Origin of the sequence: Myroides odoratimimus (assembly GCF_038039805.1) — a bacterium.
GTDB classification, from domain to species: domain Bacteria; phylum Bacteroidota; class Bacteroidia; order Flavobacteriales; family Flavobacteriaceae; genus Flavobacterium; species Flavobacterium odoratimimum_B.
On sequence record NZ_JBBPHK010000014.1, the window covers coordinates 57,672 to 108,812 of the forward strand.

At 35.0% G+C, this 51,141-nt stretch carries 55 protein-coding genes and 3 pseudogenes (1 of these 58 cut by a window edge); 34 read left to right on the plus strand and 24 right to left on the minus strand.

Annotated features, from left to right (window positions below; translation table 11 throughout):
- The 10 genes and pseudogenes from ltrA to AABL85_RS11435 all read left to right on the plus strand — a co-directional run.
- Positions 1-512 carry the 3' end of a group II intron reverse transcriptase/maturase gene (gene ltrA / locus AABL85_RS11390; RefSeq protein WP_341310164.1) on the plus strand. 1,297 nt of this gene lie to the left of the window's left edge, so 512 of the gene's 1,809 nt are visible here — the last part of the coding sequence; the start codon falls outside the window, past its left edge; it ends in the stop codon at positions 510-512.
- Between the two features lie 106 nt (positions 513-618).
- Positions 619-804, plus strand: a pseudogene (locus AABL85_RS11395) (conjugative transposon protein TraJ); the annotation flags it as partial.
- 31 nt (positions 805-835) lie between these two features.
- Positions 836-1,459 carry a conjugative transposon protein TraK gene (traK, locus tag AABL85_RS11400; RefSeq protein ID WP_341310165.1) on the plus strand — a complete coding sequence of 208 codons (624 nt, stop codon included), beginning with the start codon at positions 836-838 and terminating at the stop codon, positions 1,457-1,459.
- Between the two features lie 11 nt (positions 1,460-1,470).
- Positions 1,471-1,752 carry a hypothetical protein gene (locus AABL85_RS11405; protein WP_341310166.1) on the plus strand — a complete coding sequence of 94 codons (282 nt, stop codon included), beginning with the start codon at positions 1,471-1,473 and terminating at the stop codon, positions 1,750-1,752.
- The gene (gene traM / locus AABL85_RS11410; RefSeq protein ID WP_341310167.1) at positions 1,730-3,013 is read left to right on the plus strand and encodes a conjugative transposon protein TraM; all 1,284 of its coding nucleotides are present in this window, start codon (positions 1,730-1,732) and stop codon (positions 3,011-3,013) included. Before AABL85_RS11405 ends, traM begins: the two co-directional genes overlap by 23 nt.
- 35 nt (positions 3,014-3,048) lie before the next feature.
- Positions 3,049-3,921, plus strand: coding sequence for a conjugative transposon protein TraN (gene traN / locus AABL85_RS11415; RefSeq protein ID WP_341310168.1), 873 nt, complete (start codon positions 3,049-3,051; stop codon positions 3,919-3,921).
- Between the two features lie 152 nt (positions 3,922-4,073).
- A complete protein-coding gene (locus AABL85_RS11420) occupies positions 4,074-5,354 on the plus strand; it encodes a hypothetical protein (RefSeq protein WP_341310169.1) in 1,281 nt (426 codons plus the stop codon).
- Between the two features lie 32 nt (positions 5,355-5,386).
- Entirely contained in the window at positions 5,387-5,794 is a 408-nt protein-coding gene (locus AABL85_RS11425) for a hypothetical protein (RefSeq protein WP_341310170.1), read from the plus strand.
- Positions 5,757-6,407 (plus strand): hypothetical protein, encoded by a 651-nt coding sequence (locus AABL85_RS11430; RefSeq protein WP_341310171.1) that lies wholly within the window; start codon positions 5,757-5,759, stop codon positions 6,405-6,407. Before AABL85_RS11425 ends, AABL85_RS11430 begins: the two co-directional genes overlap by 38 nt.
- A gap of 91 nt (positions 6,408-6,498) precedes the next feature.
- Entirely contained in the window at positions 6,499-7,431 is a 933-nt protein-coding gene (locus tag AABL85_RS11435) for a restriction endonuclease (RefSeq protein WP_286442511.1), read from the plus strand.
- 321 nt (positions 7,432-7,752) lie between these two features.
- Here AABL85_RS11435 and AABL85_RS11440 read toward each other — a convergent pair whose 3' ends face one another.
- The 14 genes from AABL85_RS11440 to AABL85_RS11505 all read right to left on the minus strand — a co-directional run bounded on the left by AABL85_RS11440 (position 7,753) and on the right by AABL85_RS11505 (position 17,233).
- A complete protein-coding gene (locus AABL85_RS11440) occupies positions 7,753-8,046 on the minus strand; it encodes a helix-turn-helix transcriptional regulator (RefSeq protein ID WP_155036297.1) in 294 nt (97 codons plus the stop codon).
- Positions 8,047-8,446: 400 nt separating this feature from the next.
- Positions 8,447-8,635 (minus strand): DUF2004 domain-containing protein, encoded by a 189-nt coding sequence (locus AABL85_RS11445; RefSeq protein ID WP_326379912.1) that lies wholly within the window; start codon positions 8,633-8,635, stop codon positions 8,447-8,449.
- A 19-nt stretch (positions 8,636-8,654) separates the two neighbouring features.
- Positions 8,655-8,906, minus strand: a complete 252-nt coding sequence (locus tag AABL85_RS11450) for a hypothetical protein (protein WP_326379914.1) — start codon at positions 8,904-8,906, stop codon at positions 8,655-8,657.
- A gap of 37 nt (positions 8,907-8,943) precedes the next feature.
- Positions 8,944-9,144 (minus strand): hypothetical protein, encoded by a 201-nt coding sequence (locus AABL85_RS11455; protein WP_326379916.1) that lies wholly within the window; start codon positions 9,142-9,144, stop codon positions 8,944-8,946.
- Between the two features lie 308 nt (positions 9,145-9,452).
- A complete protein-coding gene (locus AABL85_RS11460; RefSeq protein ID WP_326379917.1) occupies positions 9,453-10,586 on the minus strand; it encodes a site-specific integrase in 1,134 nt (377 codons plus the stop codon).
- A 167-nt stretch (positions 10,587-10,753) separates the two neighbouring features.
- Positions 10,754-11,812 (minus strand): aminotransferase class I/II-fold pyridoxal phosphate-dependent enzyme, encoded by a 1,059-nt coding sequence (locus tag AABL85_RS11465; RefSeq protein ID WP_341310172.1) that lies wholly within the window; start codon positions 11,810-11,812, stop codon positions 10,754-10,756.
- 105 nt (positions 11,813-11,917) lie between these two features.
- Positions 11,918-12,673, minus strand: coding sequence for an SDR family oxidoreductase (locus AABL85_RS11470; protein ID WP_341310173.1), 756 nt, complete (start codon positions 12,671-12,673; stop codon positions 11,918-11,920).
- A gap of 28 nt (positions 12,674-12,701) precedes the next feature.
- Positions 12,702-13,088: an OsmC family protein gene (locus AABL85_RS11475; protein WP_341310174.1), complete on the minus strand. Its 387-nt coding sequence runs from the start codon at positions 13,086-13,088 to the stop codon at positions 12,702-12,704.
- 47 nt (positions 13,089-13,135) lie between these two features.
- Positions 13,136-13,834: a DsbA family oxidoreductase gene (locus AABL85_RS11480; protein ID WP_341310175.1), complete on the minus strand. Its 699-nt coding sequence runs from the start codon at positions 13,832-13,834 to the stop codon at positions 13,136-13,138.
- A 70-nt stretch (positions 13,835-13,904) separates the two neighbouring features.
- Complete coding sequence (locus AABL85_RS11485; protein WP_341310176.1) at positions 13,905-14,306, minus strand: heme-binding protein; 402 nt, start codon at positions 14,304-14,306, stop codon at positions 13,905-13,907.
- A gap of 78 nt (positions 14,307-14,384) precedes the next feature.
- Complete coding sequence (locus AABL85_RS11490) at positions 14,385-15,014, minus strand: FMN-dependent NADH-azoreductase (RefSeq protein WP_341310177.1); 630 nt, start codon at positions 15,012-15,014, stop codon at positions 14,385-14,387.
- Positions 15,015-15,037: 23 nt separating this feature from the next.
- Complete coding sequence (locus AABL85_RS11495) at positions 15,038-15,331, minus strand: thioredoxin family protein (protein WP_341310178.1); 294 nt, start codon at positions 15,329-15,331, stop codon at positions 15,038-15,040.
- Positions 15,332-15,497: 166 nt separating this feature from the next.
- The gene (locus AABL85_RS11500) at positions 15,498-16,523 is read right to left on the minus strand and encodes an LLM class flavin-dependent oxidoreductase (RefSeq protein WP_341310179.1); all 1,026 of its coding nucleotides are present in this window, start codon (positions 16,521-16,523) and stop codon (positions 15,498-15,500) included.
- A gap of 161 nt (positions 16,524-16,684) precedes the next feature.
- Entirely contained in the window at positions 16,685-17,233 is a 549-nt protein-coding gene (locus AABL85_RS11505) for an OsmC family protein (protein WP_341310180.1), read from the minus strand.
- 117 nt (positions 17,234-17,350) lie between these two features.
- On the opposite strand from AABL85_RS11505, the gene AABL85_RS11510 reads away from it, so the two are divergent.
- From AABL85_RS11510 to AABL85_RS11560, 11 genes are all read left to right on the plus strand, one after another.
- Complete coding sequence (locus AABL85_RS11510) at positions 17,351-18,316, plus strand: AraC family transcriptional regulator (protein WP_341310181.1); 966 nt, start codon at positions 17,351-17,353, stop codon at positions 18,314-18,316.
- A gap of 203 nt (positions 18,317-18,519) precedes the next feature.
- Positions 18,520-18,927: a hypothetical protein gene (locus AABL85_RS11515; RefSeq protein ID WP_341310182.1), complete on the plus strand. Its 408-nt coding sequence runs from the start codon at positions 18,520-18,522 to the stop codon at positions 18,925-18,927.
- A 108-nt stretch (positions 18,928-19,035) separates the two neighbouring features.
- Positions 19,036-20,421 (plus strand): TolC family protein, encoded by a 1,386-nt coding sequence (locus AABL85_RS11520; protein WP_341310183.1) that lies wholly within the window; start codon positions 19,036-19,038, stop codon positions 20,419-20,421.
- A gap of 10 nt (positions 20,422-20,431) precedes the next feature.
- Entirely contained in the window at positions 20,432-23,611 is a 3,180-nt protein-coding gene (locus tag AABL85_RS11525) for an efflux RND transporter permease subunit (RefSeq protein ID WP_341310184.1), read from the plus strand.
- Between the two features lie 22 nt (positions 23,612-23,633).
- A complete protein-coding gene (locus tag AABL85_RS11530) occupies positions 23,634-24,743 on the plus strand; it encodes an efflux RND transporter periplasmic adaptor subunit (RefSeq protein ID WP_341310185.1) in 1,110 nt (369 codons plus the stop codon).
- 4 nt (positions 24,744-24,747) lie between these two features.
- Complete coding sequence (locus tag AABL85_RS11535) at positions 24,748-25,311, plus strand: TlpA disulfide reductase family protein (RefSeq protein WP_341310186.1); 564 nt, start codon at positions 24,748-24,750, stop codon at positions 25,309-25,311.
- A 37-nt stretch (positions 25,312-25,348) separates the two neighbouring features.
- Positions 25,349-25,921, plus strand: coding sequence for a TlpA disulfide reductase family protein (locus tag AABL85_RS11540; RefSeq protein ID WP_341310187.1), 573 nt, complete (start codon positions 25,349-25,351; stop codon positions 25,919-25,921).
- A 26-nt stretch (positions 25,922-25,947) separates the two neighbouring features.
- Complete coding sequence (locus AABL85_RS11545; RefSeq protein ID WP_341310188.1) at positions 25,948-26,571, plus strand: TlpA disulfide reductase family protein; 624 nt, start codon at positions 25,948-25,950, stop codon at positions 26,569-26,571.
- A gap of 18 nt (positions 26,572-26,589) precedes the next feature.
- The gene (locus AABL85_RS11550) at positions 26,590-27,045 is read left to right on the plus strand and encodes a DsrE family protein (RefSeq protein ID WP_341310189.1); all 456 of its coding nucleotides are present in this window, start codon (positions 26,590-26,592) and stop codon (positions 27,043-27,045) included.
- A gap of 31 nt (positions 27,046-27,076) precedes the next feature.
- Complete coding sequence (locus AABL85_RS11555; protein ID WP_341310190.1) at positions 27,077-28,492, plus strand: bifunctional metallophosphatase/5'-nucleotidase; 1,416 nt, start codon at positions 27,077-27,079, stop codon at positions 28,490-28,492.
- Positions 28,493-28,572: 80 nt separating this feature from the next.
- Positions 28,573-29,403, plus strand: a complete 831-nt coding sequence (locus AABL85_RS11560; protein ID WP_341310191.1) for an RteC domain-containing protein — start codon at positions 28,573-28,575, stop codon at positions 29,401-29,403.
- Here AABL85_RS11560 and AABL85_RS11565 read toward each other — a convergent pair.
- Positions 29,365-30,687, minus strand: a pseudogene (locus AABL85_RS11565) (helicase-related protein); the annotation flags it as partial. The gene AABL85_RS11560 and the pseudogene AABL85_RS11565 overlap by 39 nt on opposite strands.
- Positions 30,654-31,145 carry a glycosyl hydrolase gene (locus AABL85_RS11570; protein ID WP_341310192.1) on the minus strand — a complete coding sequence of 164 codons (492 nt, stop codon included), beginning with the start codon at positions 31,143-31,145 and terminating at the stop codon, positions 30,654-30,656. The pseudogene AABL85_RS11565 and the gene AABL85_RS11570, both read right to left, overlap by 34 nt.
- 207 nt (positions 31,146-31,352) lie before the next feature.
- Between AABL85_RS11570 and AABL85_RS11575 the strand changes: the two genes are divergently transcribed.
- From AABL85_RS11575 to AABL85_RS11590, 4 genes are all read left to right on the plus strand, one after another.
- Positions 31,353-32,426, plus strand: coding sequence for a sensor histidine kinase (locus AABL85_RS11575; RefSeq protein WP_341310193.1), 1,074 nt, complete (start codon positions 31,353-31,355; stop codon positions 32,424-32,426).
- Positions 32,427-32,476: 50 nt separating this feature from the next.
- Positions 32,477-33,202 carry a LytTR family DNA-binding domain-containing protein gene (locus AABL85_RS11580; RefSeq protein WP_341310210.1) on the plus strand — a complete coding sequence of 242 codons (726 nt, stop codon included), beginning with the start codon at positions 32,477-32,479 and terminating at the stop codon, positions 33,200-33,202.
- Between the two features lie 207 nt (positions 33,203-33,409).
- Positions 33,410-34,396, plus strand: a complete 987-nt coding sequence (locus tag AABL85_RS11585) for a DUF6268 family outer membrane beta-barrel protein (protein WP_341310194.1) — start codon at positions 33,410-33,412, stop codon at positions 34,394-34,396.
- 81 nt (positions 34,397-34,477) lie between these two features.
- Complete coding sequence (locus tag AABL85_RS11590) at positions 34,478-34,690, plus strand: hypothetical protein (RefSeq protein ID WP_341310195.1); 213 nt, start codon at positions 34,478-34,480, stop codon at positions 34,688-34,690.
- Positions 34,691-34,805: 115 nt separating this feature from the next.
- Here AABL85_RS11590 and AABL85_RS11595 read toward each other — a convergent pair whose 3' ends face one another.
- Together AABL85_RS11595 and AABL85_RS11600 are read right to left on the minus strand one after the other, a co-directional pair.
- A complete protein-coding gene (locus AABL85_RS11595; RefSeq protein WP_341310196.1) occupies positions 34,806-35,678 on the minus strand; it encodes a DMT family transporter in 873 nt (290 codons plus the stop codon).
- A 288-nt stretch (positions 35,679-35,966) separates the two neighbouring features.
- Complete coding sequence (locus AABL85_RS11600; RefSeq protein WP_425355293.1) at positions 35,967-36,233, minus strand: DUF1896 family protein; 267 nt, start codon at positions 36,231-36,233, stop codon at positions 35,967-35,969.
- A 263-nt stretch (positions 36,234-36,496) separates the two neighbouring features.
- Here AABL85_RS11600 and AABL85_RS11605 point away from each other — a divergent pair, with 263 nt between their 5' ends.
- The 5 genes from AABL85_RS11605 to AABL85_RS11625 all read left to right on the plus strand — a co-directional run bounded on the left by AABL85_RS11605 (position 36,497) and on the right by AABL85_RS11625 (position 39,514).
- Positions 36,497-36,874, plus strand: coding sequence for a helix-turn-helix domain-containing protein (locus AABL85_RS11605; protein ID WP_341310197.1), 378 nt, complete (start codon positions 36,497-36,499; stop codon positions 36,872-36,874).
- 91 nt (positions 36,875-36,965) lie between these two features.
- Positions 36,966-37,721 (plus strand): SDR family oxidoreductase, encoded by a 756-nt coding sequence (locus tag AABL85_RS11610; protein ID WP_341310198.1) that lies wholly within the window; start codon positions 36,966-36,968, stop codon positions 37,719-37,721.
- Positions 37,722-37,793: 72 nt separating this feature from the next.
- Positions 37,794-38,147, plus strand: a complete 354-nt coding sequence (locus tag AABL85_RS11615) for a DoxX family protein (RefSeq protein WP_341310199.1) — start codon at positions 37,794-37,796, stop codon at positions 38,145-38,147.
- 128 nt (positions 38,148-38,275) lie between these two features.
- Positions 38,276-38,788: a ClbS/DfsB family four-helix bundle protein gene (locus tag AABL85_RS11620; RefSeq protein WP_341310200.1), complete on the plus strand. Its 513-nt coding sequence runs from the start codon at positions 38,276-38,278 to the stop codon at positions 38,786-38,788.
- Positions 38,789-39,046: 258 nt separating this feature from the next.
- A complete protein-coding gene (locus tag AABL85_RS11625) occupies positions 39,047-39,514 on the plus strand; it encodes a GNAT family N-acetyltransferase (RefSeq protein ID WP_341310201.1) in 468 nt (155 codons plus the stop codon).
- A 10-nt stretch (positions 39,515-39,524) separates the two neighbouring features.
- On the opposite strand, the gene AABL85_RS11630 is transcribed toward AABL85_RS11625, so the two are convergent.
- The 5 genes from AABL85_RS11630 to AABL85_RS11650 form a co-directional block, all read right to left on the minus strand.
- Positions 39,525-40,412, minus strand: a complete 888-nt coding sequence (locus AABL85_RS11630; RefSeq protein ID WP_341310202.1) for an ORF6N domain-containing protein — start codon at positions 40,410-40,412, stop codon at positions 39,525-39,527.
- Positions 40,413-40,418: 6 nt separating this feature from the next.
- Entirely contained in the window at positions 40,419-42,497 is a 2,079-nt protein-coding gene (locus AABL85_RS11635) for a DNA topoisomerase 3 (RefSeq protein ID WP_341310203.1), read from the minus strand.
- Between the two features lie 3 nt (positions 42,498-42,500).
- Positions 42,501-43,967: a DUF3945 domain-containing protein gene (locus AABL85_RS11640; RefSeq protein WP_341310204.1), complete on the minus strand. Its 1,467-nt coding sequence runs from the start codon at positions 43,965-43,967 to the stop codon at positions 42,501-42,503.
- An 87-nt stretch (positions 43,968-44,054) separates the two neighbouring features.
- Positions 44,055-44,360, minus strand: a complete 306-nt coding sequence (locus tag AABL85_RS11645; protein ID WP_132772599.1) for a helix-turn-helix domain-containing protein — start codon at positions 44,358-44,360, stop codon at positions 44,055-44,057.
- Positions 44,361-44,386: 26 nt separating this feature from the next.
- Positions 44,387-44,740 carry a helix-turn-helix domain-containing protein gene (locus AABL85_RS11650; RefSeq protein WP_341310205.1) on the minus strand — a complete coding sequence of 118 codons (354 nt, stop codon included), beginning with the start codon at positions 44,738-44,740 and terminating at the stop codon, positions 44,387-44,389.
- Between the two features lie 600 nt (positions 44,741-45,340).
- Here AABL85_RS11650 and AABL85_RS11655 point away from each other — a divergent pair.
- Positions 45,341-46,663 (plus strand): site-specific integrase, encoded by a 1,323-nt coding sequence (locus tag AABL85_RS11655; protein ID WP_341310206.1) that lies wholly within the window; start codon positions 45,341-45,343, stop codon positions 46,661-46,663.
- Positions 46,664-46,750: 87 nt separating this feature from the next.
- Here the strand turns inward: AABL85_RS11655 and AABL85_RS11660 are convergent, their stop codons facing one another.
- Positions 46,751-47,005 carry a DNA-binding protein gene (locus AABL85_RS11660; protein ID WP_341310207.1) on the minus strand — a complete coding sequence of 85 codons (255 nt, stop codon included), beginning with the start codon at positions 47,003-47,005 and terminating at the stop codon, positions 46,751-46,753.
- An 859-nt stretch (positions 47,006-47,864) separates the two neighbouring features.
- On the opposite strand from AABL85_RS11660, the gene AABL85_RS11665 reads away from it, so the two are divergent.
- From AABL85_RS11665 to AABL85_RS11675, 3 genes and pseudogenes are all read left to right on the plus strand, one after another.
- Positions 47,865-48,440 (plus strand): hypothetical protein, encoded by a 576-nt coding sequence (locus AABL85_RS11665; RefSeq protein ID WP_341310208.1) that lies wholly within the window; start codon positions 47,865-47,867, stop codon positions 48,438-48,440.
- Between the two features lie 243 nt (positions 48,441-48,683).
- Positions 48,684-49,592 carry an AraC family transcriptional regulator gene (locus AABL85_RS11670; RefSeq protein ID WP_341310209.1) on the plus strand — a complete coding sequence of 303 codons (909 nt, stop codon included), beginning with the start codon at positions 48,684-48,686 and terminating at the stop codon, positions 49,590-49,592.
- Positions 49,593-50,015: 423 nt separating this feature from the next.
- Positions 50,016-51,141: pseudogene (locus AABL85_RS11675) on the plus strand (hypothetical protein); the annotation flags it as partial.

A 51,141-nucleotide genomic window follows, 5' to 3' on the forward strand; every position in this document is an offset into this window, starting at 1 on the left:
TTCTACAAAAGTTTAATTATACACTAAGAGGATTTCATAATTACTATGCGATAGCCAATAATAGCTCTCTAATACACTCTTTTAAGTATATAATGCAATATAGTATGTACAGAACCTTCGCAGGAAAGTACAAAACATCTGTTGCAAAAATTGCTCAGAAGTACAAGATAAATGGAGAGTTTACCATTAGTTATCTCAATAGAAAATCAGAGGTTAAAACACAGACTTTTTACAACGAAAATTTTAAAAGAAGGAGACCTGTAGAGAATACACAGCTTGACAAAGAATCTATAATTTATCATGCTAACAGAACAAGCCTAATTGATAGGCTTAAAGCTGAAAAGTGTGAAATATGTGGAGAGCAAGGAGCTCTAGATATGCATCATGTTAGAAAAATCGAAAACTTAGATGGTAAAGGATATGCCGATAAGTTGATGATTGCAAGACGCAGAAAAACCATTGCTCTTTGTAGAAGTTGTCATCAAAAAACTCATGCAGGTAAGATGGACTGACTCTTTAATGGAGAGCCGGATACGCGGAGACGTGTAAGTCCGGTTCGGGGGCGAGCATTTGAAAACCTACCATAGAAATATGAAAAGGCGTTGGATGTTTAGCCTACTTATGATTATTGGCATTGTGGGATATTTTACAATTCCTACGGTAACAGGATGGGTAATTCAAGCCGGTGGAGCCGGAAACTTTATGCGCAACATGAATCAAACGGTGATGAAAACAGGAAATATGGCAACAGCGGGCGCAGGAGCAGTAGTTGGCAATATTGCTGGTAAACTCATGAAGAAATAGACACAATAAATTATTAAAACTAATAAAAACCATGGAATTTAAATCACTTCGAAATATAGAAAATAGCTTTAAACAGATTCGGCTTTATGCCATTGTATTTGCTACAGTTTGTTTGCTAATTGTAGGATTCTCTATCTACAAGAGCTATGATTTTGCTAAAGAGCAACGAGAGAAAATCTATGTTCTTGACAAGGGGAAATCCCTTATGCTTGCCCTATCTCAAGATGCAAGTATAAATAGACCAGTAGAGGCAAGAGAACACGTAAGGCGCTTTCACGAGCTGTTCTTTACCCTCTCACCTGAAAAAGCAGCGATAGAGGGTAATATGCAACGAGCGTTTAATCTCTCTGATAAAACTGCCTTTGATTACTACAAAGATCTACTTGAAAAAGGGTATTACAGTAGGGTTATCTCAGGAAATATTCAACAGCGAATTGAGGTAGATAGTATTAAAATAGATTTTAATGCCTATCCCTATAAAACAACGACCTATGCGACTCAGTACATCATAAGATCAAGTAATCTAACCAAAAGAAACCTTGTCACAAGTAGTCAGCTCATATCTGCGGTTAGGTCTGATAACAACCCTCAGGGGTTTATCATTGAGAAGTTTACTGTTTTAGAGAACAAAGACTTAGAAGTTGTTAAACGCTAAAAACAAAACTTATGAATAAGTTACAACTTTTAAGACATAGCTATTCCAGTAGGCTACAGACCTATTGGAATAGCCTCTCAATAAAAAGGCAGCGAGTTTTATTACTTACTGTATTTACGCTCTACAGCCTTGTTTGCCTTTTGATTGTAAAGACAAGTTTTATAAGAAACAGCTCAAACAATCAAGAAAGACAAAGCAATATAAAACCCGTAAAGTATTTGCTTGAGAGGCAAAAGATAGAATCAAAATCAACTATTAAAACCAAAAATTATGAATCACAATCAATCAGATAAAACCCATCAAATAGAGAAAGTACCCAAAGAAAATAAAGTATTCCAAGGTATCGTTGAAAAACACAAAAAGCACATTGTCTTTGCTTTAATGGGCGTTGTGTTTTTAGGTGCTATGTACCTTTTGTTTAAACCAGAAGATAAGGAGCTTATCACACATAATGACTCAGTTCCCGAAGCGATAACACAGGGGATGCCCACAGATAAGGTCAAAGCCTATGAAAAAGAGCTATGGGAGCAGAAGCAACAAGAAAACGAAAATCAGATGCACTCCTTAGCGGATTATTGGAATGAGTCACAAGAGGAGTTTAATAGCAGTTATAATTACCAAGATTACAATCAGGAGCCTACTTACACGCCTTATGAGAGGTCTTATCAGAACTATAAGCAAAGCCAAGATGTACTGAGTAGTTTTTATGATAATACAGAAAATCAAGAAACTGATAAGCTTAAGAAGCAGATTGCAGAGTTAGAGGAGCGATTAGAAGAAAAAGACATTCCAACGCCTATTACAATTGATAGTCAATTAGAGCTTATGGAGAAGTCTTTTCAGATGGCAGCCAAGTATTTACCAGGTGGTCAAAACCAAACTGAATTACCACCTTTAAATGAGACTACAAATGTCAAAACAATTTCAAGTAAAAAACAGGCTATAACAGTGGTTGATAAAACAAATAAAGATATTGTCTCTTCACTTGTAAAACCGATGAGTTTACAGGATTTCTTACCTATTAATCTTGAAAATAATCCAACCTTTTATACAGCAGAAGGAGAGCGTAAAACGCAAACTCATAAAAACAGTATAAGAGTCAGTGTCAAAGAAGATCAGGTTATTATAAACGAAGGTTACATCAAACTAAAACTCTTAGAAAACATCGTAATAAATGGGGCTCTATTACCTGAGACGAGTACGCTAATTGCTAAAGTCAAAGTAAGTAACGCTAGATTAGAGCTTAGTGTAAACTCTATTAAAATTGATGATACCATTATAGAAACAGAACTTATTGGTTATGATAACTATGGGCAAAAAGGACTTGAGGTATTAGACCTTCAAGAGATAAGCGCCTCAAAAGAAATCATCGCCAATATGGGACAAACAGCAGGGACAAGTATATCTATGAGTAGATCAGCGTCAGATCAAATAGCGGGAGACCTAACCAAAGGACTCATCCAAGGGGTGTCAGGATACTTTTCAAAGAAAGTAAAAGCCCAGAGAGTAACATTAAAACAAGGACAAGAACTGTTTCTTGTTCCCAAAGAATAATAACTAATCAAATAAAAACATAAAAAGAAATCATTATGAAAACAATTATAAAATATATGCTACTGTGTTTATTAGTAGTAAATACAGTAAACGCTCAAGAGAACAAAGAGTCTATCAATCTATCTAATGCTGAGGTAACACCATATGAGATAGAGCTTACCCAAAACAAAACAACGCATATTCTGTTTCCAAGTAGCATTGAATATGTAGACTTAGGAAGTAGCGAAATAATCGCCAACAAAGTAGAGGCTACCTCTAATGTACTTCGTTTAAAAAGTGTAAAAGAAGATATTAAACCTACAAACTTTACTGTAATTACAAACGATGGTAAATACTATAGCTTTAATGTTATCTACAAAGAGCAACCAATACAATTGAGTTATGACTTAACCAAATTTGAAAAACAGAATAGTAAACAAAAAAGTGAAGTTCTGTTTAAAGATTTAGGTACTACCAGTGCAAGTTTAGCAGATCTTTTTATGAAAGCTATTATCAAAAAGAATAAGAAGGAGCTAAATATCAAAAGTAAAAATTATGGAGTAAAAGCAAGGTTAAAAAGTATCTATACCCAAGATGGTAAACTTTACTTTCATCTTTCTATTAACAACAAAAGCAATTTACCATACGAGGTTGACTACGTTAGTTTTAAAATTAAAGATAGAAGAACTACAAAACGAACTACAATTCACGAAGTCAGTTTAAAACCGATTAGAAGTTATAGAGATTTTCAAACGATCAATAGCCAAAGTAAACAAGACAATGTTTTTATGTTGGATCAGTTTACTTTCTCTGATAAGCAAACGCTTTTAATTGAAATCAATGAAAAGAATGGAATTAGAAAACAAAAACTAGCTGTTAAAAAAAATAAAATTCAGAATGTATTGATGGTGAATAAAATTAAATTTTAAGTTTTTAATAATAAAAATGAAGGGCGTCTATCAATCGTTAAGTTTTGATTAGATGCCTTTGTTTTAAGTTTTAATAAGTTCATATGTGTATTTGAGTTTTAAAAGGAATAATTGGATATATTTGAAGTTAACCTTCTAAAAACCTATTTGTTATGTCAAATTATGTCTATTTTAAAACAAAAACAGATTACTTGTATAATGTAGATTCAAAAAATGATATTTTAAGTGATGATCTCTTAGATTTAATTAAGGATACAGAACTAAAAGAATTAATTATCAATAAATATGACTTAGATAAGAATATCCTGATCAATATTGATAAGGCTGATATAGTATATAATCAAATCAAGAGCTATGTCGATAGATTTGAGTTGTTGAGATTAACTGTACCTGAGAATAAAGTTGATACTTTTTTGAAAGAGAATCCAGAAGAGAAGAAGTACGACTATTATTTTAATATCAAAGAAGCTTGTATTGATGAAAATACAGGAGAAATGATAGAGAACCTTGAGGCGGTAGCTATTTATGATTCACTTGATTTGTTTTATAAAGATCGAAGTTTATCACAATATGTAAAGTCTTTAAATAAATCTAAGAACTTAAATAAAAGTCAATTATTAGATGATTTGAATATTTCTTGGAAAAGACACTTTGATAAGTATCCAAAAGATGTTAAACCCAAGATATTTAGAGTATTGAAAAATAAAGATCTATACTATGTCAAAAGTATAAATAGTAAGCAATATAAGGAATATGGGATTGCTGAATCTTTTGTTTTATCAATGCTTGAATTGAATAAAATTCATTTGAGAGAGGAGGTTAATTTTACTATTTCATCTATCTCGTTAAGAGAATCAAAAATAGATATGATTATTTCTTTGGATAAAAAGGTATCAATAAAAGATGTTGGTTATTTTAGACCTTCTATTTCAATTAGAAATGAAGATACAGGAAATGCTTCCTTAGGAGTACATACAAGTATAGAGTTTTATCCTGAAAATAACGAGGATAACAATAAGATATACTTGTTCCCTAAAAAAGATAAGGACAATAACAAAATTGAAAATAAAACAACTGCAAACCATACCATAAATCAAGATACATTGTTAGAGTTATTTGAATCAATATCAGATTTATTTGATTATTTAAAACAAGTAGAAAAAGATTTTAAATTTTATAATGATGCTCAGCATCCAGATGAACTCAGACAAAAAATCGCTGAAAAAGTTTGTAATACAAAAGGTATGTTTAAGGGGCTAACACAACTACAAGGGCTGTTTGAAAGGAAAAAAGATCAACAGATTACTAATCTTCAAAATTTACTTGAAATGTGTGGGAAGGCAGAAATGTTAGACATGGATTTTGACCTTAAGTTCAAACTTAGATATCTAATATCAAACGTGCTTTTATATGGTAATAATACTATTAAATAGATTATAATCAGATAAAAGAGGGAAGTCTGAGTATGGAAAAATTTAGAAAACCTGATCAGTTTTATATTGATCAATATGATAGACATACAATAGAAGAGCTTAAAGAGTTAGAGTTGCAAATTGAGAAAGTTTACAAAAAAATAAAAACTAATCAGAATTCAGAGTATGATTCTGATTATTTTAAGCTTCAAATGCAGTATCAAGATACAGCTGTTCATTTTGCGAGGCAAAGAGAGAAACTTATACAGTCCCGTATTTATGAAGATGAAAAAAAGGATAGATTAATTCGATCAGTACCTATACCTAAAAATGTAAGATGTAATACTTGCTTTGAACAGATGAAATTTGATATGTTTGATTTTGTAGAAAATGATTCGGAGATAATTTTTATTTTTTCATGTAATGATAAACATCTACCTAAAAAAAGCAGTATATGCTGATGGTAGAGAACTCTATGTTACCAAGCATTTATGTAGCTATTGTGGAGGAAAACTTAATAGCACTAAAAAAGAAACGGGTAATAAGTTGACTTTAATTGATACCTGTGAACAATGTGATAAGGTTGAAACTATGGAAATGAATCGTTCTGTTAAAAAGATATTACCTATCAATGAAGATGAACGAAAAAAATATTGTACAGATTTTATAGGATCAAATACTTTTTATGAAGATTTAGAGGCAATAACTAATTTAAGTATTAGTCTTGATTTAGATAGCGAAATTGATGTCAATAAATTGAAACAATTAAATATAGCACAAGTAGAAAAGGTATTATCTGAAGAACTTGAAAAAGCAAAATTCACTAAAATTCAATTTGAAAAACCTCAAGTTGGTAGATATTTAACTGTAGAGTTTTCAGCTCAAGATTTATCTGATAGAAATGAAACTAATAGCGTAAATAAGCTGGTACAAATAATTCAAAAAGTTTTATTCTCAACTAACTGGAGGTTAGATGTAAATAGTGTTTCCTGTAAATTAGGATTTTTAAGTGCTCATATTAAAGGATATTCAGTGAAAGAAGATTTACTTAGGATTCTTAAAGAGATAAGATGAATAAAATAGTGCTGTATGATTGGGTGTTTTTTTATTTGTTATCTTCTAAACCTAAGTTATCTTTACTAATTAGTTTTGTAAATAGAATGAAATGGCTATACCTAAACATGATGAACTAAGAGTACCAATACTTGAAATTTTAAGTGATGGTCAACAGTATAAATTAAAACAGTTTCAAAAGCCTTTAGCAGAGAGGTTTAAATTAACAGATGAAGAGATTAATGAAATGTATCCATCAGGTAATGGGCATGTTTTTTATGATCGTATCTCGTGGGCATTAAGCTATATGAATATGGCTGGTTTATTAGATAAACCCAGCCGTGGAGTTTATGTTATTAATACGAAGGCTAAAGAACTTTTAAAGACACCTGAAAAGATAAATTATTATATAGATGATAAAATGTCTAAGAGGGAAAAGAAAAAAAACTCTGGTGAGGAGTTGATAAATGATTTTCGAATTTCGAGAATACAAGAAGATGCTACACCTTCTGAAAAGTTGTATGCCTCTTTTACAAATATTAAAAATGCTGTTTATGATGAGATTATTGAAAGTATTCTTAGTAAGAGTCCAGCATCTTTTGAACGATTAGTTGTGATGTTATTGCAAAAAATGGGATATGGTGGTGAAGTTAAAGATTCAGGATTGGTAACGCAGATTTCTAACGATGGAGGTATAGATGGTGTTATAAAGGAAGATGTGCTTGGTTTTGGTCGTATTCACATTCAAGCTAAAAGGTTCAACTCTAAGTTATCGGTAGGGAGACAAGATATACAAGGTTTTGTAGGTGCATTAGCTGTAGCTCAATCTAATAAAGGGGTATTTATCACGACATCTTATTTTACACAAGGAGCGAAGGATTATGTAAAGAGTTTAAATGGATCTACTACAGTTGTTTTGATTGACGGAAAGGATTTGGCAGAGTATATTTATGAGTATGGACTTGGTATGCAAGTAGAACAAACTATTGAAATTAAAAAGTTAGATGCTGATTTTTGGGATAGTTTTGAAGATGATAATAGATAAACTTTTTATATTTGAAATAGTATTAATATATTAAAAATCTTCGACTTAAAAGCTGATCTAATTCATGGCACACAAAAAAACAAAGCCTGAAAGTCGCTATTTATAAGACTTACGGAGTAGGGGGTAAATCCCTCTTTAAGATACTTGAAAACCGATAGCTTATGCTATCGGTTTTTTATGTTTACACTATTCTACTTTTTATAATTTTACGCTAACATTTTTTTTCAAATGTAAATTTCAAGTGTACTACATTCTCCTTTATCCTTCACCAATAAAGGACCATAACTTTTTGCGCCGACATTTTAATTCAAGAAAAACCTCCTAAATATTCCTCTTTTTCAAGACATATTCGCGAGCTTTTTCCTGAAGTTGATCATCAGATAAAGACTTGTTTTTAAGTAACCACTCATCAATTTCAGATTTTTCAAAGAATAAGTATTTACCATTAGGTTTAGAGTAGGGGATCTTACTAAAATGAACCAAGTGATAGATATATGATTTTTTAAAACCAGTATATTTCTCTAGTTCTTCAACAGATAGTATTTCCTTATTATTAGAGATAATTAGTTGCTCTAGATAATCAAGTTTTTCAAGTATAAGTTTAATAGGTTCCATAATCAATTGTTTTTAGATTTGGAAGCAAACTACTATTATATCATAAACGACTAAAGTCAAGTGTACTTTTAGGTAGTACTTGGCTTGTTTGGAAAGAATTCAGGATATCTCCGTAATTTCAAATTATCACTAATTACATTAGTATAAAATAAAAAAGGTAAACACCTCGTTTACCTTTTCCTTGTTTCTATTATTGAATTAATATAGGAACTCATGCTCCCATCCCAATAACAATGGACACAGTGCTTACCCTCGAAAAGATGGTTACAGTTGGGATATCCGTACAAGACGTGGGCACATGCAGGGCATAGTCCCTCCATTGCTGAAGTATGTGTGTAGTACAAGTTATTGCATTCATCACAGTGTTTGATTGTTAGAGAAGGAGTCATAATATGATAGTTTAACTTTCCATAGTGATATATTGGATTGAAAGATCAGGTGTTAAATCAACAACCAATAAATATTGAGTTAAATCTTCATCAATAGAAAGGTCAATAGAAACAAAGCGTTTTTCTAAGGTAGGACAAATATTGATAGCATATATTTTTAGTGCATCAACAAATTGTTCAGAAGAAGTAATCGACTGCATTAAAGGTTCATCAGCTAATTCACTGCGATGATGATCGATATTCCACTACTTCCTCAGCAAAAGCACTAGTTAGTAGTTGATCTTTTATGGATTGTATATGCTCTTCTACGCTCTCCAAAAAAGTTGCTACACGTTGTAAATCTGATGTTGTTGGTTTGTCTCCTTCAAAGTCGATGTTTAAAGAAACGTCTTGTCCTTTTGTTGTTGTAAAACTAGCTTCAAAATAATCTTCATTTAGATCTAGTGCTCCAAAATAGGGTAATTTAATCATAGTGTTATTTTTTACGTTTTATTTCGTGTGTAGCCATTTACTTGATTCTAAATTTACTTGTTTCAATTGGATTTGGTAGATCTATAGTAAAATGTTCTTTTTCATATTTTTCAATTAATATTCCTAAACTCTCCAGCTCATCACTATCTTGCGTTCCAGGAAGTGCATCAAAAATCAATTCTAGTCTTTGTAAAGCAGCTTTGTAATCTTGTTCTGATTTTATAGGTTTCAATTTCATAATTTAAATGGTTTATACAGATTTACAAATTATTTTCCAATTTAGGGACCTTTTTTAATACTTTATTAAATTGCCTTGCCTGCTAAGAAAAAGAAAGTATAAGTATTGTGGTAATAAAATCACCCCCTAATTTATCTAAATTTCAATAATGAGCTCAAGATCAAGCTCTATTCTTTTTAGTAAGATTTTTTGTTCTCTGTAAGGGTAAAGCGTTATGAAATTAAACACTAGGATAAAATCAAAGCCAAGTGTACTTTCAAGTAACACTTGGCTTTAGTGTAATTATAATCTGTAATCAACCCCTAAATTTAAAACCCAAACTTAAGTTCTGGAATAAGCTCAGAGGCCTCTTTCATTTTACTATCAATAATCTTAGCATAGACTTGAGTCGTTCTGATCTCACGATGCCCTAAACGTTTGGAAACTGTGTAAATATCCGCTCCATTTTCTAAGAGTAGTACCGCATTGGTATGTCTAGCACTATGGAAGGTAATATGCTTGTGAATACCCGCTCGGTTACACCAACGGACAATTTCATTATTGTAAATAGCCGAGTATTTAAGATTAGTGAAAACGAGTTGATTTAGTGATTCTCTTTCCCCTAAGAGTTCTCTTGCCTGTTTAGAGATATAGAGATACTCAACACCTTCCGTTTTTTCCTGTCTATAGATAACTCTACAGATATCATCTTCATCTCTTACTTCAGACCAAACAAGCTTATTAATATCCGACCAGCGAAGACCAGTTAAACAAGAGAATAAAAAAGCTCGTTTAAGCACTTCGTATTTACAATCTGTTTTTACCAGACGTTGTACTTCATTAAAAGTAAGATATTCTCTTTGGCTTTCCGCCTGTTTAAAACTCTTTACTTTTTGAGCATAGTTAATCGTCAGATAACCCTCTTCAAAGGCTAATCGAAGAGCAGCTCTAAACTTATTTAGATAAGAGTATTTTGAGTTTAAGGATAGAGGAAGTTTACTTTTAGTAAGCGCCTTTGTATCAAAGTAATGTCTGACTTTTTTTAAAAATTCATCATCTACTTCATCAAAAGTAAAAGTAGGGGAGATACAGCGTTTTAAATGAAGAAAAGAAGCCGTCCAGTTTCCGTAGTTTTTAGGACTTTCATACTTCTCTTCTGTTTTCTCAAGAAAGAAGTCCAAGAAGCAACGTTGCCCTTTGTGTTTATTCTTAATTCCATATTTACCTCTAAGGTTTTCACTTTGTCGAATAGCTAAGATATTCTCAGCCATTTGTAGCGCTTCTTTGTTTTCCTTTCTCTCCTTTGGGCTATTAGGAGCACCATGTAAAAAGAGTTTGAGGTTTTCAAATTCTCTGATATGCCTTTTTTTACCTTCTAAGGAAACTTCAAATCCTTTATAGTATTCAATATGCAGACTAATCTTACCACTTGGTAATTTTCGTTGTTTAAGTGTGATGTTCATAATTTTCTATATTAGGTTAGGGAGACTCATTTTGTACCACATTTGTACCACATAATTTTAAAGTGTGGTACAAATGCGGTACTAAATATAGAAAATAAGGACATCTTATAAAAATATTTAACACATAACTATTTGATTTTCAAAGCATTTAAAACCAAATAAAAGTATTAAAAAGACAGGTTATTTACCACTGTAATATATCCTTTGGTAAGGCAAAGTTGCTGCATGTCCAAAAAATCACGCATGAAATCATGATCCGCTAACACATTTTCCAACAGCCATTGTGTATGGTTAGATACCATGTGTGGCAGGTTCAAATTATTAAAAGCATTTAAAAAGTTCTGATTAAGCGAATAAACCATTCCAACTCTCATTCCGGAAATGCCGAGATCTTTAGACAGTGCATACCATTGGTGTACATACGGACTATTTTTTTTATGAATGATTGGAAGAATGGAAAAAAACTTATCATGGTTTGAATAATCAGCAGCAATTGATGGATTTTCTGTATCCACTGTAACAAGTCCATAGATTTCATTAACAATTAAATGTATGTTTCTTTCGATGCACCAATCAGCTATGGTTTCCAATTGCTCTAATGAATAAATACTACCAGTTGGATTATCGGGATTAGTGAGTATCAATAGTCTGAAATTTTTACCCTGAAGCTCAATATCCTTTTTTGCCATTTCTAGGTGTTCTATCGATAAAATTGCCCCATGATTACTATCATCAATTTGATGATGGGTAATTAAATCATATCGCTCTAATTCTGCCTTATTATTGATATCCCTGCTATAAACAGGATATGAAGGTGCGGGAAAAACAGCTACATCGCCAGCATCTGCCAGTATTAATGCCGAAAGCTCAATTACAGCAGTAGCACCCGCAGCAATGCCGATGTTTTTAAAATCTAATGGGTGATGGGCCAAAAATGTCGATAAAAAATCAGCCATTACAATACGAAATGTCTCATGACCAAGCCCAGAAGTATATCCGGAAACCCATTCTGGAATTTCTTTTGTAGCAGAAATAAATTGCAGTTTCTCTCTTAATTTATCCCAATTCAGTTTGTTATCAGCAACATTTAGTGGAAAAGTACCCTCTGGATTATCTATAGCATGATAAAGATTTTTGGAGGCTTCAAAGTAGAGTTCAAAGTCTGGTCTTAATACAGTATTATGAGCGCGATTACCTCTTAACGATACAAATGATAAATCTGACATAGGATTTCTAAGAATTGTAAATTAATAACAAACATCTGGAAACATAATACTCAAGACAGGAAACTATATCCCCATCTTGAGCGTTATGAATTTACAGTACTAAATTTAATTTGTACCAGCCAACATTCCACCATCTACTGTCCAAGTTGCACCAGTTACCCAGCTCGTTTGGTCAGAGAGTAAAAAAGCGATGGTTTTTGAAACATCTTCTGGCTGACCAACGCCTCCAAGTGGATGATAAACGTCAAACGCAGAAAGGTTTTCAGCAATTTTGTCTTCTGGCATAAAAGTTTTGAAAATCGGAGTAACCACAAAACCTGGATTTACGGAATTAATTCTGATTTTAAATTCAGCTAGTTCTATCGCTAATTGTTTTGTAAGCGCCACCAATCCTGCTTTTCCAACCATATAAGAAGAGGCTGGTCCGGCTTTAAGAGCGTGATGTATCATTGCTGCACCGATATTTACTACCGAACCTCCGTTGTTCACTTTCATAATTTGAGCCGCAGCTTGCGTGATGAAAAAGAATGCTTTTGTGTAGGTTTGGAAACTGTCATAATCTTTCTCCGTATGGTCTAAGAATGACACTGGAGTATAATGTCCTGCACTATTTACCAAGTATTTTAGATTGGGTAATTCATTTTTCAAATTACTATTGAATTCTGCAACTGCTTTCATATCTGAAAGGTCAATCGAATAAATTTTTACTTTGCCACCTTTGGCTTCCAGTTCTTCTTTTGCTGTGCTTAAACTGTCTAAACTTCGCCCTACAAGTGCTACTTCAATTCCTTTTCCTATTAATATTTCTGCTGTAGATTTACCAATTCCGGTAGAACCTCCTACGATTAATGCTTGTTCCATTTTATGATTTTTTATTGTTTGTTTTTAATTATGCTTCGTAAACAAATTCGTAATTTCTTACGATTGAAGAATTAAGACTGTTTCCTACGTGACACAAGTTCTTTGCAGAAGTTTCGATGATTTCTTTTTGGTCAGCAGGATATTCTTTATCAAATGATAATTTCACATTGATGACCCCAACTTGTCCACCTTCAGCAGCCATTTCATACGAAAGTTCGCTTTTAGAACCATTCACTTCAAACCCTTTTTTTCTGGCGTAGAAATCAATTGTTCCCAACATACAACTTCCGTAAGAACCCATCAATAGGTCGATTGGTCCGAATTTTAAATCTACTTTGATTTCTTCATCGCTTAAAGGCGTTTTTGTACTCGTATTGTATTTACCTTGATAGTTTGATTCAATTATTTTTGACATTTTATTGAAATTTTTAGTGTTGATATTTAATTATTTTTATTCTAAGTTTATATGCTACATCCATCTGCACCACACATATTTTCGCCAGATGTTTGTGATAGATTTACGATACTTTCTTGATAAGTTTGAGCCAAAGCTCTTGTAAAAAGTTCAACAGGTTGCGCTCCTGAAACTGCATATTTATTATCCAAAAGATAGTAAGGAACTCCAGAAATACCCAAGTTGTGCGCTTCCATAATGTCTTGTTTTACTTCGTAATCATAAGCATCTTCCGACAATATTTTTCTAGCTTTTTCTTTGTCTAAACCTAATTCTTCTGCAAGTGATACCAAAAAATCTGCATCCGCGATGTTTTTTCCGTCGGTAAAATGAGCTACAAATAATGCTTCTTCCATTGCATCGGCTTTGTTATTTTCTTTAGCAAAATGCAATAATTTATGCGCTGAAAAAGTCTCTGCGGCGATAGTCGTATCTTGATTAAATGTTACTCCTGCGGCATTTCCCATCTCTTTCAACTGATTTTGAAATTGCTTTAGTTGAGGTTCTGAAAAACCTTTTCGTTTCATCAAATATTCGCTGATGCTTACGGTTCCAGAGTTTTCTTTCAAATCTGGGTCTAGCTGAAAACTTTTCCATTCTACTTCCACTTCATTTTTGAAAGGAGAGTTTTCTAAAGCTGCTTCAAAATTTTTCTTTGCGATGTAGCAAAACGGACACATAATATCTGACCAAACTTGTATTTTCATTGTCTTTTTTTAAAAAATTTATTAATTAAATGTTCTCATTAACTAATGCTATGGTTCATAGAATCTAGCTTTACAAGATTGCTTTTGCTCCAGCTTCGGCTACTGTATGGTCTTCTTCTAAACTACCACCGCTTACGCCAATTGCCCCAATTACAATGCCTTCTGAATTTTTTATTACTATACCACCCGCAAAAGTTATTAAACCACCATTGCTGTGTTCTAGGTTAAAGAAAGGCCCATCTGGTTTTACTAATGGCGTCAATGTTGCTGTGTCCATTTGTAACAAAGCTGATGTTTTTGCCTTTTTGATAGAAACATCTATAGAGCCAAGCAAAGCGTCATTCATTTTAGCTAATGCAACTAGGTTGGTTCCTGCATCTAAAACACTGATAACCATTTTGGCATTTATTTCTATTGATTTTATTTTTGCTGCTGCTATAACTACTTCTGCTTGTTCTAATGTAATGTTCATTTTTTTTTTAAAATTTATTCTAATTAAAGAGTATCAATTATTATTTTATCTGTTTGAAGCTGTTGATTCAAATTCTCTTTATGAAAAAAAATCTTTTGCAACCGTAGCAGCTGATTCCAATGCTTTTGGAAACTCGTTTTCGGCATCAGGATTTACCAAATTACCTAAAAATGTAATCGGATGAATGTCTGTAATACCTACAAGACCAAGCCACCAGTTTATATAAGAAACCTGAAAATCTAAACCAAGTGATGCAGGAACACCTGGGCTAAACACACCCGAAGTAAAAACCACACAGGCTTTTTTGTCTTTCAACAAAGGAAAATAACCATCTGCACCAAAACCAAAAGTCAAACCGGGTTGCGAAACGGTATCTATGTAATGTTTTAAAACCCAAGGAATTCCTCCATTCCACATCGGGACAGTAATTAGATATTCATCTGCTGATGAAAATCTTTCTGTTACCTCAACCACTTTATCCCAAGAAGATTGTAATTCTTCATTCAGAGTTCCATCACCAAAGAAGGTCATTTTGGCTGCCGCTTTATTACCGTCAAAAGGAGGAATACTACCATCCCAAAGATTTAATTCATCAATGATAGCATCAGGATTTGATAGTTTATATTGTTTCAAAAATTCTTGAGCGATGGCTCCCGATTTCGATTTTTCTCCTCTTGGCGAGCTGATGATGTGCAGTAGCTTTTTCATTGTATGGTTTTAATTAATTATGATTAAAGATTTTCATTTACAATTTTACTCAATTCGCTTGATGGCAAAACGCCTGAATGTTTCCATTTCATTTCATTTTTTTTGAAAATCATTGTTGTAGGCACGCTTCTGATTTCGAAAAGTTGTGCTAATCCTGGGTTTTGGTCAATATCCACTCTTTCATAATGGATTGTTTCTCCAAATTTTTTCACAGTTTCTTCCAAATGTGGTTTCATTGCGATACACGGTCCACACCAAGTTGCGTGAAAATTAACTACTGTCAATTGATCGGATTCTATTTTATTTGCTAAGTTCATTGTATGATATTTTTAAATTAATGATTGCAATAATTTCACTTCATCTAAGGACCTATGATGACTTAAAGTTTGCTTGATTTATAAGTACAAATTTACGCCAGACAGTACGATTTAGAAATGGACAAAATTGAAAATAAATGGTACTTATTGGTAAACTATCTCTAGATTAAGTAGTAGTCTTTTCAAGATTTATACTATCAATAACTTCTTTAATTAGGCATAAACTTTTCAATTTAGCTTCTTGGTCATAAATAGGTGAATGAATCATCAATTCGTCTGCACCTGAATGATTTAAAAATTCTTTTAATTCAATAGTCAATTTTTCTTTACTTCCCACAAAAGAACGAGCCGTCATTTGGTTTACCTGAAAACGAGCAGCTTCACTCATTTCATTCATTAGCTGGCTTAAAGAAGAAACTGGAGGTTGCAAGAATTTACCATTATTTAATACTATATTTTGAAACATTTGATAAACACTCGTAGACAGAATTTCAGCCGTCTCATCCGTATCTGCAGCTACAGCATTAACAGCAGCAATCGTATAAGGGTGATCCAAAAATTCAGAGGGTTGGAAATTATTGCGATACAATAAAAATGCAGCCATCATATCTCTCGGCGCAAAATGTCCTGCAAAAGCATAAGGTAGCCCTTTTGAAGCCGCCAAAGCCGCACTTTCTCTGCTTGAACCCAATATCCAAATAGGAACATTTGTGTTCTCGGCGATAGCGGCACGTACGTTTCCATAAGCATTTTCTTTAGAGAAATAAGTCTGGAGCGCAGCTACATTTTGCGGAAACTGTTGAGATTGTGCATAGAAATCTTTTTGAATAGCTAAAGCCGTCTGCGTATCAGTTCCAGGAGCTCTTCCCAAGCCTAAATCGATACGGTTTGGATACAGCGTTGCTAACGTTCCAAACTGTTCAGCGACAATAAGTGGCGAATGGTTTGGTAACATAATTCCGCCTGAACCCACTCTTATTTTCTGAGTTTGGCTGGCGATATATCCTATTAAAACTGCTGTCGCCGAACTGGCAATATGCGCCATATTGTGATGTTCTGCCAACCAAAAACGATTAAAGCCTAAACTATCTGCAAGTTGTGCATATTCTTTTGTTTTTTCGAGTGTTGAACTGGCATTACTACCTTGTGCAATTGGTGCTAGTTCCAATATGGATGATGGAATCATATTCATTGTTTCAAATTAAATATTGGTTGGAATCGGATGACTATTCAGCTTCTGAATTATTAAAGAACTGTACGATTAATAACATATCAAATTGATGTTGATAGCGAATCAGAAAAATGAAAAGGCTGTTTTTAATTTTAAATACACAGCCTTTTCATTCTGTTTTTTTAAACGATAGAATGTAAATCCTTATTGATGTTTATTTTAACAGGATTTGCAATGGTATTGTACCCAGGAGAAACCTTGCGGACGTGTTCTGCGATTGCATTATAGTCTTCTTGAGTTCCGCTTCCTTCCACTTCAAAATTGAACTGCAATTCTTCAAAACCAATAGTAACATTGGGATCAACTTCTAAAAATCCTCTCAAATCAAGATTTCCAACAATGGTAAGATTTACACTTTCGAGTTTGATGCCTTTACTGGTTGCGCCCACTACAAAACCTACCATCATACATCCCGCTAATCCTCCCAAAATATAATCTTGTGGGTTTGGGCTTAAATTATCTCCCAAAAGTTCTTCCGGTTCTCCGATGCTATATTTGAATTGTTTTTCAACAGAAGTACTTCCGATTTTTTTGCTGTGTGTAGTGATTTCTGTACTTACGCCGCCTTTCCAAGTTGCTGTAACTCCTAAGGCTGCAATTGCTTCTGCCGGTTGATTAGTAATTACATCGACATAATTACCTAAAGCTTCTAAATTTACATTGTTTAACATAACTGATTGTTTTTAATTTTACTTCTGCAAAGTTAGTCTGCAACAAGAAGCTGGGAAATGGACAAAGCTGAAAAGAAATGGTACTTATTGGCAAAGGACTCCAACAACTATTTGTAAATGAAGGATAATAAGTATTACTTTTACCAAAAATTAGCGGTAAGTAAACATCACAATAAAATAGCTATGAGTTATTTAAACAATCAAAATATACACGAATACCATCTTAATTTGCATGAGCCAAGTAAACAGCAATTTAAGTTATATGAAATGAATAGCTATCTAAAAGATCATGGTGAAAAGGCCAGCAAGCCTCATATTCATAGTTATTACCAAATAATTTGGTTTAAAAAAGGGACAGGAAAACACTATGTTGATTTTAAGGAATATGAGGTGACTGATAATTCCCTATTTTTTATAGCAAAAAATCAGGTGCATTATTTTGATGACAATATAGATTATCATGGCGTAATTATAGTCTTTAATGAATCGTTTATCGTGCAAAAAGACAGTGAGGTTGAGTTTTTTCTAAAGTGTAATATTTTCAAAAATCCTTACCAAAGACCTTCTTGTTGTGTTGGAACAAATATGGACAGTATTTTAGACCAATATCTTACCTTAATAAACTTAGAGTTACAACATGAAAGTGATTTTGGCCAGGGTGAACTGCTCAGAATGTACCTAAGATCCTTTTTGGTACAGGTTCAGCGTATTAAAATAGAGTCAGAAAAAAGCATTGGCGAAGAATCATTTTATGTAGATGATAAAAAGATGCAATTAATACGTTTCAATAATTTAATCGATGACAATTATAAAAATGGATGGACGATTGCGCAATATGCCGAATCACTTTTTATATCTCCCCGAACATTATCAAGCTTGACGAATCAGTTACTTGGAAAAAGCCCATCACTGATGATTCAGGAAAGAATAGTTCTTGAAGCCAAACGCCTTTTATTACATTCTGACCAACATATAAATCAGATAGGTTATACTTTGGGATTTGAAGATCCGTCTTACTTTGTAAAGTATTTTAAAAAGCATACAAAAATTTCTCCCATGGCTTTTAAAAAATCTATTTCCTGAAATTTAAAAATTAATAATTTTTCGGAATTAAAGACTATGTGAAAAAGGTTTGAATATAATTTGAAATTTCAATAGGAAATGAATAATTGTGTCATTTTAATAATGGACAATTGAGAAAAAGTATGGTACTTTTCGGCATAAAATGATGATTTAGCGTTTCTATAGTTGTGAGCATTATCATTTTAAACTAATTTAGCGCAATTATGGGTAAGACTATATCAAATATTTTAGTGAATTGTAAGCGATACTTCCTTGTGTTCGCTACATTGCTATTGGTATTGCTTACATCTTGTTCTATCAAAAATTTTGCAGGTTTTCCAACTAATACAGAACAAGGTTTACCTAAAGGGCATCATAATTTTTCGGTAAATGCGCTCGAAAAATGTGCACAATTTGATGTTTCCGACTCACAGATCGTTCAAAAAATCTCTTTCAGTGCGAACGATTTATTACCTGCCGTTATTTTCACAGCAGTATTTCTTTTTCTATTAGGCTTTCGCTCTTTAATTAAAGAAAACAAACACCCTCTTTATAATGGTAGCGGAAAAATCCGTAACTCCATTCCTCTATTTCTGGAATACCAGAAACTCATCATCCATTATTCCCACTAATTCAATTTCCCTATAAACCGTACCGGTTCATTAGGCTGAATTTCTATTGTTTTTATTTTAAATAATCTTAGGTCGCCTTTGTGACCTCTCCAAAAATTGTATCATAATATGATAAAACATATTAAGGCAATCACACTATTGTGGTTTGCCATTGCTGTTCCGTCCGTACTTTACGCCCAACAGCAAAAAGAAAATACTTTGGGCAGTTTATGGCCAAAAGTAGAAGAGAATTATCCGGGTATCGGGTCAAAAATGTCGGCAATCGATGCCGCAAAACTTAATGAACGGGCGGTAAAAAGCAACATGCTCCCACAGGTAAAAGCACAGGCACAGAATACTTATGGAACATATGAGGGAAGTGCGGGTGCATTTTTTCCGCAAGCTGGTTTTTTCAATGTGAGTGGTTCTGCAATGCCGATAAATGGTAGCTCAACAGCAGCCAATACTTTTGGTTCTGCCATTGTTGAATGGGAATTGTTTTCTTTTGGAAAGCTTCGCAAGCAAAATGAAGCTGCAGGTGCACTATACAACAAATCGATAAGTGACAAAGATGCCTATTTACTCAGCTTGAAAAAGACCTTATCAGAGCGATACATCATTCTTTTGTACAACAATGCCAAATTACAATTGGCTGAGAAGAATTCTGAACGTCTCAATGATATTCGCAAAACAACTTCGGGCTTGTCCGCATCGGGTTTAAGACCAGCGGCTGACAGTTTACTCACCTCATCGTCTTATATCCAGGCTATGGGCGAAAATGATAAATGGACCGGTTTTAAAAACGCTGCTCTTATCAAGCTATTGGAACTATACGGTGGAGATACCGTCGATTACATGGCATCTACTTACCGTTTTGGCAATCCCCCAGAAAATAATTCAGGCAAGCTAATTACCATAAACCCCGTTCATCCCATTTTAGATGCTTTGGATAAACAATCGGAGTATTACTTGTTCAGTGGCGAAGCGCAAAAAAGAGCTTCTTTGCCCTCCATAAACTTGTTGGGCGGTTATGCTTATCGTGGTACAGGCATTAACCCCAACGGAACAGTATCGGGAGCATGGAATGACGGTTTCAGCAATACTGCCAATAACTTTCTGGCAGGCATCGGTATCACTTGGAACATTACAAGCCTGCATACCAACAGTTTGAAAAGTAAAAAACTTTTTAAAGATGCCGAAAGTACCAAGCTACTTCATTCGCAATATGAACAAGCAATGCAGGCAGATTTATCAGCTTCACAAACAAAAATTGTGCAACAATACGAACAGCTTCAGAAAACGAAGCTTGCTGTACAGCAGTCGCAAGATGCTTACAATATGTATTTCGCAAGGTACAAAAGCGGTCTGATTACGTTGAGCGAACTCTTGCAAATACGCATTTTGCTGGAACAGGCAGAGAACACCCACATTGATGTTTCCCGAGATTATTGGGCTTTGCTTGCTTACGAAGCAGAACTGCTTGCTGATTTCGACTTTTTATTTAACAACCTTTAATTAATCGTATATGAACATGATAAGATTTGCGTTGAGGAAACCTATTGCGATTATGGTTGTCGTACTTGCGATAGTATTCTTTTCCTACAACACGGTAAAAAAAATAAACGTAGATATATTTCCGGAAGTGGAACTACCTGCAATGTATATTGCTATGCCTTATGGTGGACTATCCCCGGCTTATATGGACGGGTTTATGGCTAATGAGTTCCAAAAGGTATTGCTATTCGTTAGTGGTGTAAAAAATATTGATTTTAAAAGCGTACAGGGTCTGACCCTGATGAAACTGACCTTTTATCCAGGAACCGATATGGCACAGGCTGCTGGAGAGGTATCAACATCTGTTTCAAGAGCAATGGGATTTCTTCCAGCTGGAGCTGTGCCACCAATGGTAGTACGATTTGACGGTAGTTCGCTTCCTGTAGGTAATCTTGTTTTTGAAAGTGACCAGCGTTCGGTCAACGAACTTCAGACGCTTGCCATTACAAAGATAAGACCTATGTTTACTGAAATCCCTGGTATTACTTCTCCGGCTCCTTTTGGGGGTAATATTCGCTCGATTGTCATTAATATTGACCCCGAAGCGATGCAAGCGAATGGACTAAGTCCTGAAGATATCACGGTTGCCATCACCAAAAATAGTCTTCCATCCCCAGCCGGAAATATTCGTATAGGCGATGAAAACCTAATGGCTCCCATTAATTCCATTGCTAAAGGACCCGAAGAGTTATTGAAAACGCCCGTAAAGACGAGTGAGAATCGCACTGTTTATGTTGGCGATGTGGCCCGCGTGGAGGATGGAGCCGACCAAACGGTTGGTTATGCCTTGGTAAATGGCAAACGCTCGGTTTATCTGCCCATTATTAAAAAAGCTGATGCCTCCACATTGGATGCCGTGCAGAACTTGAAAAATGCCATCCCTATGCTGAAAAACCAACTACCAGAGGATGTAAAGGTCAGCTATGAGTTCGACCAGTCCATTTATATCGAACGCTCGCTTTCCAACCTTATCCACGAGGGCATTTTGGGAGCAGTTTTCACGGGATTAGTAATATTATTGTTCTTGGGCGATACCCGTGGAGCTATCATTGTAGTGCTGACTATTCCGATTGCTATTCTATCGGCGGTTACGGTCTTGTATCTTTTCGGACAGACCATCAATATTATGACATTGAGCGGTCTTGCCCTTTCTATTGGTATTCTCGTTGACGAAGCTACGGTAACGATAGAAAATATACACCAGCATATGGAAATGCGGAAACCCAAACAAAGAGCTATTTTGGATGCCTTGCTTGAAATTTCTATCCCAAAATTGCTGATATTATTCTGCATTCTTGCCGTGTTGACACCTGCTTTTATTATGACGGGCATTCCGAAAGATATGTTTATGCCTTTGTCTATGGCAGTTGCCTTTGCTATGATTGCTTCTTTTTTAGCTTCACAGACCTTTGTTCCTATACTGGCAAATTGGATGATGAAGAACAAGCACAATACAGAAGCCAATACACCAAGAAAACGAGCTTTCTTCGATAAATTTCGTGTAAATTATTCATACCGGATGCGTAAATGGTCAACCAAAGCATTACCGCTTTTTGCAGTATATCTGCTGGTTGCTGGTGTTATAGCAAGCTTACTTTTGACTGTTGTAGGTACGGATGTAATGCCTGTTTCCAATAATGGCGATTTTCAAATGCGTATCCAGGCTCCGCAGGGAAGCAGACTCGAAAAAACAGAGCAGATTGTCAAAGAAATTACTGAGGATATTAAAGCTGAATTACCCGAAAACGGTTTAAATATTACCTCAGCATTTGTAGGTATGCATCCCGCAGGATCCCCTATCAATCCTATATTCCTTTTTACTAGTTCTTCCCACGAAGCTGTTTTACAAATATCCGTCAATCAGGAGGTGTACAGTGGATCGATGGAAGATTTTAAAGAGAAAGTCCGTAAAAAAATTACTGAGAAGTATCCAAAAGTTGCTTTCAATTTTGAATCGATGGAGCTTACAGAAAAGATTATGGGACAGGGAGCAATGACACCTATTGAAGTTAAAGTAGGAGCCAATCAGGTAAAAGGTGCTTTTGCACACGCATCAAAGATTGAGGCAAACCTGAAAAAAGTTCCTTTTTTACGGGATGTCCGCATTGCGGAACCTACTGCTTATCCAAATCTGGAAATTGAGGTTAATCGTGACCTTGCTGGGCAGTTCGGACTGACAATGCAGGACATTACACGAACCCTTGTAACCGCAACCTCATCGACCCGTTTTACGGACAAAAATCTTTGGATTGATCCAAAATCTGGACTAGTATTCCAGACACAAGTGCAAATACCCGAAGGAGTTATGTCATCGGAAGAAAGATTACGATCGCTTCCATTGAAAGCAGGAAGTCTTCGTCCAGTATTAGAAGATGTGGCAACCATAAGAAAGATTACCGCTCCTGCACAGGTAAACAGAAAGGGTCCTAACCGATACGTTACCATAGTTGCTAATGTGTACGGAAAAGATTTGGGAACCGCTTCAAAGGCAGTTAAGCAGTCCATTAAGGACGCAGGGGAACCGCCTCGGGGAACCATAGTTTGGACAGAGGGAGCATTAAAGCTTTTAGATGACACGTTGGGTAATCTTTTGGCAGGTTTGGGTGTTGCCATTGTAGCCATATTCCTGATGCTTTCGGCATATTACCAATCGTTTAAAGTTCCATTAGTTATCCTCTCGGTAGTCCCTGCCGTAATTGCGGGAAGTCTCATCATACTTTTCTTGACGGGCAGTACGCTTAACCTGCAATCTTATATGGGAATTATTATGTCACTCGGCGTATCGGTTTCCAATGCAGTATTATTGGTCAATCAAGCAGAATATTACCGCAAAAAACTGGCACTAAAACCAGCCAACTCCGCAAGGCTTGCAGCTTCTTCCCGATTAAGACCTGTATTGATGACTGCCGCAGCGATGCTTGCCGGAATGTTGCCAATGGCAATGGGCTTAGGCGACGGAGCAGAACAGGTAGCACCTCTGGGTAGGGCTGTTATTGGTGGGTTGATTGCTTCTACCGTAACTATTCTGTTATTAGTTCCTCATTTCTTTTCTTCCCTGATGTCACGAACTTCTCTAGTCAGTCCTTCATTAGACCCTGATGATAATGAAAGTAGGTATTATGCGGAGCAGTCCGAAAAACAAACGATATAATAAACTTTAAAATATAAATACAATGTTTCATAGCATTTCAATAAATAAAAAATCAATAATAGTATTGACATTAAGTACTTCATTAGTACTGATGCTTTCCGCTTGTTCACAAAAAGAACAGGAAAAAGAACAATCACGAAAGGAGCAAACGAAATCAGTAAATTATCTTACGGCTCCTATACAGTTTTTTAATCCTGAATACGATCTATCCGTTCCGGCAGAACTGAAACCATACGAGCAGGTAGCGGTTTATGCAAAAGTTACGGGATTTGTAAAACAAATGTACGTTGACCGGGGCGACCGTGTTCGTAAAGGACAGCTTTTAGCAGTATTAGAGGCTCCCGAAATGAACCAACAATATCTTTCCGACAAATCTACGGAACAAAAGATATATAGTGATTATTTATATGCAAAACAGGCACATGACCGATTAGTGGTTGCCGCCAAAACTACAGGAGCAGTAGCGGATATTGAGCTCGACCGGGCTAAAAGTGTTATGGAAAGTGCAAAATCAGCTTACCAGGCATCTAAAGCTGGAACAGCCCATTCCTCACAATTACAGCAATATTTACGTATAACAGCTCCGTTTGATGGTGTCATTACGGATAGAAATGTTTCGGTGGGAGCACTGGCAGGAACTGGTTCCAATTTGCCTCTTTTTATGATGGCACAGAGCAATAAGCTACGTCTGACTTTATCCCTGCCTGAAAAACACGCATCATCTGTTCAAGATGGTATGCCCGCTACGTTTACCATCAGCTCACAGCCAGGCAAAACATTTAATGCAACACTTTCCAGAACCTCGGGATTGCTGGACCAGCAAGACCGCTCCCTTAAGTTGGAGTTTGATGTGAGTAATCCATCGGGCGAATTGCAGGGTGGCGATTATGCACAGGTAAAACTGAAATTAAAGCGAAAAAATCCATCAAATTGGGTTCAAAGTAAGAGTGTCTTAAATACGCAGTCTGGAACGTATGTTTTAACGTTGAACAACAACGAAGTAAAGCGGATTGCAGTAAACGAGGGCATTCGTTTAGACACGCTGACAGAGGTTTTCGGTAATCTTTTGCCGGAGGATAAAATCATTTTAAAACCGTCAGAAGAGATTAAAGAGGGTAAAATAAATAAATAGAATTATGAAAATGAACTTCAAAAAAATAGCCCTGCTCCCGCTAATAGCGATTACGGGATGGGCATATGCATCAATCGATAGCAATGGAATTGACAGAATTATGACCACAAATCAAAGCACTAATGGCGAACAGCCATTAGTGTCTAATGCTCAGCAAACGCCTGATTTAAAGTTCAAGGATGAAAACGGTAAAACCATTTCGTTACACTCATTAAAAGGCAAGGTTGTTTTTATCAATCTTTGGGCAACGTGGTGTCCGCCGTGTATCCAAGAAATGCCTTCCATAAATGAACTCCGTAAAACCTTTAAAAACAATAATAATCTAGTTTTTTTAATGGTTGATGTAGACGGAAATATCGAAAAGACAAAAAAATGGATGAAGAATAAAAAATTTGACCTGCCTGTACACGTTTTCGATGGCGAAATACCACGTGATATTTTTTCAGGCTCTATCCCAACTACCATTATTGTAGATAAGCAAAACAACATAATAGTTAGGCACGTAGGTGGTGCAGACTATATGTCGAAGGAAATGGTTGATCTTATGAAGAAACAACTGAGTAAATAGAAAATTAGATTAATGAAAAACTATAAAATAATTTATTATGAAGATACAATTTAAAAAATTGGCTGTTTGTGCCAGTCTTACCATCATCACAGTCATTTCATTGGCAGCCTGTGGAAATTCGGATAAGAACAAAGAAAATATGCCAAAAAACGAAAATATCACAACAGAGAAAGTTGCAGAGCTGGAAAATCCTGCAACTTCAGGCATTTCCTTTAAAGACAAAGACGGTAAAACTGTTTCGTTAAATGAATTAAAAGGAAAGGTGGTATTCATCAATTTTTGGGCTACATGGTGTCCGCCCTGCATTCAAGAAATGCCCTCCATTAACAAACTGAAACAATCTTTCAAGGACAATGAAGAAATTGTGTTCCTGATGGTAGATGTAGATAACAAGATGGAAAAATCTACCGCCTTTATGGCCAAGAATGGATATGATTTACCTGTATATGTTCCTGCCGGAAACATTCCGCCTGAATATTTAGGGGAAGCTATTCCTACTACAGTTATCCTTGACAAAAGCGGAGATATGATAGCCCGCATAGAAGGTGGCAGAGATTATACAAGCCCAGAAATGTTAAAAATCTTGAATGAACTGGTTGAAAGTAATTAACAGTCTGATAATAAAAAAAGGGAATTATGTTCAACAATAAAGAGGTTTCAAAAGATAAATCGCCTGCCAGTAAATGGCAGTATGTTAAGAAAAATGCTTTTACTATAATAATGGTAATTGCTGTCGGAATAATGCTTGTCAGCCCCGATGCAAAATCATTTGTACTTCGGCAATTAATGGTAACAGGGCTTTTTAATCCTAGTATTGACAAAAAGGATGGCGATGCAACAAAACAAATTAACACAGATTTTGATTTTGTAGACGAAAAAGGAAGCGTTCAAAGTACCTCATCATTAAGAGGCAAAGTAGTGTTTATCAACTTTTGGGCATCCTGGTGTCCACCTTGCAGGGCTGAATTTCCCTCTATTGAAACGTTTTATACCAAATTCAAAGACAACCCTGATGTTTTCTTTCTCACAATAAATGAAGACAGTGACCTTGCTACAGCAAAAGCTTATCTGATGAATGAAAATTTTTCAATTCCTTTTTATAAATCCAATGGCAATGTCCCGGGCGAAATTTACTCCGGAGCATTGCCTACTACCGTTGTGTTGGATAAAACAGGAAAAATCAGGTTTCATCATACAGGATTTGCCAATTACGCATCGGACGAATTCGTAAAGCAAATAGAAGAATTGGTAAATGAATAACAAAAAAAGACTTTTAATATGAAAAAAACACACGCCTTGCTTATTATGCTATTGTGTCTTACATGCATTAGCGTTTTTGCACAACAAAAAAAAGATGCCGTTTTTGAGCCGGCAATAGCATATAAAAAGCATTATAATGCGCTATATATCCTCAACGAAGCAGATGATAAAAAAATAAGAGGCTTACTTCGAAATATCAATAATGTACTGAACGACCCAAGACTGAAAGGTAAACTTCATATAGAAGTCATCGCATTTTCTGACGGTGTTGAGATGTATAAAAAAGCAAATGACTATCAGAAAATATTGATTGCCTTAAAAGACAAGGGCGTTGTATTTGCCCAATGCGAAAAAACGATGGAGGAACGAAAGATTGAAAAGAACGAATTGTTTGATTTTGTGAATTACGTTCCGAGCGGTAACGGAGAAATTATATTAAGACAATACGAGGGTTGGGCAATTGTTCATCCCTAATCAAAAATGTTTCAAACCTAAATTTTATATTATGGAATTATCAATAGGATTTATAAATGATGTACACGGTTATCTTGAACCACATCCCGAACTATTTTACGGAAAAGACGGAGAATATATAAAAACAGCAGGAGGATACGCAAGAATTGCTTCTGTTTTCGAGAAGATAAAAAGCGAGAATGAACACGCTTTATTTTTTGATGGGGGTGATACTTTTCATGGTACACTGCCAGTAGTAGCATCAAAAGGAGAAGTGCTAATTCCTGTTTTAAATCAGCTTGGTTTTAACGGAATGGTTGGTCATTGGGATTTTGCCTATAATCCCGACCATCTTCTGACTTTAGGGAGACAGCTAAATTACCCAATATTAGGTATTAATGTATATAAAGAGGACGGTACATTATTGCTCAAACCGTATTCACTAATTGATGTGGATAATCAAAAAATTGCAATAATAGGCGTCTGTGCCAATATTATAGATAAAACAATGCCTAAAATTTTTAAACAAGGGATCTATGTAACAGATGCAAAACAGGAGATAAATCACTATGTGAAAGAAGTAAAAGAATTAGGAGCTACTCTTGTCATACTCTTATCTCACAATGGATATCCTCAAGATATTGAACTTCTTAAAAATACAACAGGAATTGATGTATGCCTAAGTTCACATACACATAACAGGCTCTATGATCCTGTTAGAGTAAATGATACAATAGTGATACAATGCGGTTGTCACGGTTCTTTTGTTGGGCATCTGAAACTCTCAATTTCAGACAATAAAATTAAACATCACGAATATGAACTTATAGAAGTGAACGAGAATATTACAAGTAACCGCAACATTGAAAAAATAGTAGAAGATATTATGCTTTCATATAGGAACCTTAAAAAACAGATAGTCGGAAAAACGGACAGTATCTTGCATCGATATTCTACCTTTTCATCGTCAATGGATAATTTGCTATTGAAGGCTATCAGTAAGGTGGCAGGGGTACATATTGCATTCTCAAATGGATGGCGATACGGTGTTCCAATTGACAAGGGAGATATTACAATATGGGACTTATATAATATGGTTCCAATGAACCCGGTAATTTCTGTTGTAGATATGAAAGGGCAAGAAATTATTGATATGCTCGAAGAAAATTTTGAACGTACTTTTTCAACAAACCCTATGCAACAAATGGGAGGTTATTGCAAGCGATATCTGGGGTTACAAATCAATTTCCACATTGAAAATCCATATGGCTACCGCATAGAGGAAATCTACCATCAGGATGAGCACTTGAAAAAAGAAAAGATATATCGGGTTGCCTACATTACAGAACAAGGTGTTCCTGACAAATATGGCAGTAATAGAATACATTTAGAAACAACGGCAGTGCTAGCCCTTATTAACTATTTGAATGAAAATAACGAACATTCTAATGCTGATTTTTTAGGGTAATAAAAAAAATCAAATAGTGTATATAGTAAAAATTATATATGGTTTTTACTCATAATGATTTTAACATTCAACTAAAATCTATGGAAAAATACTATACCGAATGTATACAGAAGCTAGAAGAACAAATCCAAGAATTGACAATAGAGTTAAACAATCCAATTCTATTGCCCCAAGAAATTGTTGAACTTCTGGTAGAGTGCTTATCAAAATTAAAGCAATTTGTATTAAAACGTGGCTTCAATAATATTGAAGAAGAAATTCATTTTTTTAAAAGATTAAAACCTATCATTCTCGCAAAGCTGATTTACTATAATGCCATTTACAAAATTGAAACCAAAAAGCCTTATGGCAACGGGAAAGCAATAAAGAAGTACATTGATAATGAATTGACAAAACTGAAAAGATATTTTGATAATAATCTTGAGTTTTATCGGTACTACAGAACCAACAGTACTTATCTTGACCATAAATATTTTGTACGTGGCAAACACGATATTAAATTAAGCTTGGATACTTTCTACTTTGAGGCAGATCATAGATTTTCAAGCTCTCATGATTATAAAGTCGCCAAAATAATTGCCAATGATTTGATACAAGTCTATCTCGAAGACCAATTGAATAATAAAAATCATAAAAAAGAAACTGATAGTTTTTCAATAAATTGGACGGGGAGCAAAACATCATTAATCGAACTGATTTATTCGTTATATGTACAGGGTGTATTTAATAATGGGAATGCAGATATAAAACTTATAGCCAAAACATTTGGAAACACTTTTAATATTGATTTGGGAGATTTCTATCACACATTTATGGAACTTAAAAGTCGGAAAATAAACCGAACGAAGTTTCTTGACAGCCTACGTGATAATTTAGTTAGAAAAATGGAAGAAACAGATGAACGGGAATGAAATTTCTGCTAATTTCCTACAAGGTAAATGAATAGGTTTTCGCATTATATTACTTTCCGAATGGGTGTTGTTTGTTTCTGTTTTTCAACTTGCCCCGCAGGTTCTTCTTTAGTTTCTGGCGTTATGGATAACTGTATTTTGCGTTCAACGGAAGCCAATTCCGTTTTCAGTTCACTCAATCTGTTTTCTTTAGACCAGGTACCATTTAGTGCTTCCTGAAGAACAGGCAAATCTTTTTGCAATTCGGCAATTTTCTTTTTCTCTTGATCGATATAGCCGGGCAATTTCTCTAGTGCGTTAAGGAAGTTCAAAGTCGCCAGCTTTTCATCTTTGGCGATTAAACCATTGTTGTAGGTATATTTGATATTGCCCTCGCCCTGTACCAAAAAGCGGTTTACCCGTATATCCACGCCCTCTTTTTCGGACATTTCGGTTTTGACCAACAAGGTAAATCCGTACAACATACCGATTTCTTCATACTGACCTCCGGTGCGGGCTTTGTCCGCAAGCTGGTTGAGCTTTGCACCAATTTGTTTCATATCCGCATTGGGCGGTAAGCCGTCCAATTGCAGAAGATTTGCGATTGTGCCGTCCGAACTTTTTGGATACGCCTTTCAGATTATTCCAATCAAGGCTCATACGGCCAAAGCGGGATTGAGCTTTATCAAGTTCAGCTGTGTAGTCTTCCAATTTGTACTTCGCACTATACTTTGAACGGTTGAATGCCTGTTTTTCGCTTTCTAACCCTGCAATCTGTTTTTCTAATTTAGCTTTATCCAACAGGTCTGTATTTCCTGATAGGATAGCCACATATTCCGAAAAATTCATTCCCGATTTTTCGTCCATACTGCCTTCGTCAATCGTTCGCTTGCCGAGATTGTTGTTTTTTAATTGGTCTATGAATAGCTGTTTATTGTACCGCAGATTAAACTTGTAGCTATCTAATGATTTTTCTACGGCATAGATAATCACATCTACTTTGTTTTCTCCAAAGAACTTGGCAATTTCATTGCCTTTACGAACAGCTCTGCCATCCCTTTGAGCAAGGTCACTTGGTCGCCACGGTGTATCCAAATGATGAACGGCAACGGCTCGTTTCTGTGCATTTACGCCAGTTCCGAGCATACTCGTTGAACCGAACAGTACACGGATTTCGCCTTCGTTCATACCTTTGATAAGTTCCTTACGTTGCTTATCATTCTTGGCTTCCTGTATAAAGCGGACTTCGTGTGCAGGTATGCCGTGGTCTTCTACGAGCTTGCGTTTAATTTCGGCGTAAACGTCCTTCCGCCACTTTCGGTCAACTGGTTCCATACAATTTTTTTCATTCCATCGCGCGGGTCTACCCATGGACCGCCGCTTTCACTCCAGCCCGGCGATTCAGCAATGGCCATTTCCAGCCCAAGGGAATCTGCAAGCCTGGCGGTAAGTGCGAGACTTTCTTTCCACTCTGGAGTCATGTAGACCAGACGGTGGTCAACTATTTTTGGGGTGACAAGAGCTGCATCAAAGGTTTGGAATTCTCCGATTCCGAAACGGTGCATCCACAATAGGTCCTTACGGGTTCCCTGCGGGGGAATGTTGCCGTTCATCCAGTGCCACCATACTCGCGGACGTGCAGAATTTGGTGGATCCATGAAACGGCCGTAAAGTTTATCATCCTGTCCCTGCTGTGCAAAGGTCTGAAAACTTATCAGCGGCATCAGGTAGAATATTGTCTTTAATACCTTTTTCTGAAACATGCGTGTTATATCTATAAGTTATCAACTATCGGCTAAGTAACATTATTTTGTCGGACCATATGTGATAATTAGACAAACGGCACTTTTTTTATACAAACCTGCCATCTTGTATAAATAAGACCTTATTTGGTATAATAAGAGGTCAATAGAACTTAATATTTGATTATTTTTGAATGTTAAATATTTTGGAATAATTATTAAAAAGAAATGGAGAACCTGACCGCTGACCAAAAGAACAGACAGCTGATCGGCTTACTGATCGATAGACGATACCGTTTATGGAGACACGGTACATTTCTGTCGGGATTTTTGCTGCTGCTATTTTACACGGTAAACCAGTCAACCGAATACCACGGTATTTATCGTTATTATAATCTATCGGCGATCTTTCTGACGTTCAATTTCATGTTCTATTTCAACATGTATTTCCTAATCCCCCGTTTCTTCTTTCGGGCAAAGTATATTCATTATCTGCTGATCCTGATGCTGGTTGTTTCGCTGGGGCTTTATGTGCTGGATTTTATTTCCGACACCCTGGCCCCGCACAGATCTCACGATACGGTCAAGGTGACCGAAAACATGGGGCATCCCATCTGGTTTATCATTGCTTATGCCGTGATCCTAGTGACCACTACCATAAAACTGTTCCAGCGGTGGACTTTGGACAGGGAAAGCTATGCGGAGCTGAAGGACCTTACCCTCAGTATGGAACTGGAAAGCCTGAAGAATCAGATCAATCCGCACTTTCTCTTCAATATGCTCAACAATGTAAATGTACTGATCCGTAAAAACCCGGACAGAGCCTCTATGGTCGTGTTCAAGCTTTCCCAGTTCCTTCGGTACCAGCTTTATGAAAATCAGACAGAGACCACGCCTGTTTCGGCAGAAATAGGATTTCTTTCTAATTTCCTGAACCTTGAAACGATCCGCAGGGACAAGTTTATATTCACCATAGAAACCGGCAGCGAAAATTTGAATTCCGTTTTTATCCCGCCCAATCTGTTTACAACCTTTGTTGAAAATGCCGTAAAGCACAGTGCGGATATATCGGGGGCTGCTACCTTTGTGGGCATTAGCTTAAAAATAGACGACGGGAGGCTTTTATTCCAATGCACCAACTCAGTTGCGGCCGGTATGGATTCGCCGCATTCTGAAAAAGGAGGGCTCGGGCTGATCAACATTAAGCGAAGACTGGAGCTCTTATTTGGCGAAAATTACCGTCTGGATATCAGTACCGGAAATAACCAGTTTATTGTTGACCTAGAAATCCCGATAAATTAGCACAGCGATGCGACCAAAAAATATTGATTTGATTTTAAAGAATATGCATGATGAAATGTATCATAGTTGACGACGAACCCTTAGCGAGGGAATGGATTTTAACACTTGTAGGTGAAATTTCCGAAGTTGAAATAATTGGCGAGTTTACAAACGCATTATCGGCACTTGATTTTATCCGGGAAAATGAGGTAGACCTTGTATTTCTGGACATACAGATGCCAAAGTTCTCAGGTCTGGAATTTGCACAAGAACTGCCTGAACGCACGATGGTCATTTTCACCACCGCCTTTCCGCAATATGCCCTGCAAAGTTACGAGCTGGATGCAATTGATTATCTGCTCAAGCCTATCGAAAAGGAAAGACTTGAAAAGGCCGTGGGCAAAGCGAAAGAATACCGTAGATTATTGCTTCCCGAGACTACCAAAAATACCTTCGAGGGAAAGAGCAATGATTCCATACTGATCAAGGCAGACAGGCGATATTACAGGGTTCTGCTCGCAGAGATATTGTTTATTGAAGGACTGAAAGATTATGTGGTGATTCATACCGTAGAAAAAAAGCTGGTCACAGCCATGAACATTAAGAATATACTCCTGAAAATTGACCTCCCTTATTTTTTAAGGGTCAGCAAATCCTATATTGTCAATGGAAACCGTATCGATTCGTTCGACAACCAGACCATATATATCGGAGAACATGAGATCCCGATAGGAGATGTATATAAAAAAGAATTCCAGAAAGAATATACCAGACAGATTTTTGGAAATAATCCATGATCAGATATTCAGACTGATAGATGTATCCCCAACAAACGTTGTTTTTCTCCGGGTTAAATCAGCCTCGGGCATCTTCACGATTAATAGCCTTTGGTCTAAAAAAAAGATAGGTTCGTATAAAATCAGAAAATGACTTTAAAAAAAATCCTTCCTTAGCACAAAGATCAGAAATCGTTCTGTTTTAATCGAAATATACAATACGTGAAGATGAACACAAGAAGAATAATCTCACTGGGGATCTGTTTGGGGATTTCCACATTCTCCTATTCGCAGGATCAAAAGGACAGTATTTCACAAAAAGTAGTTCGGTATGCTATGGAAAAATTTCCATCGATCCGTACCCTCAATATAGAATACGATCATCAGGTACCTTTTAAGTATTCATCGAAAGAAAATGGCAATAAGTTGCCCGATAATAAGTTTGGGGGCGTAAATCGTGTGGTTGTGAACGGAAACAAAACAGTTCTTGTGAAAAATGGATGGATTTTTGGAACGACAATCAATTACAGTTACAATTCATTCTCTTTAGAAGACCGCGATCCTGTATCAGGACTGCAGACTGAAAGATCACAGGACTTCCACTATTTCGCCGCAGGGGTCAACGTGGCAAGGGTATCGCAATTGTTTGGCAAACCCTTTATTTATTCAGGATCATTGATTGTGGATGGAAGTGATAAGCATTTTGAACGGCTACGGGGAATATTTACCGGAACGCTGGTTTTAAAAGCAGATGAACGGACCAAGATGACCGTTGGACTGGTTGCCATGGTAGATCCAACCGTATTGATCCCGGTATTGCCTTCCTTTTCCTATGAATATAAATTCAGAAATGGCTGGATGCTCGATGTTATATTGCCACAAAGGTTCTATATGCGGAAAGAACTGCTTAAAAACGGAAGGATATCCTTCGGTTGCGAAATGGCGGGCTCTACATTTTATCTTTACGATCTTTATGGTAAAAACAAAAGATACCAGTATCAGCAACTCGAGATTAATTCTGGGTTGATGTATGAACATAATCTGGGCAGGTCTTTCGTGGGAACTTTGAAGTCCGGACTGAGAAGTATACCAACAGGTCGAATTTTTGAAAAAAGTGGCTCGTTCAACGATTATATTTATGAAGCAAGACCCCAGTCTTCTTTTTACATCAACTTAGGGGTATCGTTTAATCCATTTGGAATGAAGCGAAATTAAAATTTAACTTATATGTTTATTGACCCTACCAAAAATTTTCTATTTTGGAATATGGAATCTACCACCTTATGACATTGAAACATGATAAAAGTATTTAAAACTAATATTTCCGATAGAAAAAGCGCAGATCGGGTAATCATGATGCTGGAAGATGGCTATCCGGAATTTATGATTACAATCGATACGGAAGATTGTGACAATGTACTTCGGGTGCAGGGTCACAGTATGTTTTCAGCGGAAGGTATTATGGATAGCATACTGATTATGGGATTTGTTGTTGAAGAAATGTATTAATGCTTGATAAATAAGTATTACAGAATCAAACTATAATACGATTCCTTTGTGCTAAGATTTATAAAGGAGCTGCCATTAATATGACAGCTCCTTTTTTAAATTATATCAGCTACTATTACTTGTTTTTTTGCCACGTGAAGAGTATGGATTGCAGCACTACGGAAAGTATCACAAACCCTAATCCTACGTAGAAAGAAAGGTTGACTTCCCTACCTTCATTAAAGAACAAAAAAGCGATAATGATCGCATAGATCGGTTCGAGGTTAAAGCTAAGATTGACGGTAAACGCAGATAATTTCTTGAGCGATTCTGCGAACAGAACATACAGCCCTACGGTACAGAACAAAGCCAATAATATTAAATAAAATACATCCGATCCATCTGGAATAAACCTTTCATTTGGGAAGAAATAAAAGAAACCCGGCAACAAAACACCTAATCCCAAAGCTCCGCCGACCATCTGGTAATAATTGATCAGTTTACTATCATAGGTTTGTACCAAACGCTCATTGTAAATCGTGTACAATGCAGCAAAAGCGGAAGAAACCACGCCTAAAATGATGCCGAGCTGATACGATGAATCAAAGTGAAAAATCAGGCTGATGCCCAGCAGTGTGAGGGCACTCAATGCGAGCTGAACAACGCTGAATTTCTTCCTGTTCAACAGAGGTTCAAATACGGCTGTAAAGAAACTGGTCAGGCAATAACATACCACGCCGATTGAAATATTGGAGTACTTGATACTCGCATAGAAAAAAATCCAATGAACAGTAATGAATAAACCGACTTTAGCAATTTTAAAAGCTTCCCGACTGGAAGCTAATCGCTTAACTTTAAAAAGCTTCAGTCCGAAAGAGAGGATAATTGCTGAAAACAATACCCGAAACCAAACCAGCGGCACTTCATTAAGCGAGATTAATTTGCCAAAAACACCGGTAAAACCAGCCAGCAGTACTGCGATATGCAGGATTAAATACGAATTTTTCATATAAGTTGTCTATCCTTAAACAGGAAAATTAAATTAATAAATAAAGTGTACAACAAAATATCCCGAATAGATTCGGAAGTTCATCATACTTATAAACAAGTATTTATTAATTTCTAGGAGGAGGAAGACAGCTCTTTCTGTTCATATTTTCAATTATTCTTCTGCAAAGATAACAAAAAAGATATTGATGCTTAAATTGTAAAACATAATTCATTCTACATCAAACCATATTAAACCTAAAGTCAATTCATAATTCTTTCGATCACTCTTTTAAAAACATCAACATCACTACCCAGTATCAAACTCATTGCATACCACCTGAAAAACAGTGTCGAATTTTGAGAAATGTAAGCCCTCAAAAAGTATATAAATGGCTATTTCGTTGCATTGCTCAATAGCATTTCCCGAACGAAAAGCACCCTCGTAGGCATTGGTGGTCCACGAGGAACGTTGCTCTATAAATTTTTGGTCGTTTGCCTTTTCGGGGAAGCTGGTGTTTAATAATTCTTGCAGTCGCAATCTGAAATACGATAGGTCTTGTTGCTGAGTATCCATACTATAATTTTGTTTAGAATTTTACTTGAAGTCTAAAATTATAGCAGTAGATAACAGCCTTTAAAAATGTGGCAGGGTTTGGCTTTGAGAGGCGGGATTTGGCGAAATTTAAATACAGGCAGATTTATTTGTATTTTTGTAATGAACGATTGCAGAAATTAGGTATTCAAAGCGATTGTACAAAATCCTAATCTACACACTATAGAATTTGCAGATTTGATAACGATTGGTTAAAAACAGAATATAAAGTGATTATTATGGGTATGGAAAAGAGAGCAAAAAATGTAAACAAACGTAGCGACGAAATTACCACTGTTTATTTCGAATTTCTGGATCAACATATTGAAGAAGTTGTAAACGGACGCGCAAACGATTTTTTGGAACTCAACCAAATTGCCAATGCTTTACATTTATCTCATTCGCACCTGTCAGATACATTAAAACAAACAACAGGACATCATCCTTGCCATTTCTATGACTTGAAGATTATCAATAAAGCAAAATTCTTTTTAACGGAAACCGATTTATCTATCGCTGAGATTGCAAAAAAACTAACCTACGACCCTTCCAACTTTGGAAAATTCTTCAAAAAATTCACGGGGCAAACTGCTGGCGAATTTCGCAGGCAACATAAAAAATAAGTCATTCTCAAAAGCTCCGAAAAGTTCACCACGTTTTATTTTATTTGATTGAAGAACTTTGTTATTTAATCAATTTTAAAATAATTATACAATGGCAAGGAACGATTTAAACGGAAAAGTAGTGCTGATTGCTGGAGGAGCAAAAAATTTAGGTGGACTATTAAGTAAAAGCGTTGCATCAAAAGGTGCAAAAGTGGTAATCCATTATAACAGTGACAAAACCAAAGCAGATGCAGAACAAACATTAGCAGACATTAAAAATAAGGGTGGCGAAGCTATTTTGGTGCAGGCAGATTTGACCAATGTAGCGAACATTACCAATCTTTTTGGCAAAGCAAAAGAAGCTTTTGGCGGTGTAGATATTGCCATCAACACGGTTGGAATGGTACTTAAAAAACCATTTACAGAAACGACCGAACAGGAGTACGATACGATGATGGATGTAAACGCCAAACAAGCGTATTTCTTTTTGCAAGAAGCAGGAAAACATTTGAACGACAATGGTAAAATCTGCACTATTGTTACTTCACTTTTGGCGGCGTTTACAGGTTATTATTCTACTTATGCAGGAGCAAAAGCACCAGTAGAGCACTTTACCAGAGCGGCTTCCAAAGAATTTGGCGAACGTGGTATTTCAGTTACTGCTGTTGCTCCCGGACCAATGGATACCCCATTTTTCTACGGTCAAGAAAGTGAAGAAGCCGTAGCTTACCACAAATCTGCCTCTGCATTGGGTGGATTAACTGATATTAAAGACATCGCACCTTTAGTAGAGTTTTTGGTAACTGATGGTTGGTGGATTACTGGACAAACCATTTTTGCAAATGGTGGTTACACTACTCGTTAAACTTTAATTCAATATTTTAGCAAAGGCAAATGACAATGTTATTTGCCTTTGCTATACAATAAACTATTTATTATGATATTAAAAATACTTAATTCCGCCTTGATTCTTGTAGCCGTTTTTATGGGCCTAAAGCAAGGTTACGCAATGCTTACTGGGAAAGCCGAAATGTTGGAAATGTTCAGTAAATGGAATTTTTCTAAAACAGCCGTAATGATAAACGGTGCAGTTACCATTATTGCAGCACTTTTAATTCTCTTTCCAAAAACTTTTGTTTGGGGGAATTTTTTAATGGCTGCCGGTATTTTACTGATTATATGTTTGCATCTATTAGACAAAGATTTGAAAGGCGTGGCAATTGAAATTCCGTTCTTGTTGCTCAACTTTGCAATTATTTATTTGCAACATCCACTTTCTAAAACACCATAAAATGAAAAATTTTAAATTCCCATTCTTTACCTTTCATGTAATCAATTTTACTGCTTTCGAACTTAACCTATGTTCATATAATACAGGAATAATTAATTTATATTTTTAGGGCAATAAGAAAGTTTAATATGGCTATTCCAACCAATAAAGAAGAATTAGAAAAGGCGATTGTAACCAATTACCATAAACTGAAAAAGGAATTATTAACCATTCCTAAAGAATTGACTACTCTTCAAGAGTTAGAGGGGCATTCAAAAGGCACATTGATGAATATCAATAATCTTGTTGCTTATCTTATAGGTTGGGGAGAATTAGTTTTGAAATGGAACAGAAAGAAATACAATGGCGAACCTATTGATTTCCCGGAAACAGGATACAAATGGAATGAGCTTGGTAAGCTCGCTCAAAAATTCTATGAAGACTATAAAAAGGAAGATTTCGTATCACTTTCCGAAAAGCTCGATAAAACTGTTGAACAGATTTTAAAACTAATAGAGAGTAAATCTAACGAAGAACTATACCAAGTCAGTTGGTATGAAAAATGGACTTTAGGAAGAATGATACAGTTCAATACTTCATCTCCATACACCAACGCAAGAGGAAGAATACGTAAATGGAAGAAAGAACGGAACTTAAAATAATACCTAAACTGATACGCACTTGGAAACAATTTGGCTAAATTAAAAGGGAACAAAAACCGCCGAGTTGTTTGCATTATTTAAAATCTACCTACTTTAATTATCCATCCTTCAAAGAATATTTTTTTCTAAGCTTACTATAGTATGATATAATATTAAAAAATCGCATTTAGTTATAATCAGATAAATGAAGGCATATTTTTGTATTTTTAGCCAAGATTTAAGTAGACAAAAATATTCTCAACAAACAAAATACTATATATGATAATTAGAGAAGCTAAAGTTGACGATATTAGTCAAATTCAAGTGGTAAGAAATGCTGTAAAAGAGAACCCATTATCAAACCTTAACCTTGTAACAGATGAAGATTGCAGAATATTTATGACAGAACGAGGCAAAGGCTGGGTTTGTGAAATAGACGATAAAATTATAGGATTTTCTATTGCCGATTTACAAGACCATAATATCTGGGCTTTATTTGTTCATCCAAAATTTGACAAACAAGGTGCTGGAAGACAACTACATGATGTGATGATCAATTGGTATTTTAGTAAAACAAAAGAAACCGTTTGGTTAGGCACTGCACCTGGTACAAGAGCAGAAGCTTTTTATAGAAAAGCTGGTTGGAAAGAAGTTGGGATGCACGGTAAAGGCGAAATCAAATTTGAGATGGCATACAACGACTGGATTGAAACGCCCAGTAACCACAAAAAAATAAAACCTCTGTAATTTAGAGGTTCTATTGTTTATTTAAATTTTGTAGCATTCTACGAATTTCAAGATCCATTCTCGAAAAGGCAAACCATTTTTTACCCAGGTCTTTTAGTGATGCTCCAATATGATACAATTCCGTATCGTCAATAATCAAAAATCGATCGTGAGAATCGGAGAAAATCTCGATTTCAATTGAAGAATATTGGCTATTGTATCGTTGTAAATCTAATCTTAACTGATTGCTGATATTTTTGGTGTAGATGGTTGCAGTAACATTATTATTGCGTTTACCTAACAAGGTAAGCACCGTATCGTCCACATAATTATCCATCAGGATAATTGAGGTTTTAGCACTTCGGATAATATCGGAAACAAAGGTATAAGCATCGAAAATTTGTCCGTTATAGAAGATGCCTTTTTCACTGTGAAGTTTATCGCTTTCCAAAGCCTTAAAAATTTCTTCAAATTTTTGGTCGGTCTCTAATTGTTTAATTTCAATTTTATCCAAACGATGAAATAAAGAGGCATTGCTAATAAGCATTCTACGCATTTCTACAAACGCATTCATAATTTCGATGCTGACTTTTATAGCTACATCGCTCCGAAGTACCGAAGCCAGCATTGCGATACCTTGTTCGCTGAAAACATAAGGTAAATAACGCCTCCCGCCATAATTCAAACTTGAGGTCACAATTTGTGACCTCAAGTTGATGGTATCAAATTCATCTTGTATCAATTGAAAACGGAAGTTTTCGGGAAACCGTTCTGCATTACGTTTTACTGCCTGATTGAAAACTTTAGTTTCTACCTGATAAATTCCTGCGAGGTCGCTATCAAGCATAACCTGTTGTCCTCTTAGGGTATAAATCTGGCTTTCTATTTCCTTGCTGCTAATGATGGGTTTATTTTCCATTATTTTTTATAGCTTTTGTTTTTTTTCAAATTCAAAAGAGGTTTTGCAATCCTCATTCAACACGATATAAGCATCGAATTTATTTCCGGCTTTGCTTTTCATTCCTTTTATAAGAGAGGTTTTGCCTTTTTTGACAAGGCTTTCAATATCGGCTATACCGATTTGTACTTCACAAACATTGCGGAATTGTACCCAATTGCATACTTCATCAGGACATTTCACAATTTTATCACGGATAATCAAATGTTGGGTTTTACATTTCGGACAAACCAATTTGGGTAGATTATTTTGGGCAATGGAAGTTTGCAACAATTCATTTGTAATAGATGAAGCGTAGTTTTCCATTTCCTTTTGAAATGTTTCAGCATCTGCTTCGTTGCTTTCGATTTTCTGCAAAGCCAATTCCCATTCGGCAGTCATTGCAACGTCCGCAATTTTTCTGTCTTTGACCAATTCATAAACCTGTAATCCCTTTTCAGTTGGTATTAAAAATTTCTTTTCCCGTTGGATATAATTTCGGGTAAATAAGGTTTCTATAATCGAAGCTCTTGTTGAGGGTGTACCGATACCAATATTTTGTAAAACCTTGCGTTCATCCTTATTTTCTATTTCTTTTCCTGCACTTTCCATAGCCGATAAAAGTCCGGCTTCGGTATAAAGTACAGGTGGTTTGGTTTTCTTTTCGAGAACAGAAGCTTCTTTTATTTTGAGTTCATCGTTCTTATTTAGTTCAGGTAAATCCTGTAAAACTTCGGTGTCATCATCGGAGAAATTACCTTTAATGGAACGCCAACCAGCTTCCAGAATTTTACAGCCTTTTGCAGTAAAATCGTAATGCAAGGCTTGTAAATCAACATCAGTAATCTCTTTGATACAAGCTTGTGAAAGGGCTTCGAGCAACCGAAAGGCAATCATATCATAAACCGCATTTTCTTTTGTGTTCAGTGCTGACGGGATTTTGTCTGTAACCAATAATCCGTGATGGTCGGTAACTCGCAAATCATTCACGATACGTTTATTGAAACGTCCCCATTTCATTTTTGATACCGCTAGCTTACAGTTTTCTTTGTCCTGTAAAGCCCTCACGAGGTTGGGAATTTCTGCCCACATATCTTCAGGAATGTACTTGCTTCCGGTACGTGGATAAGTGATAAACTTCTTTTCGTAAAGGCTTTGAGCAATGTTGAGGGTTTCTTCGGCAGAAAGGTTCAATTTTTTATTGGCTTCCTTTTGCAATCCTGTAAGGTCGAACAATAAAGGCGGTTGCTCTGTAACACTTTTGGTTTCTACTGATGTAACTGTTGCCGTTTCGCTTCGCTGAATGGCTTTCAGCGTATCATCGGCAAGTTTTTGGTCTTCCCATTTGGTTTTAGAAATGCTTTTAAAATCTATCAATTCTTTGTTGTGCGATAGCTGTATCTGCCAATATTTCTTTATCGAGAAATCTTTGTTTTCCAAATAGCGTTTACATATCAAAGCCAATGTTGGAGTTTGCACTCTTCCGAGCGAATAGATGCCATTTCCTGCGACTATACTCAATGCCTGTGTAGCGTTGATGCCCACGAGCCAATCTGCTCGGCTTCTGCTTTGTCCCGCCTGATACAATCCGTCAAATTCTTTTCCGTCTTTGAGCTTATCAAATCCCTGCTTAATGGCTTTTTCGGTAAGCGAACTAATCCAAAGCCGTTCAAATGGCTTGTTGCATTTCAGGTACTCATAGATATAGCGAAATATCAATTCGCCCTCACGTCCGGCATCGGTCGCTACAATGATGCTGTTACTACGGTTAAAAAGCTGTTCGATGACTTTCAGTTGCTTCAACGCTCCTGTATCGACTATATAGCTTTTATCTTTTTTAACTTTCCGAACGGTTAATAAAAAAGGATCGGGCAAAATCGGCAACGCTGTTTTATCAAATCCCGAAATGCCATAATCTTCGGGCATTCCCAATCCGATTAAATGTCCGAATGCCCAGGTAACAAAATAACCGTTGCCTGTCAGGTAGCCGTCCTTTTTATCGGATGCCCCCACAAGTCCGGCTATTTCCCTTGCTACGCTTGGTTTTTCTGCAATGATTGTTTTCATACTTTAAGATATTTTTTTGCCTCTGGTTTTCGCTGGAGCTTTGGGTTTTTCTTGTTGCTCCTGCTGTTGTTTGTTTTTCGGTGTTTGTTGACCAGACTTCAAAGGCTCTTTGATTTTTTTTGTAGCTTCGTTTGTCTTTCCTTCAGAATTGACGGCAGTCTGCGTTTTATGGGTTTCGGTTGGTTTTATCCTTTCCTTATATTGATTTGGAAATTCAAAATTGGTTTTTCCATTTTCCTTATTGAAAGTGATATAACCTTGATATGGTTGACCTTTTTTATCTTTCAATCCATCAATGTAGATGGTTTGACCGGCTTTGAAATCCCTATGTTGATCATCGGTCAATTCTTTACCCCTGAATGTTTTAGGGGCTTCTTGCGGCTGGCTTTGCTGATTGGTTTGTTGATTGGTTTGCGTTTGCGTTTGCCTGTTGGAATTATTGCGGTCAAACAGGAACTCCACATAACGCTTGTCTGCATTGAACTGTACCGTTGCCGAAAATTCCGTTCCTTTGGTAGAAATCATACCCTCTAACTTTAGTGGTTTACCCTCCATTAAAGTTTGCTTTTGGGTATCGTTCAGTTTTACCCCTTTAATTTCATCGGGAATTTTTATGAAGTCCGTCCGTAAGGCAATTACATCATTGGTTAGCCTGTCTATACTGATAATGGACGGCATCAATTCTCCTGTTTTGGTATTTTTCAAATCAACCATACGTCCCATATTGCCAGTTTCGAGCAAGTTTTTCTTGTCCTCATCTGTAAACTTATGTCCGAAAAACTCAAAATGCAGATTAGGCTCTTTCTTGATGCCGTGTATTCCCACAACAACTTTTCCATCTTCGGCTTGCTGTAAGGACAAGCGAGCATCCGTGCGGAGAATAGTACCACCGAGGTTAACACCAATGGGTACGAGTTCATTCGTTTTAAAACCTTTTAGTAAAGGTTCCAATAGATTTTTCTTTTCAAGGAATTCCTTGCTTAATCCGAGATTGTTCATTGTGTCCCAATCAATCTGCTCCGGTTTATAACGGTATTCGCTAGCTTCCGGTGTTGTTTGTGTTGTTGCCATATCTTTTTGATTTTCTTGTTTGCTATCCTGTTTTGCTCCGGCTTTTATTTCGTGTTCTTTCATCACTTTTTCGCCTTCGAGAGTTGGCTTATCAACCTGTTTTTGCATTTCCTGTGCTTTTTCAACTGCGATAGGTGCAGGCACTTTGAAGAATGAAAAGTTAGTAGGGTCCTTCAGTTGGCGGAAAAAATTAGAGAAGAAGTTGGAAAAGAAATCGCCACTTTTGTCTACACGCATAAACTGGTTTTGGTTTTTCTTCGTGGGGTCAACGGTTTCCAATTTTCCGTTTTCGTCAATACTCTTTACTGCCTGGATTTTCATTTTTTCTTTATCCAACACCAATAATATGTCCGATAGTTGTTCGGGCATTTCCTGTTTACTTGTTGTTTCTTCACTCATAGTCTGAAAATTTAAAATTCACTGCCGAATGTAAAAGAAGCGTTCACTGCATTGCCAGAAGTGGCAGTCAAAGGCAGTGTTTGTCACTTATTGGCCACCCATCTTAATTGTTGGAGGGTTAAAGCTCTCTCTAATGAACTGATGCACATCGGACAGCTTGTAATATAATTTTCCGCTTATCGTGTAATAGGGCAGTTTGCCGATGGAGCGATACCGTTGCAGAGAACGGTTGCTTATTTTCAGCATTTGGAGCAAATCCTGATTATCGAGCAGTTCCTCTCCATCTATGCTATTACGTTTCTTTTGCAACTCGTCTATATTATCGCCCAGCATATCGAGTCGACCCATTAGGCGTTCCATCCACGCCAAAAATTCCATTCTGTCAATATTCATAGGAATATACTTTTAAGGGTTCATACCTATTTTTTATCTGTTTTCAACTTTCTACCTTTTTCGATATAGCTTTTGCCTTTTGCCATAAGCTCCTGTACAAATTCATCACTGCTCTGTATAGCATTTGCATTGAGCATATTTTTGATAGCCTCAATGGTGTAGAAATACTGACCGTAGATTTTTGAATAAGCTATCTCGCCTTTGGTACGCATACGCCATAGCGTTTTCTCGCTAATGTGTAGGTATTGACATACATCGTGGTTATTGAGCCACAGGTCATCATAACTTTTATCTTCCTGTTTTTTCAGATAGTCGGCAATGGCATTGATTCGGCTGTTAAGCTGTTGCCAGGCTTCCTCTTCAATGGTTATTATTTTCATTGCATAACATTTAAAGTTCATTATGCAAAATTGTGAAAGGTGGCAGTGTTTGTCTGCCAATGCTTGCCAATTGGTTTGGCGGTTTTTTGAATTTTTTTCAAATTGGTAAAACCCTTGTTTAATAAGGGTTTTAGGGTATTTTGAATATTTTGTAATAAAGTTTAAGAGCATTTGCCAATTGGCATATATGGGCAAAGAAAAAGCAGTACATTTTGCGTACTGCTTTTAAATTACTGTATTGTAATAGCTAAATATCTTTATCCATATATTCTTCGAGGGATATTTTAAGCTGGTCTAAAAATGCAGTTCGGGAACCTGCTCTTCTCCGCGAAATTATAAATGATAACTTTTAAAAAGTTATCAAAACAGCTTAAAACCTATGATTCTCAATGAATTATAGGTTTTTTCTTTTTTGGGCTATTGCTGAAATTTTCAAAAGTGCTCATAAAAAAGGAATGGAATTCGGGGCACAAGAAGTTTAAATTTGTGTGCACCTATTTTTTGAGCAAACCTAGACGCCAAAAGGAGCCAGAGAGTTTTAGACTGTGATTTGAGAGTGTTTTAATTCGATATTTATTATTAATTAAAAACAGTTGAATTATGCTAGAAAAACGCTTATCAATTTATTTTTTCCTTAAAAAAGGAAGAGATGGAGGTGATTTAAGGCTTGTTTACCTTAGAATCACGGTAGATGGCATTCGCAAAGAGACTTCATTAAGTCATAGATGGGATGCCACCAGATGGAACCAAAAAGCAGGTCGTGCAAGTGGCACGAAGGAAGATGCTAGAATGCTTAATTACTTTTTAGATACAATCGTATCTAAAATAGCAAAACACCAATTAGAACTTTTAAACAATGGTCAACCTATTACCTGTGCTGCACTTATGGATTATGTACAGGGAAAGGAAAAGAGTAAAATTAAAGTCTTGGACGAATTTCAAAAACACAATGATGAAGTCTTTAATCTTGTGCCCAAGGAGTATGCTATTGGAACATATGAAAGATATGTAACTGCAAGATCTCACGTCGGAGAGTTTATTAAAAAGGTTTACAATAAAGATGATATTGAGTTTAGAGAACTCAATTATGAATTTATTACTAGTTATGAACACTATTTAAAGACCGTTAGAGCGTGTTCTAATAATACAGCTATAAAGTATATCTCAAACTTTAAAAAGATTGTTTTAAGAGCTCTTGCAAAAGGGATTATAACCTCGAATCCATTTTTGCAATACAAACCTAAGAAAACAAAACTCAACAAAAGACCTTTAACTAAAGAAGAGCTTTTTATTTTAGAAAACAAAGAGTTTGATAGCGAGAGACTTAGTGTTGTAAGGGATGTGTTTGTCTTTCAGTGTTACACTGGTTTGTCTTATATCGATGTATTTCAATTAAAGAAGAGTGACATTAGTAAAGATGAAGAAGGAAGTTTTTGGATAAGAACTAATAGACAAAAAACAGATGCTAATATTACCATTCCTTTATTACCCAAAGCTGTTGAGATAATGGATAAATATAAAGATCATCCTGATTGTATTGGAAAAGATGTAGTACTTCCTGTTCGCTCTAATCAAAAAATGAATGAGTATTTGAATGAAATTGCATCTCTATGTGAGATTAGTAATTTAAATACCCATAAGGCAAGAAGAACATTTGGAAGCACAGTAACACTTGGTAACGGTGTACCTATTCATGTAGTAAAAGAGATGTTAGGTCATCACTCTGTTAAACAAACAGAGGAATACGCTCTAACTGAAGAGGAAGCTATCAAAACAGAGATGCAAATTCTAAAGAGTAAATTAGAAGGGCAGCCTATATCTACATTAGATAAGCAGAATCAACTACTTGAAAAATTAAACAAGTTAAATCTTAGTGAAGAAAAATTAAGTAAGTTAATTGATTTAATAGAACATATAGTTTAATAATTATAACTCCCTCGTAGAATCGTTTTTATGCAATAATTCAACTGTACGCATGCCAGAGAAATACGAGGGAGTTAAACTATTTTTTTATTCTTTAAAAAGATTATCAATATCCGCTTTACTGTAATAATAAGAACCCAGTATTTTTCTATATCTAAGCTTTCCACTAATGCGAAGTGTTTGTAGTGAAGCTGCTGAAATACTAAGCAGTTGTCTTGCTACTTTTGCCTTTATCCATTCAAGGGTATCTTCTTTTGAATTCTTATTAAAAATCTCTTTTAATTCTGCAATGATTGTTTGACTAAACAGTCTTAAGTCTTCTTTTGTAATTTGATTGTCCATAATAGTTGTTTTTAGGTTAAACAACTAATGTATGAGGAGAGTTGGAGTGCTTAGTATTATAGGAATAATAGAGAAGAGGTTGGCTTTAAATGAAATATCTTAGCAACTGTTTAACTTACTGAGATATTTTGTTGTTATAGATCTACTGATACAATAAATCACATCCTAGTATTCATAGGAGGGTAACCCTGTTTGTGTTTTTTACAACACTTTTTCTGACGATTTATAGATACTTATAATCCATATTAGTTTAAGGATTGTATAAATATTTTCAAGTTATTTTTTGTTCAAGCTTGTGTAATGGAATGTGAAATTAGATATAATTTCTTTGTTAGTGAAATACAAATTAATTTTCTTTTGATTAAGTATTAATGTTTTTTTATTTGCAGAATTAGTATAATTAAAGATCATTAAAAAGTATATGTGATTTAATATTCTAGTAAAGTTTGTATCATTATTATGAATTATAATTTTTATAACTATCATACTAGATACATCCTGTTTTTTTTAGATATGGATTTCTTTTAGTTAATAGATGTTGTATATTGTCATTTTTAGTAGATTCTATAATGTTTCAATTTATTAGGATCATCTGATTATCTAGTTACAAATAGATAGAGATATGTTAAAAAATAAAATTAACATTATTTACACTTTTTCATTTTTTCCCTAATTTCAATGTGGTTTTATTTTAGGGAATTATTCTATTAAACATATAATGTTTTTTTAAGATATTTTTTTAAGATATTTATGGGGGAAAATATGTGTATATAAAATATTTAATTCATTAAATGTGATTATTCTTAATGTTTTTTGTGTAAAATTCACATACTTTGCAGTGTTGTTAAAAAGATATTTTATGAAAAACGAACTTGTATTTTTTAAGACTAGATTTAGTTTGATTTTTATAAATTTAGTTTATTCACTAGCTGCTTTATCTATTGGTTTATTTAAGCTTATAAAACAAGACAGCAAGTTTAGTTTCTTACCTTTTATTTCTCTATTCATTATACTAAATGTTTATGCTAAGAAAAATAACAATGTGTTTGGACAGGAAGTTAAAATGCTCTTAATATTAAATGCGCTTGTTTGTTGTACTTTTTTTTTAACCTTTCAACCATGGTTAGAGTTTACTGTTTTTATATTTTATACAGTAATCTATAGTTTATTTGTTTGGATTAATAAGTCTAAGATTCTCAATCTTTTTATTGGCTTTAGAGAATTGTTAAATGTTGTTTTCTTCTTGTTTATTCTTAAAGTATTTTTTTTAGTTTCTGAAGTCTTTATACTTAAATATCATATTGAAGACTTAGAAAAATATGTTGCTAAATCATCAATCTTAATTGAGATTATAGCTTTTACAGTATTTATTATTAGCATTTTAATCTATTTTATTTCGTATAAAAAAGAAAATAATTCAACAAGAGTATTTTAATGTAGGTTATCTATTAAAAAATAAGATTAGTTACAATAATTTATTATATGTTTTATTTTGTATTCCTTGTTATAGCTGTTGTTTATATTGTTTTGATAAAGAGAATTAAACTCTTTGTCCAATATGAAAAAAGATTAGTAGAAGTTAGCATTTTATTGTCTATTAACTTTTTGGTTGGGCTATTTTACAATTATCTTTCTACAGCTGAATTCTTTTGTATATCCATTTTATTAAATTTATTTAATGGACCTTTTTTTCTATGTACTATTTGATCGATCAAAGTACTTGTTTTATTTACAATACATTGTCAGCTTATTATCATTTATCTATATTATTGGTTATTCCTATTATATAAGTGAAGAGATAGAACAGATAAAGATATTTAATTATTACAGTGCTATTGTTAGTGTTATTCTTGGAATTGTATATGTTTTAGTATGTTACTATCTTCTTGTACAGACTTCTGTACGTATCAGAAATGAGAGTATTATAGTTGTTTTTCTCATAGTTTTCTTTTTTGAATCTATTATGATGTTACCAGATTTTAAAGAAAGAGGTTTTGATGTAAACCCTTTGTTTATTTATCTAGGTTGTACTTTAATTCTTATTATTTCTAGTTGTATCTATTTAATAGGTAAACTATTAAATATAAAAGTAAAGAATACTAATAAACTACTAAGCTTACAGCCTTCTACTATAGACTTAAAGATTAGTGTAGTGGAAGTAGAATATGAATGTGTTGATATAGATGAGGAAAAAGAGGGAATTGTAGAAACTGTAGAAGAGGAAGATGTGACTGAAGAGAATAAAGAAGATGATTTTCAATATATAAGTTTAGTATTAAATGAAAAACTGATTGAAAATCGTTTATTTTTAGATCCTAATTTAAGTTTAAATAGGCTATCTAAGGTCACTAATATTCCTAAGACTAGACTATCTTCTTTTTTTAAAAGTAGTGAGGCCTCTAATTTTAATCAGTATATAAATCGTATTAGGATTGAATATGCTGTTATTACTTTACATGATTATAATCATGAGGAATTGAGTATAGAGAAATGGGCTTTGCTATCAGGTTTTAACTCAAGAGTAACATTTTATAGGTCTTTTGTAAATGTTTATGGTTTTCCTCCTTCAGAGTTATTGAAGAAATAAACTACAATTTAGAATAGTTTGAAGTTTAATCTTTATTTTTTTGATAAAATAGTACTTGAATTTTGTTTCAAATTCTAATAAAATTGTTTCAAAATGAAATATTATTAAATAATAATTATTTATATCGATTTAATAATACCTATTATGTCCTTTTTTACTTAGGTATTTTGTGCTATCGATTTTGTTTTACTTACATATCTTGATATACTCTAAGCCCTATTTTATCTGATTTCAACTAATTAATTTTATAATATTAATAAAAGTATCATAAAAAAACAGGTGTGTTAAATATGCGATACAACTCTTTGTTAGTCACGTATTGCGATTATTATATACCGTATTTAACGTTGAGTAATAGTAGTTTTGACTATGTTTTTTTAAAAAGGATATTTCATAAAATATCTATAATCAATATTAAAATATATGAAAAAGAGATTACTCCCTGTTGCACTTTTATTGGGAACTTTTGCTACTAATGCCCAAGTAGGAATTGGTACAGCAACTCCTAATAAATCTGCAGAATTATTAATTGAATCAAAAGACCGTGGTTTATTAATTCCTAATGTTGCATTGGAAAGCACAAAGGATAAGGTTACAATTAGAAACGGCAACGTGCAAAGTTTATTAGTCTATGCGACAAAAAAACAAGGTGATATTACTCCAGGTTACTACTATTGGGATATAGATAAATGGTCACGCTTAACAGCTGATAAAGATATTCCACAAATTGTAGTAAACAATTTTGAAGAAATTGTAAATATGGATGGTGATAAGGTAAAAAATATCATCAAAAATATTGTAAAAAACACTGAAGGTAATGTTATTTATGAAGGAGATAAGTTTTATACCTATATAAAAGATGGAGATAAAATTATCAAACAAGAAATCAAAGAAAAATTAACTACAATAGTACATGACGAAAAAACTGGAGACTATATTTATTATAATGAAAATTCAGTAGATCGCAATGGAAATATTATTGGAGAAGGAGTTCGTATTAAAATAAAAGAAACAGTTATTAATAAGTTTGGTGATATTATTAATAATAAAACTGTTCAAGAACATATCACAAATTATTTAGATGGAACGTATGTAGGAGGAAATGTTTATTATGATGGTGATAAACTTACATATGTAACTAAAGAAGGAGAAAGGAAAGAAGTTTCTATTAAAGAAGTAATTACTGCAAATGAGAGTAAAACTGCGATTATTACTGTAGCTAATAAGCAGTATTATGTTTCAGAAGAATACTTGATTGCTAATAATGATATTATTCCTTCTAATGTTGATCCTTTAAATTTATCTAAAGGAATTTATGCTATTGATGTTGTTGGGGGCGTAATTAATAATTTTGAAGAGATAGTTACTAAAGGACCTATTACAGTAGATGGTCGTACGTTTAATACAATCAATGATTATATCAAGTATATCACAGAGAGTAAAGGAGGGTTTACTAAGATTGTTTATGATCAAACAACAGGCGATGTTATTTTCCAAGAGTGGAATGAAGTAACTCAGAAGTTTGAGAATGTTGATAATTCAAAGTTCA

What these genes read in the sequence shown, in the direction of transcription:
- traK (WP_341310165.1), top strand. Translation starts at nt 836, where the DNA reads ATGGAATTTAAATCACTTCGAAATATAGAAAATAGCTTTAAACAGATT.
- AABL85_RS11405 (WP_341310166.1), top strand. Translation starts at nt 1,471, where the DNA reads ATGAATAAGTTACAACTTTTAAGACATAGCTATTCCAGTAGGCTACAG.
- traM (WP_341310167.1), top strand. Translation starts at nt 1,730, where the DNA reads ATGAATCACAATCAATCAGATAAAACCCATCAAATAGAGAAAGTACCC.
- traN (WP_341310168.1), top strand. Translation starts at nt 3,049, where the DNA reads ATGAAAACAATTATAAAATATATGCTACTGTGTTTATTAGTAGTAAAT.
- AABL85_RS11420 (WP_341310169.1), top strand. Translation starts at nt 4,074, where the DNA reads ATGTCAAATTATGTCTATTTTAAAACAAAAACAGATTACTTGTATAAT.
- AABL85_RS11425 (WP_341310170.1), top strand. Translation starts at nt 5,387, where the DNA reads ATGGAAAAATTTAGAAAACCTGATCAGTTTTATATTGATCAATATGAT.
- AABL85_RS11430 (WP_341310171.1), top strand. Translation starts at nt 5,757, where the DNA reads ATGATAAACATCTACCTAAAAAAAGCAGTATATGCTGATGGTAGAGAA.
- AABL85_RS11435 (WP_286442511.1), top strand. Translation starts at nt 6,499, where the DNA reads ATGGCTATACCTAAACATGATGAACTAAGAGTACCAATACTTGAAATT.
- AABL85_RS11440 (WP_155036297.1), bottom strand. Translation starts at nt 8,046, where the DNA reads ATGGAACCTATTAAACTTATACTTGAAAAACTTGATTATCTAGAGCAA.
- AABL85_RS11445 (WP_326379912.1), bottom strand. Translation starts at nt 8,635, where the DNA reads ATGCAGTCGATTACTTCTTCTGAACAATTTGTTGATGCACTAAAAATA.
- AABL85_RS11450 (WP_326379914.1), bottom strand. Translation starts at nt 8,906, where the DNA reads ATGATTAAATTACCCTATTTTGGAGCACTAGATCTAAATGAAGATTAT.
- AABL85_RS11455 (WP_326379916.1), bottom strand. Translation starts at nt 9,144, where the DNA reads ATGAAATTGAAACCTATAAAATCAGAACAAGATTACAAAGCTGCTTTA.
- AABL85_RS11460 (WP_326379917.1), bottom strand. Translation starts at nt 10,586, where the DNA reads ATGAACATCACACTTAAACAACGAAAATTACCAAGTGGTAAGATTAGT.
- AABL85_RS11465 (WP_341310172.1), bottom strand. Translation starts at nt 11,812, where the DNA reads ATGTCAGATTTATCATTTGTATCGTTAAGAGGTAATCGCGCTCATAAT.
- AABL85_RS11470 (WP_341310173.1), bottom strand. Translation starts at nt 12,673, where the DNA reads ATGGAACAAGCATTAATCGTAGGAGGTTCTACCGGAATTGGTAAATCT.
- AABL85_RS11475 (WP_341310174.1), bottom strand. Translation starts at nt 13,088, where the DNA reads ATGTCAAAAATAATTGAATCAAACTATCAAGGTAAATACAATACGAGT.
- AABL85_RS11480 (WP_341310175.1), bottom strand. Translation starts at nt 13,834, where the DNA reads ATGAAAATACAAGTTTGGTCAGATATTATGTGTCCGTTTTGCTACATC.
- AABL85_RS11485 (WP_341310176.1), bottom strand. Translation starts at nt 14,306, where the DNA reads ATGAACATTACATTAGAACAAGCAGAAGTAGTTATAGCAGCAGCAAAA.
- AABL85_RS11490 (WP_341310177.1), bottom strand. Translation starts at nt 15,014, where the DNA reads ATGAAAAAGCTACTGCACATCATCAGCTCGCCAAGAGGAGAAAAATCG.
- AABL85_RS11495 (WP_341310178.1), bottom strand. Translation starts at nt 15,331, where the DNA reads ATGAACTTAGCAAATAAAATAGAATCCGATCAATTGACAGTAGTTAAT.
- AABL85_RS11500 (WP_341310179.1), bottom strand. Translation starts at nt 16,523, where the DNA reads ATGAATATGATTCCATCATCCATATTGGAACTAGCACCAATTGCACAA.
- AABL85_RS11505 (WP_341310180.1), bottom strand. Translation starts at nt 17,233, where the DNA reads ATGTTAAACAATGTAAATTTAGAAGCTTTAGGTAATTATGTCGATGTA.
- AABL85_RS11510 (WP_341310181.1), top strand. Translation starts at nt 17,351, where the DNA reads ATGAAGGATAATAAGTATTACTTTTACCAAAAATTAGCGGTAAGTAAA.
- AABL85_RS11515 (WP_341310182.1), top strand. Translation starts at nt 18,520, where the DNA reads ATGGGTAAGACTATATCAAATATTTTAGTGAATTGTAAGCGATACTTC.
- AABL85_RS11520 (WP_341310183.1), top strand. Translation starts at nt 19,036, where the DNA reads ATGATAAAACATATTAAGGCAATCACACTATTGTGGTTTGCCATTGCT.
- AABL85_RS11525 (WP_341310184.1), top strand. Translation starts at nt 20,432, where the DNA reads ATGAACATGATAAGATTTGCGTTGAGGAAACCTATTGCGATTATGGTT.
- AABL85_RS11530 (WP_341310185.1), top strand. Translation starts at nt 23,634, where the DNA reads ATGTTTCATAGCATTTCAATAAATAAAAAATCAATAATAGTATTGACA.
- AABL85_RS11535 (WP_341310186.1), top strand. Translation starts at nt 24,748, where the DNA reads ATGAAAATGAACTTCAAAAAAATAGCCCTGCTCCCGCTAATAGCGATT.
- AABL85_RS11540 (WP_341310187.1), top strand. Translation starts at nt 25,349, where the DNA reads ATGAAGATACAATTTAAAAAATTGGCTGTTTGTGCCAGTCTTACCATC.
- AABL85_RS11545 (WP_341310188.1), top strand. Translation starts at nt 25,948, where the DNA reads ATGTTCAACAATAAAGAGGTTTCAAAAGATAAATCGCCTGCCAGTAAA.
- AABL85_RS11550 (WP_341310189.1), top strand. Translation starts at nt 26,590, where the DNA reads ATGAAAAAAACACACGCCTTGCTTATTATGCTATTGTGTCTTACATGC.
- AABL85_RS11555 (WP_341310190.1), top strand. Translation starts at nt 27,077, where the DNA reads ATGGAATTATCAATAGGATTTATAAATGATGTACACGGTTATCTTGAA.
- AABL85_RS11560 (WP_341310191.1), top strand. Translation starts at nt 28,573, where the DNA reads ATGGAAAAATACTATACCGAATGTATACAGAAGCTAGAAGAACAAATC.
- AABL85_RS11570 (WP_341310192.1), bottom strand. Translation starts at nt 31,145, where the DNA reads ATGTTTCAGAAAAAGGTATTAAAGACAATATTCTACCTGATGCCGCTG.
- AABL85_RS11575 (WP_341310193.1), top strand. Translation starts at nt 31,353, where the DNA reads ATGGAGAACCTGACCGCTGACCAAAAGAACAGACAGCTGATCGGCTTA.
- AABL85_RS11580 (WP_341310210.1), top strand. Translation starts at nt 32,477, where the DNA reads ATGAAATGTATCATAGTTGACGACGAACCCTTAGCGAGGGAATGGATT.
- AABL85_RS11585 (WP_341310194.1), top strand. Translation starts at nt 33,410, where the DNA reads ATGAACACAAGAAGAATAATCTCACTGGGGATCTGTTTGGGGATTTCC.
- AABL85_RS11590 (WP_341310195.1), top strand. Translation starts at nt 34,478, where the DNA reads ATGATAAAAGTATTTAAAACTAATATTTCCGATAGAAAAAGCGCAGAT.
- AABL85_RS11595 (WP_341310196.1), bottom strand. Translation starts at nt 35,678, where the DNA reads ATGAAAAATTCGTATTTAATCCTGCATATCGCAGTACTGCTGGCTGGT.
- AABL85_RS11600 (WP_425355293.1), bottom strand. Translation starts at nt 36,233, where the DNA reads ATGGATACTCAGCAACAAGACCTATCGTATTTCAGATTGCGACTGCAA.
- AABL85_RS11605 (WP_341310197.1), top strand. Translation starts at nt 36,497, where the DNA reads ATGGAAAAGAGAGCAAAAAATGTAAACAAACGTAGCGACGAAATTACC.
- AABL85_RS11610 (WP_341310198.1), top strand. Translation starts at nt 36,966, where the DNA reads ATGGCAAGGAACGATTTAAACGGAAAAGTAGTGCTGATTGCTGGAGGA.
- AABL85_RS11615 (WP_341310199.1), top strand. Translation starts at nt 37,794, where the DNA reads ATGATATTAAAAATACTTAATTCCGCCTTGATTCTTGTAGCCGTTTTT.
- AABL85_RS11620 (WP_341310200.1), top strand. Translation starts at nt 38,276, where the DNA reads ATGGCTATTCCAACCAATAAAGAAGAATTAGAAAAGGCGATTGTAACC.
- AABL85_RS11625 (WP_341310201.1), top strand. Translation starts at nt 39,047, where the DNA reads ATGATAATTAGAGAAGCTAAAGTTGACGATATTAGTCAAATTCAAGTG.
- AABL85_RS11630 (WP_341310202.1), bottom strand. Translation starts at nt 40,412, where the DNA reads ATGGAAAATAAACCCATCATTAGCAGCAAGGAAATAGAAAGCCAGATT.
- AABL85_RS11635 (WP_341310203.1), bottom strand. Translation starts at nt 42,497, where the DNA reads ATGAAAACAATCATTGCAGAAAAACCAAGCGTAGCAAGGGAAATAGCC.
- AABL85_RS11640 (WP_341310204.1), bottom strand. Translation starts at nt 43,967, where the DNA reads ATGAGTGAAGAAACAACAAGTAAACAGGAAATGCCCGAACAACTATCG.
- AABL85_RS11645 (WP_132772599.1), bottom strand. Translation starts at nt 44,360, where the DNA reads ATGAATATTGACAGAATGGAATTTTTGGCGTGGATGGAACGCCTAATG.
- AABL85_RS11650 (WP_341310205.1), bottom strand. Translation starts at nt 44,740, where the DNA reads ATGAAAATAATAACCATTGAAGAGGAAGCCTGGCAACAGCTTAACAGC.
- AABL85_RS11655 (WP_341310206.1), top strand. Translation starts at nt 45,341, where the DNA reads ATGCTAGAAAAACGCTTATCAATTTATTTTTTCCTTAAAAAAGGAAGA.
- AABL85_RS11660 (WP_341310207.1), bottom strand. Translation starts at nt 47,005, where the DNA reads ATGGACAATCAAATTACAAAAGAAGACTTAAGACTGTTTAGTCAAACA.
- AABL85_RS11665 (WP_341310208.1), top strand. Translation starts at nt 47,865, where the DNA reads ATGAAAAACGAACTTGTATTTTTTAAGACTAGATTTAGTTTGATTTTT.
- AABL85_RS11670 (WP_341310209.1), top strand. Translation starts at nt 48,684, where the DNA reads ATGGACCTTTTTTTCTATGTACTATTTGATCGATCAAAGTACTTGTTT.